This is a genomic window from Bacillus sp. Au-Bac7 (assembly GCF_021341655.1).
GTDB lineage: Bacteria > Bacillota > Bacilli > Bacillales > Cytobacillaceae > Niallia.
In genome coordinates this window covers 1-57,671 of record NZ_JAJTTG010000015.1, presented here as the reverse complement: position 1 = coordinate 57,671, position 57,671 = coordinate 1, and the positions used below count along the sequence as shown (strand labels likewise).

Genomic DNA, 57,671 nt, shown 5'->3' with positions numbered 1-57,671 from the left:
AATCACTATTTGCTCCGGTTTACACACAATCCCCCTTGATTGATAAAGATATTTTGCTATTTCAGTCCGTAACGCGTATTCTCCTTGGGGTTCTCCAATCTGCAGCAGCTCCTTGGAAGGAAGATCATATAGATTTTTTGCATATTTTCTCCACTGTGAAAAAGGAAAGGAATCTGTATCAATTTTTCCTGGGTGAAAGTCGAACTGGATAATTTTTTCCTCAGTATCCTCCACTGGCAGCTCGACCTGCTCTGTTCCGATATAAGGTAATTCATTAATATCCTCTACAAAAAAACCAACCCGCGGTTTTGAGACAATAAAGCCCTCTGCAATCAGCTGAGCATATGCAACTTCTACGGTTGTTTGACTGATATTTAAAAATTCGGCCAACTTTTTTTTAGATGGCAGCTTCGTTCCAACTTCAATTTGTTGGCTCAAAATGGCGGTTTTAATTCCAATATAAAGCTGTTCATACAAGGGTTTTGTTGCATGTTTATTCAATTCAAACATAAGCATATCCATTCAAGAATCCTCCTCTCTGACCATGTTATATTTTAAAAAAGTGGCACTTTTTATATTGTCAGATTTCATTATACTAGTAATCATTAAAGAAGTGGAGATTCTTTTGAACACACACTCCGAAATAACGAGGGGGATTTACATGTTTACGACAGAACATAATAAAACGAGAACTCTGGTTCTTAATGCACTTTTTATTACCTTAACTTTCCTAGCTACTATGTTTATCAACATTAGGCTGCCACTGATGGGTAACGGGGGCCTCATTCATTTAGGTAACGTGCCGCTTTTGATTGCTGCCTTTGTATTTGGTAAAAAATCAGGCGCAATAGTGGGAGCCTTCGGAATGGCTCTGTTCGATATTGTTTCAGGCTGGACATTATGGGCTCCGTTTACATTTGTTATCGTTGGTGCAATGGGATATGTAGCTGGCCTTATTGCTGAAAAGATGCCTGGCAAAAAGGTATACGTACACGTACTGGCAGTGGCTGTTGCCCTTATTATCAAAGTTGTCGGCTACTATTTTACAGAAGTTATCCTTTATAGCAACTGGATTCAGCCGTTCGGCTCTATCCCAGGTAACATCATGCAGCTCGTTATTGCCGGCATCATCGTCGTGCCTCTAGCAAATGGGTTTAAGCAAAGAATTGGGCGTTCTAAATCAATCTAGTTTTGATGACCGGCTCTGTCCGGTCTTTTTGTTCGAATACTTTTGTAGCGTGAAGTTTTTAATGAAGCGGGAGTTAGCTTAATATCAGTAAAAGTGGTGGCTAAGACCCAATTTAAAATGTCTAATCCACATGGAGGGTTAGCCACTTATATAAATTTATTTAAAAAAACTATAAAAAATATGTTGACGAATATAATATAGTTTTTATATAATAACTTTTGTCGCCAAATAAGAAGTTTACTTGGCTACTAGAATTAATGGTAAACTGGCCCATTGGTCAAGCGGTTAAGACACCGCCCTTTCACGGCGGTAACACGGGTTCGAATCCCGTATGGGTCACCAATATTTGGAGGATTAGCTCAGCTGGGAGAGCATCTGCCTTACAAGCAGAGGGTCGGCGGTTCGATCCCGTCATCCTCCACCATATAAATGCCGATGTAGCTCAATTGGTAGAGCAACTGACTTGTAATCAGTAGGTTGGGGGTTCAAGTCCTCTCGTCGGCACCATCTTTTAAAATGAGATGAGTCATTAGCTCAGTTGGTAGAGCATCTGACTTTTAATCAGAGGGTCGCAGGTTCGAATCCTGCATGACTCACCATTTACGCGGGTGTGGCGGAATTGGCAGACGCACTAGACTTAGGATCTAGCGCCGCAAGGCGTGGGGGTTCGACTCCCTTCACCCGCACCATTTAATTTCATACTCTAAGCGGAAGTAGTTCAGTGGTAGAACACCACCTTGCCAAGGTGGGGGTCGCGAGTTCGAACCTCGTCTTCCGCTCCAATTTTTAAAAACAATGCCGGGGTGGCGGAACTGGCAGACGCACAGGACTTAAAATCCTGCGGTAGGTGACTACCGTACCGGTTCGATTCCGGTCCTCGGCACCATTGTTTTTCGAAAATTTAGCGCCCGTAGCTCAATTGGATAGAGCGTCTGACTACGGATCAGAAGGTTATGGGTTCGACTCCTTTCGGGCGCGCCATATCGGGAAGTAGCTCAGCTTGGTAGAGCACTTGGTTTGGGACCAAGGGGTCGCAGGTTCGAATCCTGTCTTCCCGACCATTAATATCCCAAAAATAACGGGGCCTTAGCTCAGCTGGGAGAGCGCCTGCCTTGCACGCAGGAGGTCAGCGGTTCGATCCCGCTAGGCTCCACCAATACGGAGGAATACCCAAGTCCGGCTGAAGGGATCGGTCTTGAAAACCGACAGGCGGGTCAAACCGCGCAGGGGTTCGAATCCCCTTTCCTCCTCCATTAGTTAAATAAATAATATTATCGCGGGGTGGAGCAGTCTGGTAGCTCGTCGGGCTCATAACCCGAAGGTCGCAGGTTCAAATCCTGTCCCCGCAATCTGGTCCGGTAGTTCAGTTGGTTAGAATGCCTGCCTGTCACGCAGGAGGTCGCGGGTTCGAGTCCCGTCCGGACCGCCATTTAGGAGTATAGTTTAAAGGTAGAACAGAGGTCTCCAAAACCTCCGGTGTGGGTTCAATTCCTACTACTCCTGCCAATAATATTATTATGGCAGGTGCTTAACAGTTCGAATGAACCAGTTTAGCCATATCTTAAATCTTTTTTACAACCTATTATGCGGGTGTAGTTTAATGGTAAAACCTCAGCCTTCCAAGCTGATGTCGTGAGTTCGATTCTCATCACCCGCTCCAATATGGGCCTATAGCTCAGCTGGTTAGAGCGCACGCCTGATAAGCGTGAGGTCGATGGTTCGAGTCCATTTAGGCCCACCATATAATACATACTTTTTTGTTCCGCAGTAGCTCAGTGGTAGAGCAATCGGCTGTTAACCGATCGGTCGTAGGTTCGAGTCCTACCTGCGGAGCCATTTTTTTATCTATTTAAAATACTGAATATTCAAACATATTAATGTGTACCTATAGTTGTTTTGATAGAACTACGGATTTTTAAGTCAATATAAGTGTTTAAATCCATTAATCGTTATTTGTTAGGCTTATGTCTAGTTAGCTAAACCGAAAATATTCCTTTAATAATATAATAGAGAGGTTTAGTGAGCATTAATCGATGAAAAGATTAATGCTCCTTTTATTGTGGAATTAACTGAAGCATCTAGTAGAAGAAATGTGAAAAAGGTTAACTTTGTGTAAGGACATTAATCAGTGCAGGCAGGCATCTAATTACTAGATGTTTTTTTATTTTAAATAAGTAGTTGATGTTAACAAGGCTGTCTAGAACATACATCTATTTTGCCAATGATACCTTCATTTCTGATGGAAATGCTCAAGTAAAAAAAGTTCCATAACTTCAAAAAGATGGTTACTATATGAAGTGGTGTTTGTGGACACACAAAAAACATACGAATAGCTTAAGTTATTAATAAACAGTCGTATGAAATAAAGGAGTAGAACATGAGAAAACGCGGTATTACCGTTAAATTATTTGCTGTAACAGCTTTATTCTTTTTGGTGTTTTACGCCATGATTATGATATTTCAATTGTCATTATTTGATCGTTTCTATCAGCATCATAAAACGAAAGAAGCAGCAAATCGCATACATCAATTAGCAGAAGGTTATGAGGAAAACTCCTGGAGCGAAGCGGAACTGACAAAACAGACTTTATCTTACATGAGGAAGTCCAAAAGTCCGTTGACGATTGTGGACGAAGAAGGTTTTCAGTTAGTTCAGGATCCGTTTAATATTATGCTGGAAACAGGAGATGGAAATGTAGTAGAAGTATCGCTGTCCTTACTAGTCTCGTCTTACGGACAACAGTTACAAGCATTGAATATCAAAGAGGGAGATACATTGATTGTTCGAGGAGAACCAGATGCTAAGGTTCCTACGGTCATTTATCCATCTGTTATTACAAAGAATTCGTCAAGTGCAGGGGAAGATCCAATCGAAAATGAAGTGGCTATTGAAGGAAAGGTAAAAAGCATTTCGCTGCCTAAGGGTGGAATGATTAATAGAGGACTAGGAATACTCTATGATGCGTTGTTGGAATGGTTCCCGCTTGAGGAGGAACAGTTAAAGCAGCTTACTGAAGGGGAAAGTCTGCAGTTGGATTGGGTGGAATCATGGAGTGGAAAACATAATTTAGTACTAATTGAGCCAATTAAGAAAGATGGAGAAATGCAATTTATGTTCTCTGTCACATCTATTCAGGAAATTAAAGATACCAATGAAGCACTTCGAATATTTTATATATATATCGGCATTATTGGGTTTATTCTCATCATTTTGTTGTCGCTATTCTATTCCCGTCTTGTCAGCAGACCATTGATTAAATTGAATGAAATGGCAAAAAAAATGGTGCATCTAGACTTCTCATCGGCGAAGCCGATTAAGCAGAAGGATGAGCTTGGGAGCCTTTCGAACAATATGCTTGTTATGGCACAGAATTTAGATGTTGCATTAAATGACTTGAAACAAGCTAATGGAAAGCTAAAACGTGATATGGAAAGACGTGTGCAGATGGAAAAGGAGCAGCGCGAGTTCTTCGAGCATGCGTCCCATGAACTGAAGACGCCGCTCAGCATTGTCAAAAGCTTCGCTGAGGGGCTGCAGGATGGTGTTAGTCCGGATAAGCATGACCACTATGTAGAAGTGATCATTGAGGAGTCAGAAAAGATGGAAGTGCTTATTAAAGATATGCTCGATTTGGCTAAGTTGGAGAACGGTGCGATTAAACTAAGAAAAACATCTTTTTTGCTTAGTGAAATGATTGAGGTATTGGCCTCTAAATTATTCTGTATTGCACAAGAGAAAAATGTTGTCATTGAAATCATGCCGAAGAATGAACAGCATATTTTGGCGGATTATGAGTGGATGGAACGAGTAATGCAAAATCTTCTTATTAATGCGGTTCGGCACAGTGAGCCTAATTCTGTTATTGTGATTCGAATTGAATTGGATCAGGAAAATGGCGGTTGTGTGTTCAAAATTGAGAATAAAGGCCAGCAAATACCAAGTGAGCATCTGGATAATATTTGGAAAAGGTTCTATAGGACTGAATCTTCGCGAAGCCGAATGACAGGTGGTACAGGCTTAGGGTTGGCGATTGTCCAGCAAATACTTAACTTGCATGGATTTCATTATGGTGCGGAAAACATGCCAGACGGTGTACGTTTCTATGTTCATTTCAAATAATGGTAATAATTTCTTATTAGGACACATGAAAGACATATAACCTTGTTAATATCTATAAATTGGAAGGAAGATTCACGATGGGGAAGAAAGTATTGCTTGTCGAGGATGAAGTGAGAATTCGAGAAGTTGTAGCTGATTATTTCAAAAAGGACGGTTGGGAAGTGTATGAAACGGATAATGGCAGCAGTGCGATAGATTGGTTTGATGCCATTTATCCGGATTTAGTCATTCTCGATATCATGATGCCGCAAATGGATGGATTTGCTGTCACCAAGCAGGTACGAATGAGTTCTGGTGTACCGATTATTCTGCTGACAGCGAAATCCAGTGACGATGATAAAATTCATGGTTTTGAACTTGGGGCCGATGATTATGTTACGAAGCCATTCAGCCCAAAAGTATTAGTAGCACGTGCTAATTCTTTAATGAAACGGGCAAACGAACATTACTTGCCGACTGGTCATATGCTAAGCTTCGGTGAAGCAATCGTTAATACGAAGTCCCATCAGCTTCAGCTCGGGGGCCAACAGGTCGAATTGACGCCAAAAGAATATGAATTATTGGTGTTCTTGCTTCAGCATAAAAATAATGTCCTTTCACGGGAAACAATTTTGAATCACGTATGGGGATTTGACTTCGATGGTGATAGTCGAGTTGTGGATACACATATAAAAAAGCTAAGAGCTAAATTAAGCTTTGAATCACATCATATCCGGACTGTTATTGGAACCGGCTATAAATTTGAATAAAAGAAAGGAGAGAGAAGATGAATAAGCTTAAACAGCTGTATATGCACACTGGCGTCCGGTTTGCTTTACATACTTGTTTTTATTTGGCTATCCTCGTTACCTTATTTTTGATGTACGGCTTCCATACGGCCAATACTGGCAACTATATTTATAATGATTTCTAAATGGAGAAGATAATAAAATGAAACTTTTAACTCGTATTGCACAGCATGCGGAAAGAAAACCGAAGCATATTGCATATCGTACAGAGGATCAGGTGCTGACCTATGGAATGCTTTGGGACAAATCGAGGAGACTAGCAAGCTTATTACATGCCATTCAGCTCGAGCGGCAGACGCCAATTGTTGTGTATGGACATATGGCAACTGATATGCCGGTAGCGTTCCTTTCCTGTGTGCAGGCTGGATACCCTTATATACCGGTAGATACATCCATTCCAATGGAACGGGTGCGTCTTATCGTCGAAAAATCTGGTGCTGGATTAGTAATTAATACAACAGATAGCAAGCTGGATTTTGATAGTGTTGCAGTTTTACATATGCTAAACCTGGAATTGGAACAAGAAGAGCTTATTGGCGATGAGTACTGGGTCCATCTTGAAGAAGTTTTTTACACCATTTATACTTCCGGCAGTACAGGAAATCCGAAAGGTGTTCAAATAACTGCAGCAAATCTGCAATCTTTTACCGATTGGATGACAGGTGACTTTCCATTAGATGAAGGAAAAGTATTCTTGAATCAGGCGCCTTTTTCATTCGATTTGTCTGTGATGGACTTTTATCCAGCGTTACAGAGCGGAGGCACCATTCATGCGCTAGAGAAAGATGTAAGCAATAAGCCGAAGCTTTTGTTTGAGAACTTGAGCCGCTCTGCCTTGCAAGTGTGGACATCGACACCATCCTTCGTGCAAATGTGTTTTCCAAATCCAGATTTTAATGACAAGATGCTTCCAGAGCTTGAAGTATTTCTTTTCTGTGGAGAAGTACTGCCGCTAGCTGTGGCCAAGGAGCTGAAAGCACGTTTCCCAAAAGCAAGGATTTTTAATACCTATGGGCCAACAGAAGCAACAGTGGCTGTGACGTCTATCGAGATTACAGAAGAATTGCTTGCGAAAGAGAAGGCTCTGCCAGTTGGCTACCCAAAATCTGATATGCGTATTTTCGTTGTGGATGAATTGGATAATCCGTTGCCAGAAGGGGAAAAAGGGGAGCTAATTCTTGCTGGGCCAAGTGTGTCAAAAGGCTATCTAGGTGAGCCGCTACTGACAGAAAATGCATTCGGCATGATTAACGGAATGAATGCCTATCGTACCGGAGATGCCGGCATTATTCAAGACGGGTTGGTGTACTGCCAAGGCAGAATGGATTTTCAGATCAAGCTTCATGGCTACCGGATGGAGCTGGAAGAGATTGAGTTCCACCTTAATCAGTCTGATTTTATTAAGGCTGCGATTATTATTCCTTATGCACCAAACGAAGAAATTGAATACTTGATTGCGGCAGTTGTGCCGGCGGACCATGATTTTGATAAGGAATACAAACTGACAGCTGCAATCCGCAAAGATCTTGCTCTGCGCTTGCCAGCATATATGATTCCGCGTAAGTTCTCGTATCATACTTCTATTCCAATGACGATAAATGGAAAAGCAGACCGCAAGAAAATGAAGGAAGAGGTATTCGCATGACCCCGTATAGCTCGTTCCTTTTCTTTATTATTCTAGGTATCTTGCTTCTGCCGACAATGATACTCGGCATAATGGGCAAGCGCCTGCGTTATTATAATGTTTTTGTCTCAATTGTTGTATTGGCTATTATATTTTCAGGAGGGAACGCGGGCTTTTTCTCATTAGTAGTCTTCACCATCCTTCAAGTTATATTGGTCAAAGGCTATATTTCGTATCGACAGACAAAGAATAGCAGCCTCGTATTCTATGTAATAAGTTTTCTATCCATCCTGCCTTTAATTTTATCCAAGATTTTACCGATTTTGGCAGTGGATAATTGGGCTAGTTTTCTAGGTATCTCTTATCTGACATTCCGAGCTGTCCAAATTATTATTGAAACAAGAGATGGTTTGATTAAGCAGCAGCTCTCGATTTTTAAGCTTGTTAATTTTATGCTGTTTTACCCGACAATTTCCTCGGGTCCTATTGACCGCTTCCGCAGATTCCAGAAGGATGAAGAAAAGCGCTGGAAACCGGAGGAGTACAAAGAGCTGCTATATAAAGGGATCAACAAAATCTTCCTTGGGTTTTTGTATAAATTTATAATCGGCTATTGCATTAATACGTACTTCATTATGAATCTAGATTATATAGCAGATGGTAAGTTTTCATATCACCTGTTGTACATGTACAGCTATAGCTTGTACCTATTCTTCGACTTTGCCGGCTATACGGCATTTGCAGTCGGAGTCAGTTATATAATGGGTATCCGGTCACCGGAGAACTTTAATAAACCATTTATCAGCCGCAACATCAAGGATTTCTGGAACCGATGGCATATGTCACTGTCGTTCTGGTTCCGTGATTATGTGTTCATGCGCTTTGTCTTCATCATAAAGAAGAAAAAATGGATACAAAACAAAATGCTCGTTTCGAATTTAGGTTATATCCTGCTGTTCCTGCTGATGGGAGCATGGCATGGATTAGAAATTCAGTACATCATTTATGGAACATATCATGCCATGATGATGACCGGATTTAATTTCTTCGAGACTTGGAATAAAAAACATAAACGCTGGCCAACAGGAAAAGCAATGACAATGGTGTCTATCATCATCACTTTCCATGTCGTTTGCTTCGGTTTTTATCTGTTTTCCGGCAAACCATTTCAATAAAAGGGGATATATAAATGAATTTTAAAGAAGAAGTACTACAAGTTATTGCAGAAGTTTGTCAAGATGATGTTGTGAAAGAAGAGCTTGATTTGGATTTATTCAATTCAGGACTAATTGATTCTTTTGGAACAGTAGAATTACTAGTTAAATTCCAGGATCAGCTTGATATTAATGTACCAATTACGGAGTTCGACCGAGATACATGGAATACACCAAATGCTATCGTTGACCGTCTGAATGAGTTGAAATAATGAAGAAAAAGTATTTGTTTGGACCAATCATTCTTGCATTGGTCCTGTTTGCCGGGGTTGTATTCGTACCCGTATCATGGCTGGCTAAGTTAGTTCCTGCTGATCGCTTGGAGGAATCGGCTATCAGTCTGGAGCCAAATATGTTTCAAGGAACCTATTTACAAAGTGAAATGCTCAAACATTCAAAGTATGTTCCGATTTATGGTTCTTCAGAATTATCGCGCTGGGATCCATTCCATCCATCAAATTATTTTGAAACGAACGCAGCTCCCTTCACACCTTATTTAGTAGGAAAAGGCGGAATGACCTCTATTATTCACGACTTAAACTTTGCAACCCATGCCGCTCGATTGAAGAACAAGCAAATGGTCATCATCGTATCACCGCAATGGTTTGTAAAGCATGGTACAGACGAGCAGCATTTTGCACCAAACTATTCCTCTCTGCAAGCATACGAGCTTCCTTTCAATAAGGAAGTGGACGAGCAGGTGAAACGAAAATTGATGCAACGCCTGATGACGTATAATGCAGTCAAGAATGATACCATTCTTTATCAGCTTTATGACGCTTATCTGAATGATAAAAAGATTAAGTTTAATATTTTATCAGTTCCTGCAAAGACCTATCTTTCCGTACTGAAGAAAAAGGATTTGTACTTCACACTTCTGAATGATTCAACCACTAATAGGCATCAATCAGCTGAAGTCAAGGACAAAACATGGGAAGAATTGCAAACACAAGCTGATTCTTATGGAGAAGAACGAACACAGCATTCCGAATTTTATATTGATGACAAAGTATATAATCATAAGAAGCACTCCATCAAGGAAATGAAAGGAAAAAATAAAGGCCGTTCCTATGCAGAATCACCAGAATACGATGATTTCCAGCTGATGCTTGATATACTCAAGCAATCTGGCGCCGAACCGCTTTTTGTCATTATCCCGGTTAATGGCGCTTACTATGATTACACAGGCTTTCCCGAAAAAGGCCGGCAAGACTATTACACTCGTATAAAGACACAAATAAATGATAGCGGATTTACTTACGCCGATTACTCTGACTATGAATACGAGCCTTATTTTATGCGTGACACAATTCATATCGGCTGGAAAGGCTGGGTATATTTAGATGAGGATATGCAGAAATTCCTTGAATAGCAGGAAGGGACGATTCACCTAATGGTGGGTCGTTTTTTTGCTATGAACAGTCTCGATTTTGCTAATAAGTAAAATTTACTACCAATAAATATTAAAAAATATCATAAGAAAATTATCCACAGAATTATCACTTTACTCACAAAAACATCCCATTATTGATATTCCATTATATTCTTAAAGCTGCCAAGTGGTAGATTTTTTATTTATTGTTAATAAAATGGCGGCATATCTTATTAAATGAAGATAAACTTTCTTGTGTCGCAAACGTGGCAGATTTGTTCAAGTGAAAATATTCAAAAATAATGGAGGTGGTAGGGGAGTAATACCATGGACTGTACTTTTAATTAATTCCTATCTAATTAGACTAACGATTTTTCCATTTCTTTTAACCCATTAATATCTTGTTCATTATTAATTATCATCTAATGTCTCCTAGTTTCGTTATCTCGTATCTTTATAATGCTTATTATATATGGTAATAAGCGATAATTAGATACGGCCTTTCTCATATGTCGTATGAGGATATGGCGTAATCGAGGCAGGTTTATGACAAGCAATAAGGAATTACAGATAACAATATTATCTGTAATGATACTTGCTTTTATTTCATTCAAAATCATTACAGATTTAATTGTTATAATATGACCTAAATAGGGTTGACATAATTTACTTTGTGTTTAAAATGTAGCTTGCTTATTCAGCGTGTGCGACAGCCTTGACTTCAATCAATTGCTCCGGGAATGCCAGGTAAGTCACGCCGATGAGGCTGCCGGCTGGTCTGTGTTGTTCTAGATATTCCTTGAACAGACTGATGACAGGCTCGGAGTGCTCTTGCGGATTTGTTAGAAAGATTTCCACATAAGCGAGGTTGGACTTCGTGACACCAAATTCCTCCAATACTCTATCGAGGTTCTCAAATGTTTGTCGCGTCTGAGCTTCAATATTCTCCTTGCCAATGAACATACCATCCTTATCGTGGGAAAATTGACCAGAAATATAGATAGTACCGTTGACGCTGTATCCTTGTGTAATGCCGTGATCCCATAGGTCGTGATTGTAGGTTTTAATATTAGTCATTTTTTCTCTCCTTTATTTCAAAGTAAGGTAAGTATAAAATGAAAACAAAGAAAAAAATAGTACGCACTATTTAGATAGCTACTACCAGAAAGGATAGTGTCAAATATGAGTATGGCTGATTTTAAAGAAAAGGGAAATATCCAAGAGACACCTTTCGGATATACATTGTCTGTTGTTGGAGGGAAATGGAAAATGTTAATTCTGTATCTCCTTTCGGAAAATCAACCCGTTCGCTTTAATGAGATGAAAAGAAGATTAGGTACTATCACCTTTAAAACATTGAGTTCACAACTGAAAGATTTGGAAGCAGATGGGATGGTTAGACGAAAAGAATATCCTCAAATCCCTCCTAAAGTGGAATACAGTCTTACACATAAAGGAGAAACGCTATTACCTGTTTTAGAACAGTTATGTGAATGGGGAGAAAAAAACCGTGATAATTAACTTCTTTTGTATAGTTAATGGGAACCCATTTGGAAACAGAGTGAGACTAATTGAGTATCTTACATTTTAGAACAGAAAACAGTTACCTAATTGGGTAGCTGTTTTCTGTTCTAAAAGTCGTGCCAGCAACCCTGTAGTCGAGACAATCTTCTTCGAATTATTATGCCCTCATCCCAGTGCAACATAAAACGCCCTAACATATAAGGTGTTAAAAGTTGTATTCCTTATTATGAAGCCTCTTCTGGTGGTACGATTTCGAATTCACCTTCTGCATGCTCTTGCTCTGCATAATGGCCTCCCCATTGACAGAGCTCCTGCAAGATAGGTTTAAGAGATTCTCCAAGTTCAGTGGGTGAATATTCAACCTTCGGCGGTACTTGATTATACATCTTTCTGCTCACGAGTCCACTGGCTTCAAGCTCTCTAAGTGTTTGAATCAGCATTTTCTGAGTTATATTTGGGACAATGCGCTTTAATTCACTTGTTCTCTTTGGTCCATTCATTAAAAAGTATAATACAAGACCTTTCCACTTTCCGCCAATAACTTCCTTTGTCACTTCAAAACCACAACTAAATTTTTTCAAGTCTAAACCTCTCCATTCCACATTAATTACTTTTTAGTTACTATATCACAAAAAAGTGGGTACTTCCGATAATGTGCTTACTGAAGGATACTATATCTTGTAAGTTGTTCTTCAAGTACTTAAAGGTATTAGACTTAAAATAAAATTCTTAAGGAGTGTTAAGTATGGGTAAATTTGAGGGTAAAATAGCGCTTGTAACGGGCGGAACAAGTGGGATTGGTCTTGCTACTGCACAAAAGTTTGTAGACGAAGGTGCATATGTTTATATAACAGGACGCAGACAAAACGAACTTGATAAAGCTGTTAACCAAATTGGCAAGAACGTAACCGGTGTTCAAGGGGATATTTCTAAGCTTGAAGACTTAGACAAACTATATGACATTATAAAGCAGGAAAAAGGTAAGTTGGACATTCTTTTTGCTAATGCAGGCACAGGCAACTTCCTTCCATTAGGTAAAATTACGGAAGAGCAGGTTGATAGAACGTTCGACATTAACGTTAAAGGAACCATCTTTACTGTTCAAAAAGCATTATCACTATTCCCGAACAAAAAAGGTTCTATTATTGTAACGGGCTCTACTGCTGGATCAATTGGAAACCCAGCGTTTAGTGTATATGGAGCATCTAAAGCAGCATTAAGAGCACTAGTTCGCAGCTGGATTCTTGACCTAAAAGGTACTGAAATCCGTGTAAATGTGGTTAGTCCAGGAGGTATTCTTACACCTGCCTACGATGAGCTTTTTGGTGATGCACTTGAAGAAGTAATGGAAAATAGCAGAAATACTGTTCCAGCTGGAAAAGTTGGGACACCTGAAGAAGTTGCAAACGCTGTATCTTTCCTTGCTTCAGACGAAAGCAGTTACTTGACGGGTGTTGAATTGTTCGTAGATGGTGGGCTAGCACAGGTTTAATTTAACTTCACTTCACAGAGATTACAAATGGTCCAGGAAAAAGGTTAATGGGGCTTTACTTGAAGAAGTCAAATAAAAAAGTCGTTTTCCTCTAAGGACAGGGAATTCGACTTTTTTATGTTTGAATTGCTTAACGTTGTAAATCCGCATTTTTCTGACGATCCCCTAAATGGTGTAAAAAGGATAAGTTTTTTAAGAAATGTACTTAAGCTATCGGGGGTATTAATGCTCTATTAACTATAGCGCTAACGGGGCAGCATTCCTGTAATAAATGAAAACTTGTCTATGGAAAAACATGGAAGGTTAGCTAAATAATCAATGTAAAAAGGAGGTTAGAATGTTCTAATCTCCTTTTCTATTAACCATTTTTTCTGCTATTAGTTTAAAATCTTTTTCGCTTATTTCTATATGACCATATCGAAAGGAATAACCCCAGTATTTTGTATTTTTAATAAATGACAGTTTTGAAATTAGTGGTTTAATGGGTGTTTCAATGCTAGGAATAAAATCAATATTTCTTCGGAAAGGTACAAAATCATTTCCCATATTCACCTGAAAAACATCTTCATCAATAATTTTTCCTATAGCAGTAAATTTTTGATGAGGAGCACTTTCTTTATAATTAACCTTGGGAGAGTAATAAATTATCCAATCACCAGTGCTCATCTTTCTTAAAGGCGCTTGTTTGCCATGACAAAGCTGAGCGAATCCACCTTGGACTGCATTTAAAACATGATCACGAGAAGCAACACCAATCCAGTACCTTTTTTCATGATGCATTAGAGTTAGCATCCACAATTATCAGATGGATTAACATTTAGAGGAGCATCTGAGACAGGAAAATTCATTTCTTTCCACGCAGCTATCCCACCAGACAACTCTTTTACTTTGTAACCACGCTCTAACAAAAATACTGCTACTTTAGCTGCTGTATTACACCAGACATCCCAACAGTAAACAATAATTTCTTTATTTTTAGGAATTTCATGTATTCGCTCTTGCAACTCTTGTTGAGGAATAATATTAGCATTTTTTATTGTTAGACTTCTTACATGTTCAGGACCGTTTCTTACATCAATTAAGAAGTATCTTTCTGGATCGACTTGTGCCGATCTTAAATAATCCATAGGACTAACAGTTGCTTCCAGACGTGCTTTAAAATAATCAAGTGCATTCATAAATAAATTCCTCCAGTTTTATAGTTGGTTCCAAATTTTCACAAGAAACTCCTTAAGCAATTGTTTTTCTTGATTGTTTAAAGGGGTGAGTACTTCTAATTCCGTTTCCATTAGAAATTCCCAACGTGAATCTAAAACTTGAGTCCCTTTTGATGTGATTAAAAGACTATAGGATCTTCTATCATTAGGATTTCTAGTTCTCTCTACAAATCCTAAAGTTTCTAGGTGATCGATATGGCTAACCATGGTCGTCCGATCAATTTGTAGATTTTCGGAAATATCCTTTTGTGAAGAATAAGGGTTTCCGCTAATAAATAAAAGGACTCCATATTGTCTAGCATTAATTTTATAAGGGGTCAGTCCTTCAGCAAATTTAGTTTCCATTTGTTGAAGAACTTTTCCTAGTAAAAAGCCATAAGATTGATTCCATTTTTCCAAGTGTAATATTCACCTCCTGGGTTAATCAGTTTTACTAATAATCAGCATAACTGATTAATTGTTAAAATTCAAGTACTTACGTTCGTATATAAAATAAATAGTCAGTTAAAGTTTTCCTTTTATCAAATAAAGTTTTTAAGATAAGTTATTTTAACTAGGGAGGACGACTTCTGATTCTCTTTTTTATGTCAATAAATGACTAAAAAATATAAATTTGTTAACGATTTCACTAAGACAAAACCAGCCAATAGTTTGTCAACATCTTTTAATAAAAACTTAAAATCTATAATGGTATACTAAAAATATGCATGCCAAATAACCTTCCTGTATCCTTAGTTTGGAAGGTTTTTCATAGTCTTGATTGGTTTGGTTACAATGCAATATCTTGGAAAGTGGTTCTGTTCTTTAATAGGGCAAATATCCAGTGTAAAAGTTTATTTGCACACGCAATTACAGCTACTTTAAAAAGTTTACCTTCACTACGTTTCTTATCGTAAAATTCTCTTAATCTCTTGTTTCTAGGGATTATTTCATCAGTAGTTTTCTTTTTACGTGAGTCTCGTATTCCAGATCTCACGGCCATGTACTAACTTATGGGAACAATAATGAGATCTTTTTTCACGTATTATATTCTATATATTTAGTATTTAAACCAAAAAGGTGTACATTTTAGTACATCTTTTTGGAGAGAAAATAGATGAGTTTACAGGATATAATATGTACATTTAAGTATGTTGAACTGATTATTTCATCCATTTTAATAACTTTAAAAACCACTGATATTTACAGTGGTTTTTTATTTATGTCTTAACTGACTTCAAAAATGTGCTATTAACTAGAACATTATATAGAGTAGTGCTCAGACAATTTAATTAAAAACTCATATTATATTCGTATACAAAATACTTCCGAAAGGAGTAGATAGATGAGTTTATTAAATTTAATCACTAATAGTGGATTTGAAACAGGAAATTTAAATGGTTGGGTTTTCCCTGAAAATTCCACTGTTACAAATCAGTATTCTCATTCGGGAACATATTCTGCTTTGCTTGAACAGGGAATTGAACCGGCCTATATTGGAAAATTTGTCCCTGCCGGAACGGGGGAGAATTTAGAACTTATTGTATCTTTAGCTAAGGATAGTAATTTACAGGCTCCTGCAGTGTTAATTCAAGTTTTCTTTTTTGGACAAAATTTTGAGCTTATAGGAACTGGTTTCGACCTATCTTCCAGCTAACAGGCTACCAAATGCACAAACTAGCGATTGGCAAGAAGTATATTTAACAACTAGTACAGCACCTGCGGGTACTACTCAAGCATATTTGCTTATAAACTAAATACCGTTAGCAGCTGCTTCTAATATTTTAATTGATGATGTAGCGCTGCTAACTGCCACTGGAATAATAGGACCAACGGGTCCAGCGGGACCAACAGGAGCAACCGCACTTAATGATACTTTAAAAGAATTGCAGAATTCTAACCTAACAATTGCAAAATCAATTAATAACGAAAATAAAGAAAACAAACAATAAATACTTATTTTTGTTACTGGTATTGTTGTATTGGCACTAATAACTCTAAGTATCATCATCAGCCGAATGATTGTTCGTCCTATTAAAGAGGTTAAAGGCTTACTTATGGAAGCTGAAAATGGTGATTTTAGTGTTAAAGGTAATTATGCATCTAAGGATGAAATTGGCGATCTCAAAAGGAACTGCATCCTCGCTTGTTCCTATTGCGTTCAGCTTTTCTGGACTGCTTGTGGAGATTGTCTTTAATCCTCCGAGTATGTCCCCGTTTCCAAGAACAAAAAGTCCTATGATAGGAATTAACGTACATATGGCAATGAGACCAATGCCGATTAGACTGTCAGATACAGCGATTGCCTTCATTCCTCCAAATACTGCAAACAATGCTCCAATGATTCCTATAACCCAAACCATAGTCCATACTGACTGAGTGTAGGATAAACCAGTTAAGTTAGGAAGATCAAACAGTTTTAACACTCCGAGTGCTCCAGAATAAAGGGTTGAGGGAATTGTTACCAAAACATAGCCAAGCATAAACAGTACTACCACCATTTTGCGCACATCTTCATCAAAACGGTCTCTCAAAAACTGTGATAATGTAGTAAAAGCAACTCCTAAATAACGCGGCAACAGGATGAGTGCCATGATAATGATGGCCATAACAGAGGTGACTTCCCAAGCCATACTGGTCATGTTTCCTCCGTATGCTTGTCCGTTAAGTCCTACCATTTGTTCGGCTGACAAGTTATTTAAGATGAGAGCGCTTGCAATAAATCCACCAGACATTCCTCTGCCTGCAAGAAAGTAACCCTCAGTTGTGTCATTAATACCTCTTGATTTCCGATATGTATAAACTCCGATAATTGCAATAAAAAAACACTCGATAATAAAGTGAACCAAATGCTGCTGTTTCCTTCCATTCCATCAATTCCTTTCATCCAAATCCTAAGTAGGTTAACTACTCGCTTAGTTCTGCAAGCAAAGAGAAGATACTCAACATAGTAAGGTGAAAGGCGAAAGATGTTACCAGATCTATATTCAACGTTAGCGATAGCCCTTTATATATACTTGTATTAATAAAGGCTATTCTTTATTTGATATTAAAGTTTAAAGACAAAGGTTTCTTTGCATTTATGTAATAGCACTGTATTTTGGTTCCTTAGTTAAATAAACTGTTTTAATGACCACCTGTAGGGTGGTTATTTCTTTTTAGAAGTGAGCAATCTCATGGTAGGTATTGACAGAATCATTTATATTAGATATATTGTGTATACACGATAATCACAATTTAATGAGGAGGGATGTATAGAGTGCTTGCATTGGACATTCGAAACGTAAATAAGAGTTACCAAAACTTTCAACTTAAAAACGTATCATTCCAACTGGAGAAAGGCTATATTATGGGTTTTATCGGTGCTAACGGCGCAGGGAAGACCACGACGATAAAATCAATTTTGAATATGACCCACATGGATAGCGGGGAAATTCACATATTGGGGAAAAATATGGTTGAGTACGAACTTGAGTTGAAGCAGGAAATTGGATATGCCATGGGCGGCGTAGACTTTTATACCCGAAGCAAAGTAAAGGCCTTGACTGATGTAATTAAGAGGTTCTATGCCAATTGGGATAATGAAACGTACAGCAATTACCTTCGGAAATTCAAGTTGGATGAAAACAAAAGGATTGCCGAACTATCGATGGGAATGAAGGTGAAATACAGTATTGCCATTGCCTTATCCCATGGGGCAAAACTTCTTATTCTTGACGAACCGACCAGCGGGCTTGACCCGGTTGCAAGGGACGAATTGTTGGATATCTTCCAAGGACTCGTCGCTGACGGAGAAATTAGTATTTTGTTCTCGACCCATATTACTACAGATTTAGAGAAATGCGCTGATTTTATAACCTTCATTGAAAATGGGCAAATCGTCCGCAGTGGTGAGAAGGAAGAGTTTAAAGAGTCTTATCTTATTCTAAATGGTGCCACAACTCAACTGCACCAAGTGAAGGACAGATTGATCTCCTATAAGATAAATTCATTTGGATTTACGGGTTTGATTCTTGCAAAAGACTACGATTTCTCATGGAACATGAAGGCAGTAACACCGAGCCTTGAGGAGATTATGGTTTATTTTGCGAAGAAGGAGGTTGTGTATGTATAATCTGGTGATGAAAGATGTTAGATTGGCTGTCCCACCCTTTTTTTTCCTGTTTCCTTTCTTGTTTGGTGCTTTAATGCTCATTCCGGGTTGGATTTACTTTATTGTCCTGCTATATTTCTGCTGGATTACGATTCCGAATGTGTTCAACCAATTTAAAGCGCAAAACGATTTGATGTTTACGTCCGTGTTACCCGTTGCCAAAAAAGATATGGTAAAGGCAAGGATAATCGTTATCGTCGGCTTAGAGCTGTTGCATATTGTGACTGCGGCGATTTTCGGTTCCGTTTCCCTGATTTTATATCCAAATGTAACCTATTATTTCTTCCCACCAAATATGGGTTTCTGGGGCTTAAACCTTATCATGCTTGCAATTTTTAACATCATCTTTATTCCGATGTTTTATAAGACGGCTTATAGATTTGGCTTTGCGCTGTGCGCAGCTGTTACGGCCGCCATGCTTTTCGCCGGAATCTCGCAATGGCTTGGCATTCAAAATCCTATATTGAATGGTATTTTCTATGGAACCGATGCACAAGAAATGACGCTTCAAACATTCATTTTAATTGCTGGAATTTTGGTCTTTGCGTTGCTCTCCTTCATCGCCTATCGGCTTGCGGTCAAACGATTCCTTCGAGTGGAAATTTAATGAACATCGCAATCTCGAACGCATCTGACAAACCAATTTATCAGCAGCTTTATGAGCAAATTAGCTCTCAGATTCTAAAAGGAGAGTTGGAAAACGGCTATTGTCTCCCACCGATCCGACAAGCAGCTAAGGAGCTTACCATCAGTGTGATTACCGTTAAAAAGGCTTGGGAAGAACTAGAAAGATGCGGGTTGATCCATACCATAAAGGGAAAGGGTTGTTTTGTCGCCGAACTATCCAATGATATAAAAATGCAAATTCGTAATGAAATGATTCTTAATCAAATGGTTCTCGATACCTCCTACTACAAATCCTTCGGCCTTACCTTGGATGAGGTGTTGGAGATGATAAAGAAGGTATATTAGGGAAGAGGGGGGAGCTGTAGCAACAGCTCCCCCCGTTTTTTGTGATATGCACAATGCAGTGAACCTACCATAAGTAGAATAAGCGAGTGTGATATATATTTAAAGAATGACGGAGATTAAACGATAAGTTTTATAACAGGGATCTTCAACTATATTTTTTTTGAAGTAGACACGAATAAAAGACTAATTAAAAGATTAGATAGGAGAGGTGATTAATTGGAACTCTTTGATATATAAATACTTTCTTTAAAGGCATAAATTAGGCAGGATACCTTAAATGGCAAAGAGAATAACTCCATTTTACCGAATAAAAGAAAATTGAGTATTTTTCTTTTGAAAATAGCATAGAAGTAATTGTTTAGAGTTATAAGAGGTTAAAGAAAAGCAATACAAGAACATTTCTAAGTTTAGGAGAAATTATTTCATTACAAGCTTTATAGGGATTAGTTGATGGAATCTTAAAAGAATACCCAGAGATGGTTGATAATCTGTCGGTTATACTGGTGCAACAAGTAATTTCGGTTATTTTTAATGAAAGGTGAATTATCAGTAGAAATCCACAAACATGGTTATTGAACACTATTTTTACACCTTATAAAGAACTTGCTAGTAGGTTAATTAAAATGAAGATGAGAGCGGTGATACCATGAAAGCAATTATCATAGGCGCAGGCATAGGAGGACTTAGCACAGCTATTGCTCTTCGGAAAATAGGGATTGACGTGAACGTTTTTGAAAGCAAGGATGAAGTACGTTTCTCAGGTGCAGGTCTTGCAATTAGCGCGAATGCTGTCCGGGCATTGCAGGAGTTAGGTGTAGGTGACCAGGTTGTTCGGGAAGGGAAGGTATTGGAGGAACTTCGTATCCTAACACCCACTGGGAAAGTCCTGCAACGGAAGGAGACAGCGTTAATAAGCCCCAAGTATGGAATTGACAATGTGGCGATTGAGCGTGGAAAGCTCCTGGAATTGCTAATGAGAGCTTTAGGTCAAGAGCAACTTGTCCATACTGGAAAGACTTGTAGGAGTTTTGAACAAAATGCTTTTGGGGTGACAGTAGAGTTTGAAGACGGTTCATCGGAGGAAGGAGATTTGCTAATCGCTGCGGACGGCATTCACTCCACCATTCGTGAGACACTGCTACCTAATGCAAAACCACGGTATGCAGGATATACCTGTTGGAGGGCGGTTGTCCAGACAGGTCCAAATTTGAAGGAATATGACTCGAAATTATTTACAGAAACTTGGGGTCGTAAGGGACGCTTCGGCTTGGTTCCTTTGCCGGACAACCGAATCTATTGGTTTGCATGTGTTAATGCCAAAGTAGATGAACCTCAATTTAAAACTTTTACTGTGCAGAATTTACTCAAGATTTTTGAAGGCTACCACGAGCCAATCCCTGGCATACTGGCGCAATCGTCTGTTCACCAATTTCTCCACCATGATATTTATGATTTGCCACCAATCGAGCGCTTTGCATTTGGAAACATTGTTCTGCTCGGTGACTCGGCTCATGCCATGACGCCCAATATGGGGCAAGGGGCCGGACAGTCTATTGAAGATGCAGTTATTCTCGCAGGACACTTAAAACGGAGTGCTACAATTAAAGAGGCATTGAAAAGATATGAAGACGAACGAATTGGGCGGACCAGTCTAATTACAAAAATGTCAAACCGAATTGGAAGGGTTGCACAGTTGAATAACCGCGTTTCAGTATCTCTTCGAGATTCACTATTTCCTCATATACCAGCCAAGGTTATGGAGAAACAGTTGAAATATCTGTATGATGTGAAGTTCGAAGGGTTGCTGTAAATAACTTGAATTTAAATTAGCTGTAAACGGGACTGCAGGGCTCATGAAGAACAAGTCTAATCTAAATTCCCTAAAGAGCTTTATGATGATGGTTATATGATATCCATTGGAACAAGTTGCTGAAGCTCACCGCTACATGGAAAAGGGGCACGAAAAGGGTATGTCATTATAACTTTGGCGTTAGATTGAGGAATTGTGTTAATGGGGTCAGGAAACACATATAACTTCTCTTCTTAAACTAACAGGGACGTTAGTTTAACTAGAATTATAATAGACCGGATAATTTTGAATCTAATTTTTTCCTCCTAATACGAAAGGAATAACTACGCTTAATCAACCCAATCATTAATTAGGATAAAATGTCAGCCCATAAAATATTAGTACGAATTAAAAAAACAATTATGATTAAAAAATTCCTTTCTTTTTTAGTACGAGTTTGCAGTGGAAATTTACCTAATCATTGATAGTAATAGACACAGAACAAGCATTAAAGCTAAAATAATGAAACGTAGAAAAATAATGATGGGAAAAGAGATGTAAGGTTGGTGTAATATGAAAGTTTATACAGTACAACGGTTAGAAACATATTACCGAATGAGGGAACAAGGATATTTAATCGGTGATGAGAAGTTCGTTTGGGAAGACTTTAAGAAACCTTACCAATGGATGATGAAGCAAATGGAAAAGAAGATTGAAGGATACAACGGAAAGGACTACCCTATTTGGGTTTGGAAGAGAAAAGTTAATAGAAATGAACATGCTTTGCTTAGTAAAGGGATAAAAGGAGTAATACTTACTTTAGAAATACCTGAAGATAAAATTTTATGGTCTGACTTTGATCATTGGCATTTTGTACTTAATAATGGTCCAATTACAGAGTCAGAGGACGAATGGGAAAGATATTTAGAGGATGAGGAGAGTTATCCTACTGAAGATTCGTGGGAAAAAATTTTTGACTTTAATCTATTGAGAAGTCTCGATAATGACTGGAATGGTAAATTCAATGAAGACTGGATTCAAGGTGTTACACCAAAGATTACTATGAGTATGGTCAAAAAAGTAACAAGATTTATTGCTAAAGGTAGTAAACATTATTAATCCCTTTCTTATTAAAAGTCTTTCTCTCTGTGGATAAAGGTAAAATGCAAATATTTTGGAACAAACTTGGCAGCATTTCTGTATTAAAGGAAAATTTGTAAAATAATATATTTAGGCTATAGTTGAATTAGAGGAAAATCCTATATATCCAAAATTAATCTGACACGCCCCTATAGATTATATTTAATATTATTATCGCCTTGTGCCAGATAAAAAAGTAAAAGTATATTCGTATTTCAAGAAGCTTAATTGCTACCAGATAAATTTAGCAACAAAACGACCAAAAAGGTAAAAAATTACTTGCATAATAATAGTATGTAGTTTAATTAACAGACAAGAGAAGAAGTATAAACAAGAAATATAAAATCTGTAAGTCTCGTTAAATTCTTATTAACGCTTAATAATTTTGGTTGAAAAAGAGTCTAATCCCTTGGTATATAAAGGATTAGACTCTTTTTTATTATATTCAATTTTATTCTAAGAAGGATTAACGTTTATTTTAGAGGATAACGCTCATTTCTACGTGAAACTGCGTATTTAAGAGAATCATCCCACAAAGCTATTATTGATTTAAACTAACTGATAATCTCCATTCGTTTGTTTAAAAAATAAACCTTCATTTTTGTAGAACTGATAATTCTATGTATCTCTATATTAATTTAAGTTGCGAACTATGTACAGGAGACAAAGGCTAACAGGGAATTTAGTTTAACAAGGTAACTTAGATGTAATTTTAACTTGTTGAGTTTTTTACGATAGGAGGTTCATCTTTCTTAAAAAATAGATAATTTCAGTTCGTGAAAATGGGGTAGCATCAAACGTAAAAAAGTATTTTTAATAGGTTAAACATGTAGCCAACAGGATTAATGTATACCTTTCTTGAATAAATTAAAATAGGTGAAAAAAGGGGGATATATATTAATATGAACGTTTACAGCAATGGTGTTATCAAACAAATGGAATTGGCTGTTAACTCTATAATTAAGTTAATAGACACTATAAGTGAGGAAGAACTGAATATAAGGCCGACTGCTGGTAAATGGTCAATTGGTGAGCTACTTTCACATATATCTGTTTTATGCAAAGCAGATTTTTTAATCGGTGCTGGTGCTTCAGAAGAGGAATTAGACCATTTCTATGTAGATTCTGAACCAGAAGCTACTAAATTAGCAATAAAGGAAGCCCTTATTAACAATTTTAATTATTTAAAGGAAGGCGTAACATCATTACGGGAAGAGGAGTTGTTACGTGAAACCACTTCTTTTTTTGGAGTAAAACATTCTAGATACGAATGGCTGTTGGATACACAGGCTCATCTATTTCATCACCGTGCACAGTTACACTCATTAATCGTACATGTATTGAAGCGTGAGCCGAACGTCCAATTATTTGAGTAAGGAACGATTGCTATCGGGTGTTATAATTTGAGATACTTGCGGAAATTCTCTCAATAAGGATAAACAAATAGACCTAAGGGGAGCATTAAACAGAGCAGTGTTAACACTTTTTTTTGCTTTAATTTACAGTATTCATGGAATAAATTGTCCAAATGTCGCATTCTGGGCAGTTTAGTGAAAGAAGAATTAATAAACTCTTGCCCTACCAATATGGAAGGGCAAGAGTTTGTTAATTCTTTTTAGCAATTTCGTTCCTATTAGGTGCAAGTGGTGGTTGTTCTAACCATTTATTTTTCACCATAAGATCAAACCAATTTTTGGTAACTAAAAGATTTTGTAGAATAGTCTTCTCATAAGTGGCTACAAGATCTGTTCTCATGGCTGAAGCCAAGCCAGCGCCATGATAATTTTGGGCAGCTTGAAATAAAAAACCCATATGGAAAAGCATTAACTTATCTGAAAATGGTGAGTCAGTAGAGGTGGTAACTTCTGTTTCCAATGATTTTGGAACGGGTAAATTATCCGCTTGAAGTATTTTTGCTAATGCTTTTATTTGGCCATCTGCTGTCTTTTCTGACTCAGTTAGAAATTTTCTTACTTCTTTAGATTCTGCTACCTGTGAGAATGCAATGGAAAGAGTTTTAGCCATTATACTTTTCTTAAGGTTCAAGGAAAGACTTACAATTTCTGTAGCGGCAAGCATTCTACCTTTTCCCAAAAAACCATCACTAAAATCTTTACTGCTAATAAAAGTTGGGTGTTCGTACGAATAGTATAGTGGATCCCTTTGAAATAAACCTTTCTCAAGTAATAACTCAATTGTTTTATGATACATTTTATTTCCTGCAGTACTACATGAATCGTAAAAAGTTCTCAAATCTTTTCTGACTGAAATACATAGTGCTGTGTTATGCCCTAAAGTTCCATGTATAGTCATGATGTGTAAATAATTTAGGCAAAATGCATCTGAAAACAATTTCTGTTTTCCAAGATATAAGTCAGTTTCATTAAATCCAATGGGAACAGGAAATCCTTCTTTAACGAGGAAATTACCAATTTCGTTTTTTTGTTGGCCCAATGTCTTAATAGCGATATTAAATAGTTCCTTTATTGCTTTATCTTCTATAATGGAAAACATATACTTATTAATAATATTTGTGGCTGTTCCATTTATATACTCTGCCCATAAGGAACCTATTTCAGAAGAAGTAAGGGCTGATTTTTCCATAAAAATTCACCTCCATCATAATATTTCCAAATGTATTCAGAATATGCTCTGTACTAAAGCCCAAAAAATTAAAGATTCCTAAATATTTGTGGAAAATTGGAGGGATGGCTGCTAGGCAATAGTCTTTTTTAGAAATGCAGCCAGTTTATTTGTGCTTCAAGCGGTAAGGTAATCAAGTATTTTAGGGGACACTTTTTCTTATGTGATAACCAGGCAAGCATTTCGTATATATAAGACGTAAGTTAGTGTTCAATAAAAAATCTTAAAAAACTGGTAAAAACCGATGATATATCCTAAGGATTTTACCAGTTCCAGCTTTTACTTGAAGATAATATGATTGTGGTTCCTAAATGCCTTTACTTAATAAAGTCAGCCATTAATTCCTTGACTATATCTTCGCATGTCTTTACATCCTTAATGAGATCAATAGCGGTATTTACAGAAACAATCCCCGCATCCATTTTCCCTTCTAGCATTCCAGTGCGAATGCCACCGTCTTCACTTATTTTTTTATTCACTAGATCAGAAGGTAACCCATTTTTGTACAAATTCTCGTATTCTTGAGCTGCTTCATTAGGTATGGAACGTTGGTTGGCAGAAACTGAAAGAAGGTCAGTACCTTTTGAATGAATAATTTGTTGCTTTGTTGTATCTGAAGCAGGGCATTCATTGGAAACAATAAATCGAGTACCCACATAAACGCCTACAGCTCCAAGAGCAAAAGCTGCTCTCACACCACGGATATCATTAATTCCACCTGTAGCAATTACGGGTATATCAACTGAATCTACAATAGTTGGAACAATGGAAAATGTTCCAATTGCTTGTTGCGGAATAACACCACCTTCATCATAACCTGTAGCTATAATGATATCAGCGCCTGCTTCTTCGGCAATTCTTGCAGCTTCAGTTGTAGGAGTTAATTCACGATGGATTATTACACCTCCTTGATTCTTGATCTCTTTAAATACTTGACGATTTACATTTCCAACTGTTACAAAATATTTAACACCCTCATCAAAAGCTACATGGAGAGTAGTTCGAACATAAAATCCGTTATCGTCCATTCCTTCTTCAGGTAGGATAATATTTACCGCAAATGGTTTATCCGTTAGTGATTTAATTTTTCGTATTTCATTACGGATTCTTTCCTCCTTGTTAATTTGTCTAGCTCCATCTTTCTTTGGTCCGGCGTTGGGACCTAATACTCCCATTCCTCCTGCATTCGAAACAGCAGCAACCATGTTTGCGTTTGTAATCCAGTTCATGGCAGCTTGCACGATAGGATATTTTATACCGAGTATCTTACATACTCTATTGTTATTCATCATTATCACTCTACTTCCTTTATAAAAATATTTGATCTGTATCAGAGTATAAACTCTATAGTAAGAATAGAGTCAATAATTATTTGTTGAATATGCAAAAAATCATATGAAAAGGATATGGGGAATGACGAGAGTGAAAAGAAACAAATTATTGACTTTCTAAATGGTTGTATTTATATTACAAAAAAGAACAAAATGAAAAGTAGCTATAGAATTAAGTTGATTTGCTTCTAAAGAGGATAGAAAGGGAATTTTAAAATGAACGAACATTTTTCAATCGGGGAAACTGCGAAGCTGAACAATATTTCTATTCAAACATTGCGGTACTATGATAGGCTAGGAATTTTTAAACCGGATTATACTGATCCGAGTAATGGATATAGATACTATCATATTAGTCAATTCTTTTATCTTGATATTATAAAATATTTAAAAAGCATACAAACTCCATTAGAAGAAATTAAACAGATTATCCTAAATACACCGCAAGATATGCGAAACTTTCTACAACAGCAAGAGACTGTAATTGAAAATGAGTTTAAAAAATTGCAAGATGCAAAATGCATATTAGAGAAGAAAAAACGTCAACTAAACGAACAGTTAGAAATTTGCGGGAAAGAAAGAGGAAAAGTCTATTACCGTACGATAAAAGAAGAACGGGTTTTAATTATGCCTACAGTTTCACTCACTCCTTATAATGGTCGTCCAGGTCTTTATGTTAGAAAGTTGGCTAACGTATTAGAAGAGAAGGGATGTATCATAGATAATCAGTATGGATATATCTTTCCTTTGAAATCATATAAAGATACTCCCATTAACTATGAGTTTATTTATACATCAGTATCAGAAGAAAGTCTAAATATAGAAGCACCAATGACCCTAGATACAATTACCTCAGGAGATTATGTTTGTATTGCATTTGATAGAACAGAGAATAATAATGAGTACAATCATTATTATCAAATGCTCTATCATTATATTGAATCTAATAATATTCAAACCGAGGGGAAGGTTTATGAAGTTTCTCTTCCTACAAATTATAGTTCATTAAAAGAAGAGGCATTTCTTATTGAATTGAGAGTAAAAAGAATACATCAGTAAAAAAGGTCCTACTGTATGGTAGGAGCTTTTTTTATTTTTTTGGTGGATGTAATAGAAGGGAAGAGGTGAGATTGCTATACATAACGTATGCTGTATTGGGATACATAAAAAACAGTTGACCCTATTCCTACTATAGGGTTTATGATTTGGTTCGTAGAGCGCTACTAAAAATAGAAAAGACATTTAGGAGGTACTATTTTGAATATACTAGAGAATAATAAAGAAATTGTTAGAAAATTTATTACTGAGGCTTTACCAACTAACGATGTAGATTACGTTCGTCAAGTTGTATCAAAGGATGCTGTTACCCATAGAGCTGGCTTTGCCGCACTTTATGAAGCTACAGGTGATGCAATTCCGAAAAAAGGAAACTTCTTAGAGTGGATGACAGAAGGTTGGGCTGTACTGCACGGTGCATTGAGTGAGCAAAAGGTGGAAATGAACTCCATTGTTGCAGAAGGAAATAAAGTCATTGCACAATTTCATTATTATGTAACTCATAAAGATACATTCGTTGGAATGCCTGCTACTTATAAAAGAATAGAGTGGGATGAGGTGGGTATCTTTGAATTTAATGAAGCTGGACAAATAACTGATATGTGGTATATGTGTGAAGAAATCAAATTGGCAATGGAAATAGGCTTTAAGCTAGAAAAATAATAGTTGTCCATAAATATTAGTAACTGTTATTGCTAATCTATTATGTACAAAATGTGTTTGTAGTAAAATTTTATTTTCTGCCAAAAAACCTGCTAAGCAACTCTTAGCAGGTTTTTTGGCAGTGTTACTTTGTTTTTCTATTGTTAAAAACTGTAATATTGGCTTTAGTATTGCAGATTATGTTGTGCTTACTATCTTTAGCTCTAGTGAATATGAATTTCTACCAATCGGTCCCTTGATGTAAAATGAGATAAAGTGAATAATCTGCCTGGGAGTGAAAAAGGAATGCTTATTGAACAATTGGAAAATAAAATAGAATTTACTTCTTCTGAAATACAAATAGCGAATTATATTCTTGAACACGCCTTAGAATCGGTTGAATTAACTGCTGAAGAACTTGGTAAGAGATCGTATACCAGCAAGGCCACTGTTCTTCGGTTTTGTAAAAAGTTAGGAATTTCTAGCTATAATGAATTCCGTCGAAAACTAGAACTTGAAATAGTTGAAAAGGAAAGACTAATTCAAATTCTAGAAAAGGAACCTTTTAATAAAAACAGTTCGGTTAAGGAGATAGTAAATATTGTTCCTTCTGTGTATGACAAATCAATTACTAACACTAAAATGATGTTAAATTATAACTCATTAAATAGAGTTATCAATCAATTAAAAAAAGCAGATAAAATAGATATTTATGGTCAGGGAATAACGTATAGTTGCGCAACAGCTGCTATGTTTAAGTTTCTTTCTATCGGTATTGAGTGTTCAGCACAAACAGGTATTAATGAACATTACATAATGGCTACTAAAAAACATAAAAATAGGGTGGCGATAATTGTATCTTTTACAGGCGGGAATCCTGCCATGATTAAAACTGCAAAATATCTTAAGGGAGTAGGAACCTATATTATTGGAATCGGTGGTGCTGAGTCCGATAACTTGAAAAAGGAATGTAATGAATATATAGAGATAAATTCAAAACAGCTTATCATGAGTATGGAGGTGCTGACACCATTCATTTCCATTACTTACATCTTTGATCTTTTGTTCTCTGCACTTTTAATCTCTGATTTTGACAACAATTTAGAATATGCCTTAGACGTTATTGATTATGAAAAGAGAAAAGAAAAAGATAACTTTTAAAAGTCATTTGATTTAGTCAAATGACTTTTTATTATGGACCAGGAGTGTCAAAGGAGATGTTTTAAATAGAGCTTTTTATGAACTATGGGACCGATATCCATTAAATCTAATGTATTCTGAATTATTTTTCGATATTATCTAACTAATATAAAAGCGCTTTTATAAAGATCTTTCCCAAACTGGTTAACGGGGGTTATTAACAATGAATGATAAGCAACTAGCAGAGGAGATTCTCAGATTTAGCGGTGGTGAAAGTAATATTAAAGGAGTTACTCATTGCGTTACTCGTTTACGTTTATCGGTAAATGACACAAACGTAATTAAAGTGAATGATATACAAATATTGCCTGGTGTGTTGGGTGTCAACATAGTCGGAAATCAACTTCAAGTAATCCTTGGAGGAAAAGTTTATGCAATATATGATGCTTTTCTTCCGCTTGTAAACGCATCAAGTTCTAATGGTGAAGGCAAGGGGGGCAATAAAGAAAGTCTAATTAGTCGGTTTTTAGATACACTTTCTGGTATTTTCACACCTATTATTCCCGCAATTATTGGAGCAGGCTTACTTAAAGGAATAATGATATTTTTAATGTTCTATAATATTGTATCTACTGAAAGTGATATCTATAAATTTTTAAATATTTTTTCAGATTCAGCATTCTATTTTATCCCACTATTATTGGCCTTCAGCACAGCAACAAGATTCAAGTGTAATCCTTATGTTGCTGTCGCGATTGCAGGTATTTTAGTTCATCCTAGCTTAATAACGATGATGAATGAATCTAGTTCACTGAAGTTTATTGGAATTCCTATTACTAATGCAAGTTATGCAAGTAGTGTACTGCCAATAATTTTAGGTGTTTGGCTTATGTCTTATGTAGAAAGATGGTTAACAAATGTTATTCCTAAAATTTTAAAAACAATATTAGTTCCTTTATTGACTGTGCTTATTGTTGCACCAATTATTTTAGCTGTATTAGGTCCGATTGGAACAATAGTTGGAAATTCAATAGGTCAAGGATTTATTGATTTTTACTTAAACTTTGGCATACTTGCTGGGGCTGTATTAGGTGCTGTTTATCCATTCCTTGTTATCTTAGGTATGCATGTCGGGTTTACACCAGTTATGGTTCAATCACTATCAAAGTTTGGTGTGGATTATATGATGGCACTTTTTGTTGCAGCTAATTCTGCTCAAGCAGGAGCAACTTTTGCCGTATACACAAAAACCAAAAATAAAGGATTCAAGGCTTTAGCAGGTACTGCTGCTTTAAATGCATTTATAGGAATTACAGAACCAGCATTATTTGGCGTGACGACCAAGCTGAAGAGACCTTTAATTGCTGTATCAATAGGTGGTGCTTTAGGAGGAGCAATTGCTGGTGCCTTTCATGTTCAAGCATCTGGTATGGGAACAGGTCCTATTGCAGGTATTCCGTTATTTTTAGGTCCAACCTTTATCTATTTTGTAATAAGTAGTCTTGTCTCCTTGGTAGTGGCCTTTATTCTTACATTAGTAATTGGTTTTGATGATATCCCTGAAGAAAATACAACTACAAATACTAAAAAGAGTGAAAATCATAAACGTGCTGTAACAGAAACCGAAGAGAAGCAGAAGATTTTTAGTCCATTATCAGGAAGCGTCATACCACTTGATCAAGTAAATGATAAAGTCTTTTCACAAAAGATGATGGGGGATGGTATTGCGATTCGTCCAAATATCGGAAAAGCAGTTGCACCTTTTGATGGGGTTGTTGAAATGGTGTTTGATACTAAACATGCGATTGGCTTAAAAAGTAATAATGGTTGTGAACTGCTAATACATGTCGGCTTAGATACTGTTGAATTAAAAGGTGAATTCTTTATATCACATGTAACTAATGGTCAAGAGGTTAAAGCCGGTGATTTACTGTTGGAGTTTGATATAGAGCAAATCCAAAAAACTGGCTATGATACTACAACACCAGTGATTATTACAAATAGTAGCGCCTTTGAGTTTGTAACAGGTTCAAACAAAACAGAATCAAATTCAGGTGATGTACTTTTTGAGGTAGTTGCTGCACACTGAAATGTTTATTTACCTTATTGAACAAACATTTACAACTTAGACAAAAAGAAAGAGGGTAAAAAGAAATGGCAAAAGAATTAAAAGCAGGATTCCCTAAGGATTTTCTCTGGGGAGGAGCTTTAGCAGCTAGTCAATGTGAAGGAGCATCATTAGAAGATGGGAAAAAGTGGACAACAGGTGACGCAATGCCGTATGGGGTATTTGGTGATGTTGTCATCCCTCCCCCTGAAAATTATTTAAAAAAGGAAGCTATCGATTTCTATCATCGTTATAAAGAAGATATAACGTTATTTGGCGAAATGGGTTTTAAGATTTTAAGAATCTCGATTTCGTGGGCAAGGATTTTTCCTAATGGCGATGAAACAGAACCAAATGAGAAGGGTTTAAAATTCTACGATGATCTTATTGATGAACTCCATAAACATGGAATAGAAGTTATGGTTACACTCGTCCACTTTGAAATACCGCTGTATTTAGCAACTGAATATGGCGGTTGGACCAATCGGAAGATGATTGATTTTTATCAGCACTTTGTAGAAACAGTTTATATTCGTTTCAAAGATAAGGTAAAGTATTGGCTTACTTTTAATGAAATAAACGTAATCTTAGATGCACCTTTTAACGGGGGAGGAATTCAAGGAAAGCCAGAAGAAATTGATAAATCTATTCTTTATCAAGCTATTCATCACCAGTTTGTAGCAAGTGCTTTAGCTACAAAAATTGGTCATGAAATTAATCCGGAATTTAAAATTGGTTGTATGGTTGCTAACAGTCCATACTATCCTTTAACACCAAATCCAGATGATATACAAGAAGCATTAAATCGTGACCGGGAAACATTATTCTTTGCTGATGTACATGCCCGTGGACAATATCCTGGATATATGAAACGTTATTTTAAGGAAAATAACATCCACATTGAAGTAACTAAAGAAGATGAAGAATTAATGAAGCAGCATACTGTCGACTATATTTCTTTCAGTTACTACATGAGTTACTGTGCGACTGCTGATCCAGAATTAAATATTCAGGAACTTGGAAATGTGAAAAGTACGGTGAAAAATCCATACCTTAAAGCAAGCGACTGGGGATGGCAGATTGATCCGAAAGGCCTAAGATATGCGTTAAATCAATTCTACGATCGCTATCAGCTACCATTATTTATTGTCGAAAATGGTTTAGGTGCAGTTGATGAACTAGTTCCTGATGAGAAAGGAAGTTACACAGTAATTGACGATTACCGTATAAATTACTTGAAGGAGCATCTTCAGCAAGTATCTGAAGCAATTAAAGATGGTGTTGAGCTACTAGGATATACAAGCTGGGGGCCAATAGATATTGTAAGTAATACTGTTTCTGAAATGAAGAAACGATATGGTTTTATTTATGTAGATAAACACAATGATTGCAGCGGGACGCTTGAACGTTACAAGAAGAAAAGTTTTGATTGGTATAAAAATGTAATTGAGTCTAATGGTGAGTCTTTATTTGAAGGTTTAGAAAGGGTGGATAAAAAATGAGTAAAAAAACAATAAGAATTTTATTACCACAATGGCAAGGTGGTAATGACCCGAGATATGCTTTTGGAGCTGAATTATTAGCACATATTGCACCTAAAAGTAAAACAAGCGAGACTTTTGAAGTGGCAGTAGACAAAGACTTCGGAAAAAAATTAGAAGTTGAAAATGGCGTTATTGGAGAGCAAGTATTATTTAAGCAAATGGAAGATACAGCAAGAATTCTAGACGAACAGCAACCTGATAGAGTTATTATTTTCGGAGGTGATTGTTCAATAGATCAAGTTCCTTTTGATTATCTAAATGGAAAATATACAGGGAAGCTGGGGGTATTATGGTTGGATGCGCATCCCGACGTTTCAACACCAAATGATTGGCCAAATGTTCATGCAATGGTATTAGGCAATTTGCTTGGAAAAGGAGCACCACGATTTGCATCGAAAGTAAAAAATCCAATCTCAACAACCCACGTAATGTATGCGGGATTAATAGAGAAGAATCTGGGTGATAAAGAAGAAAAAACAGTAAAAGAGTTGAATTTACAATTTGCTGGTCCAGATGAGTTAAGGGACAGCAGTCAGCTAATTATTGATTGGATCGAAAAGAATCAAATTGAATATTTAGCTGTGCACTTCGATTTAGATGTTTTATCACCGACAGATTTCCGTTCTATTTTACCTGCTGAACCATATTTAGAAAATTTTGAGCCTGCAATCGGCGAGATGACGCTTGCACAAGTAGTTCGAATTTTAAAAGATGTTTCAACAAAAGCAGAAATTGTAGGTCTTGGAATTGCTGAACACTTGCCTTGGGATGCTATTAACCTTAGAAAGGCACTATCTGAAATATCTATCTTTAATGACTAAGCAACGGAAAAATCGACTAATACATTTAGTCGATTTTTTTAAAAACTATTCGGGGTAGACATAAAAAGAGGGACAAAATGAAAAAATTTTTTTTAGTTAGAATTATGATGATGCTGATAGGTAATTTCTTGGTCGGCTTTGCTATTGCCTTATTTCGTATATCCAATCTTGGCACTGACCCATTTACAACGATGAATCTTGGTGTTAGTAGTTCCATTAATATGACGTTTGGAGTATATCAATTATTAATAAATATAATCCTCGTGGCGATTGCCTTCCGTTATGTTAAAAGCTATATCGGGATTGGAACAATGGTGAGTATGATTGGTATAGGGTTTATCGCAGATTATTTTGTATCTATTTATACTTATATGTTGGGAAATGACCTAAATCTTACAATAAAATTATTAATATTATTAGTAGCTGTAATCATTATAGGTTTTGGTTTTTCCCTCTACATGGCATCCGATTTTGGGGTTGCACCATATGATACTATAGCACTGATCATTCTGAAGGTAAGTAATCATAAGATACCTTTTGCTATAGCAAGAGTTATCACAGATATAACATGTGTAGTTGTAGGTTTTTTATTTGGAGCACTCATTGGTATAAGTACAATAATTACAGCCGTGTTTACTGGTCCACTTGTTCAGTACTTCACTGGTCATATATCAAAAATAATACTCCAAAAAGGAAAAGAATCAAAAGCTATTTAAGGGAGGTATTCTGTATGGAGAAATTTAAAATTAACTCATTTGATAAATATATTGATCTTAGTCATTCCATCTCACACGGAACAGTAACATTTCCAGGAGATCCACCAGCTTCAATTACAACATACCTTGATAGAAAGACAGTTTCTAAACAAAATGGTGGGGGACCTTATTCCAGCTCAGAAATTAATAAGATAACGTTAGTTAGTACAAGCGGCACTTATATGGATGCCCCATATCATGTGTTTGAGGATGGCAAAAAAATTAAGGATTATCCATTGGAGAAACTTGTCAATATCCCTTCAATAGTAATACAAATCTCAAATGATAGACCCTTTTTTGACGTACAAGATGTGGAAGGGATGAATGTAAAAGGCAAAGCAGTTTTATTCAGTAGTGGACATGATAGGTTATTCATGACATCAAAGTATGGAAATAATGCACCCTATTTAACTGTAGAGTTAGCAAATGTCCTTGTTGAGCAACAAGCAGCATTCGTCGGAATTGATACTCCATTAGTGGATAATATTTCAACCCTTTCTAATATAGGTACACCCGTGCACTATATACTTCTAGGTGCTGAAATCCCTATTTGTGAAGATATGAGAAATCTACAAGCATTACCATCTAGTGATTTCACCATAACAGCTGTTCCTCCTGCAGTTGATTTGGAGAGCTTTCCTGTAAGAGTATTTGCATCTATTCGTGATAATTAACAAACATATAGTTTATTACAACGTATAAATATAAATTGATTTAAAAAAGGTTAGCCAATATTGCTTGGTTAACCTTTTATTAAAGGAGTGGGAATAATTACATTCGGAGGCTTTTGTTGAATAAGTGGGTTTTTCCATAAGCACTCTCCAGATGTAAACCATATCGAACACAAGCTACTGAAAGAAAAAGAACGGATACTTTAAAAAAATAATTTCCGCCCTATTTAATTAGTATATTGCTAACTTTCTCAATAAATAGGTTTGTCTCCCTGGCAAGCTTATTGTCGTGTTTTTTAATCCAGCCAAAAGTGAAAGATGTGTCAGAGAAATTTTCAATTTCTAAAGCAACGATATTTTCTTTATATGGAAAGTTTTGATTAAATTCAGCTGAAATATCATGCCCAATAGTTATAGCCTCAAGTTTTAAAATAGTATTGGTGATTATTTGTGTATCTGTAGTTTTAAGAAAAATATCAATAGGTCCATATAAGCGGTTAAAATTTGATATAAAGCTTTGGACATATTCATCTTTATACAATACAAATAATTGCTCTTTCAGCACATTTGGTTTAATGACGTCCTTTGTTTTAGCTATAACAGAATCTTTTGAAGCGAAGACTAACAGTTTCCCTTTTCTAACCGGAGTGAATTGAAATCCGGTAACTGCATCCATATTTATTCTATTGATGGCGATAAAACCAATATCAATTTTGTCATTCTTTAAATCTACAATGATATCCATACTTGATTTTTCGTTAATTTCAATCTTTAATTTGGAGTCCTTTTTTTTGTAATCTAGATAAGTATCAACTATTGGACCAATCAAGCCAGGAATGACCGTTATGCGTAGTAAATCATTTAAATGATTTATTTGTTTTGCTTCGTCTTCAATCTGATAGATCGCTTTTAATGCATTTTGAGACTTTGCTATTAAGAGATCCCCTTCTTTTGTTGGTATAGTACCAGCTCTTGTTCGATTAAATATTTTGATGTTTAGTTCATTTTCAAACTTAGTAATAGCCTGACTTAAAGCAGATTGACTAATATTTAATGTTTTTGCTGCTTCCCCTAGTGATCTTACTTTTGCAACTTCCACTATATACATTAACTGTTCTATGTTCATTTTATCATTCCTTAAGTAATACTTATTACATCATTAATTATATTAACTTTTGCGTAAGTATACAAATTGATATAATTATTTTTGTAGGCACTTACATTTATAAAATTTAAAAAAAGGAGACTTTACTATGAAAGTAGCTAGATTATATGGGAGTCAAGATCTTCGTATAGAAATGGTGCAAGAACCAATTGTTTCATCCGGTCAAGTAAAAGTGAAGGTTGAATGGGGAGGAATATGTGGTAGTGACCTTCATGCTTATTCACACGGTCAATCTCCAGAGCCACATCCAATTTCTAAACAGGCACCTCCAATCACACTAGGACATGAATTCTCAGGTACAATTGTTGAGGTTTCTGGTGATGTAACGAGCCACCAAGTTGGTGAAAGAGTTGCTATTGAACCACTTATTTATTGTGGTGAATGCTACGCATGCAAAAGAGGTTATTACAACCAATGCAGCATGGTAGGGTTTGTCGGTCTAAATCAAGATGGCGGGTTTGCTGAGTATGTGGTTGTAGATGAAAAAATGGTTCATAAGCTACCTGAAAATGTATCTTTTGAAGAGGGTGCATTAGTTGAACCTACAGCTGTTTCCTTTTATGCAGTTAGAGAAAGCGACTTGAAGCCAGGGGACTCTGTAGCTATTTTTGGTGCTGGTCCAATAGGTTTGTTAACATTATTGTCTGTAAAAGCAGCAGGCGCAACAAAGATTATTGTAGTGGACATATCTGAGGAACGTCTGGAAAAAGCTGCAGAGTTAGGAGCTACTACCGTTATTAATGGTATGCGTGATGATATTGCGGAACAAATCCTTGAACTGACAGATGGCGGAGTCAGTGTTGCTTATGAATGTGCAGGGGTACAACCGACAATGACCAACGCAGTTGCGTCCGTAAAACAAGGTGGACAAGTAATGGCAATAGCTGTATTTGGAAAACCAGTTGCTATTGATATGGGTCAACTATTGTATAAAGGTGCAAATGTAACTTCAAGACTTGCTTATAGACATATTTTCCCTGAAGTAATTGATATGATTTCTACAGGCCGTTTAGATGTTAAAGGAGTTATCACAAAAAAAATTGATATTGATGATATAGTCGAAAGTGGTTTTGAATCATTAATTAATGATAAAAAACAAGCGAAAATATTAGTACGACCAACAAAGTAAAAAATAGGGGAGCCTCCTTTGTATTAGAGAGCCGTCCTTATCTTTAGAAGCTTAGTGGAATAATAGTATTGTGGAGAAAATTAAAAGTAAGTCCCTTTCTACTTAAGAAAGGGACTTACTTATGGTATTATTTCATCTACTATTGCATTAAAGTTCTTTTTCATTAGCTGTTAAAGAAGTACATCATGTAGTTCCATTATCAGATTGAGCAAGAGTGGGCACACATGCAGCAAACTTAATTACCGTCGAAGTCTGTAATATATAGGACTAGACGGTTTTTTATTTACCATTTAATAAATCTAAGAAGGATTAACGCTTGTTTTATGGCTTAACACTCATCTTTAGTGAAAGTGTATAAATCGGAGTAAAGTGTTTAATCATTGAAAGCATTTATTAGCGATAATGGAATATAGTGATAATATGCGTATATTAGGATAGAGACTTCTTTCACCTCTATTTTCTATAAGATTAGTCTACTAGTATGTGCCGGTATAAAAGCAGAAGGAGTGAAAGCATTTTGTTTAAAAACAGTAAAGGCCAGGTAAGGACAGGGTGGCTCATTTTTGTAACACTTATCATTACTTTTGTTATTCAAGCCATTTTTATGCTTCCAGTAGAGATGTACGCATTATTTACAGTGGCTTCAGACGGTGACGGTACAGCTGTGTTTACAATGGATAGAAGTGTTATTATGGATGGTCGACCGTGGTTAGATGTATTTTCCTATGCACTTGGTTATGTGGCTGCTTTAATTTCATTGCTTTTATTATGGAAATTCTTAAACAAAAAGAAAATACAAGATTTGGGTTTTGGTTTATTCCTAATAAATATAATATTTGGTCTACTATTAGGAGCAATATCTATTGCAATCATTTTCTTTATCCTGTTATTTACTGATAATATTGAATTAATCAACACACTTTCCAACCCAAACTTTTCAACTTATTCTATTACTTACTTAATCTTTTTTATTTTGGTTGGTTTGTTTGAAGAACTTGTATTCAGAGGCTATATCATGTCTACCCTTGCAGATAGAGGTCGTCGAAAGGTAACCATTTATATGGTGTCAGCCCTGATTTTTGGAATTGCACATTTGGCTAATCAAAATGTAACTCTACTAGGCATTTTCAATATCTTCCTAGTAGGAATACTATTTGCTTACATGTATGACAAAACACAGAGTTTGTGGACACCAATAGGCTATCATATTACATGGAACTATTTTCAGGGAAATGTTTTCGGCTTTCCTGTTAGTGGAACAACGCCATATGGTGTATATACAATAGATGTGAGTAGTGGAAATGATTTATTAACAGGAGGTTCTTTTGGGTTAGAAGGAGGGCTTTTAGCTACTCTAATGATCATCTTTGGGTTTATTTGTACTTATTTATTTTCTGGTAAAAGGAAGCAAACTTCTATTAGATTGTAGTGTGAGGGAAGGGATAAAGCTCAGTTCAATCAGAAAATGAGCATTAATCCTTCATAGATTAAGATGCCATGTAGTTGTTAGTAATTTACTAACGACTACATGGTATTTTTATGACCAAGCTTCTTTTAAAAGATGAACCCCTAATTGAATTTCTTCACATGTTAGGTTGCTAAAGCCAAGCTTTATAGTGGGCTCATTCATGTGATTTTCTAGCGTATATATGGAGGTAGGATACACTACTACTCCATATAATGAAGCGCGATTGATTAACCATTCTTCAGTACGGTTAAGATGGAGTTTAACAAGCACAAATAATCCAGACTGTTCTCCAATTATCGTTATAGTTTGTTTGAAATGACTCTTTAATTCTGAAACGATATAATTCATTTTTTGCTTATAAACAAGACGCATTCGTTTAAGATGGCGATTCCATTCACCATCTTTCATAAATTTAGCCATTGCAAGCTGATTATGAAGCGAAGCAGGGCTTTCAAAAAGGTAAAATTGCTTTTTATACTGGTTTATTAATGAATCTGGAAGAACCATATAACTTATACGTATTCCAGGAAGAAATGACTTCGAAAAGTTCCCAAAGTAAATAACTCTTGTTGAATCAATGGAAGCTAATGCTGGGAATGGTTGCTGTGTATAACGGAATTCACTATCATAATCATCTTCAATAATATATCCCTGTCTGACACTGGCCCAATTTATAAGCTTTAACCTTTCTTGTATGGACATACTAACGCCTATTGGACTTTGGTGAGAGGGTGTTACATAAATCAGTCTTGATTCCTTCTGATTTAGTGTAGAAAAATCTGTACCTGTTTCACAAACAGGTACCGTTTCCAATGTAAAATCATGAAACTTCAAAGCTTCTCTAGCACCAACATATCCTGGATCTTCAACAATAAAGCTAGAGAAATTTTCCCTCAGAAGCTTCCCTAAATTAATTAACATAGGCTGAGTGCCACTGCTGATTATGATATTATTTGCATTTGTTTTGAGTCCACGAGATTGAAATAAATAGGCTGCAATTTGTTCACGTAAGCATTCTTCACCAAAAGGGTCTCCATATTGATAACTATGGTGCATAGTTAGAACTTGATTGGTCACTCTTCTCCAAGTTTTCAGTGGGAAATGCTGTTGATCTACGGTTCCTGCTCGGAAATCAATGCGGACATTTTTTAATTCTTTTTTTTCATTTTTAGTTGGCATTTTTACACTTTGATATAAAAGCGGATCTAATTCGTTTACAAAATAGCCTTTACGTCCATTACTACGAATATAACCTTCTGCCAAAAGTTGTTCATAGGCATTAAGTGTAGTATTTCTGCTTACCGAAAGGGAGTCTGCAAGTTGACGAATAGATGGCAGCTGTTCGTTAACGGAGATATTTCCATTCTCAATATATAATTTAAACTGTTCGTAAATTTGTTTGTATTTCGGTGCGTCGTCATTAAGAGCAAAAATAGTATTTTTCATTAAATGCCACCCTTGACATGTTTATTTGTTCATAATTGTACCTTTTTTTATGTCAGATTACATTATAGAATTTTTCTGAAGCCATCTATAAAACTTAATATTTCCCAATGATGAAGCAGGTATAAAGAATTTGATTCTAAGTGGCACAAGTGGTGTAGAAAATAAAATATAAGGAGAACTTGAAATGAAAAATCCTTTTCTTGAATTCAGTGTTGCGATGGTAACACCGTTTACTTATGACGGTAAGCTTAATTTAGACGGTATACCGCCATTAATTGATTACTATAAAAAGAATAATGTTCCCTCCTTACTGATTAGTGGATCTACAGGAGAGCAACATTCTATGACTATAGAAGAACGTATTACTTTATTTCATAAAGTAAAAGAAGCAGCGAAAAATGAAGTTCTACTTTATGGAGGAGTTGCAGCAGTTCAAACGAAAGATGCGATTTCACTGGCTATTGCAGCAGGAGAAGCTGGTTTAAATGGAATTATGTTAGGTTTCCCTCCATACCTCCGAATTAATCAAGAGGAAGCCTTTCATTATGTAGCAAAGGTTTGTTCCCATACTTCTTTACCAATTATGCTATATAATAACCCTCCAAGAACTGGTTTTAATTTAAATATAGAAACATTACTTAGATTAGTTAAACAGTTTCCTCAGATTATTGCATTAAAGGAAGCGGGTGATCGAGCTACAGTAAAGGAAGTTAAAGAAAAACTCGGTTCTACATTTATTGTATTAACTGGATCAGACCAAACTATATTAGAAGATGCTGAACTTGGTTTTAATGGTATTTCTAGTGTGTTAGGAAATGTATTTCCTAACGAAATACATGAGATAGTTAAACAAATAAAGTCTGGTAAGATTAATGTTGCAAAGGAGCTACTCTCTAAACTGTCCCCTTATATGAAGACTATTACAGAGATTGGAGCACTTCGAGCCATTAAGTATATATTAGATAAGCAAAATGTATCTGCAGGTATTTGTCGGGAACCCATTTCTACTTTAAACAAAGAGGAGCAAATAATAATTGATGGTTTTCTTAAATAGTTAAGAAAAGAAGCAGTCGTTGAAGAAGTATAAACAAGTATCATTAAATTTATATTGGGAAATGCGTATAAACCTTGGTGTGTAAAGGATTAGACGTATTTTTCAATTTCAACTTAAGAAGGATAAACACTTATATTGGAGTTAACACTTTTATAGTTATGTGTAATTTATTTCAATTAATACTAAAAAAAGCACCAGCAAGTATGCTGATGCTTTAATCTATTGAGAACTCTATACATATAAACACGTTCTCTTTCAACCTTTGATGTAATAATAAGCTAAAAAAGTGTCAGTCGAACCTTGTCTAATTGGTGAATGTTAATAAAGCTTGCTTTATTCTTGTTCCGTCCGCCACCATAGTGCATCCTCAGGATTCTCAACAACTTCTTTAAATTCAGATTTCGTCGCAACTGTTGGATAAGATCCTTTTAAGGATTTTCCTGTAGTACTCTTAAATAAGAATAGTATTACAAAGAATCCGACAAGGCTTACGATTGTTAAATACCAGGCAGGCGCTAAGTTATTGCCTGTTTGGTGAACAAGCCAGGTGGAAACTAATGGTGTAGTACCTCCAAATATGGAAACAGAGACATTAAATGTTACAGATAGTGTTCGGTAGCGTATATCGGTATAAAACATTGCTGGCAATGAACCGGGCATAGAGCCTTCATATGTTGCAAGCAGTACGCCCAGAATAAGGATACCTAACGAAATAAATAGTAAGCCATTCAGATTCACGAAATAAAAAGCTAGTACAGATAAGAGTGATAGTCCGCCTAAACCAATTAAGAAGACATTTTTATTACCAATGTTATCACTTAACTTACCGAATAGTAATGTAAGTGGCACCATGATGACCATCACAAGTGTAATTAAAATAGTACCGGTCGTGCTTGATAAACCAATTATCTCGTTTAAATAGGAAGGCATGTAGGATAGTAGCATATAATTTGTCACATTAAAGAAGGCTACAGATACGAAACAGACTATTATATCTTTTTTATGATTTCTTAGAATAGAAAAGAAGCCTTCTTCTGTTTGTTCTTCAGCTTCAGTAGAAGAAATTTCATTTTCAAAAATAGGTGATTCCTCTAAGGTTTTTCTCAGGTACATTCCAATAAGTCCTAGCGGTAAACCAAGCAAGAATGGGATTCTCCATCCCCATGTGGCCATCTGTTCATCAGATAATGCGACAAAAAGTATGCTTGCTACGAGGGAAGCCAATATATACCCAGTTAGGGTACCAATTTCTAATCCACTTCCGAGGATGCTGCGCTTATTGTCAGGAGATGATTCAGCAATATAGACCATTGCACCAGCATATTCGCCTCCAGTTGAAAAGCCTTGAATAATTCTTGCGACTAATAACAGGATGGGAGCCCATATACCAATTTGATCATAAGTAGGTAATAAACCGATCAATAAGGTAGAAAAGGCCATTAAAATAATGGTTGTAGTTAAGACGACTTTTCTTCCTGCTTTATCACCAATTTTACCGAAGATAATACCGCCTAATGGACGCATTAAAAAGGCAATGGCGAAAGTCGTGAAAGTAAATATTAATTTTAACTCGTCATTTTGTACTGCACTAAAAAAGTTCTGGCTAATAATAACAGCTAAGTAGGAATATAAACCAAAATCAAACCATTCCATTGCATTTCCAACCCCAGTTGCAAACACACTTTTCTTTGCCGTTTGGATATCTACGATGTTAATCTTCTTCTTGTTAAACTTCATTTTTTCAACTCCGTAGTCTGTGGTTATACAAAGACAACAAATAAGTTAAACGAATGCTACTTATCATGCTGCTTACATGTATCATATTGTGCACAAAAGCATCTGCGGCATACTAAAAGTAAAAGATTCGAGCAGTGCCAAATTCTTCAGGTTAAAATTAATAACAAAAGTAAGTCATTCAAACAAGGGGAATAGTTGTTCCCTCCACGTATTAAGTCCTTAAGTGTTCACTTTCAATCGTTCTCCTTATAAAACCTTTGATTTTATCGCATACTAATTACCCGAAGGAATCTAATGTTATATGAAAAAACTTAGTAAGGTGTGCTTATAATGCCATTCAGATAGGGTTAACTATTTTGAGTTTTAAAGTAGCAATAAGAAGAACGATTATATAATTTACATCGGAGAAAATTGATGATATCAAAAGAGGAAAGAAAGTGGAGAAATAATAACCATAATAATCAGGGAGAACAGATATATGTTGCTATTAATACGATGGTTTACACTGGATAGACACAAGGAATTAAATAAATGATTTTGGTTGAACTATTACTTTCTCTTCACCTTTAAATAAGAAGGCTGGCAAACTTCCTACTACTTCTATACCTGTTTTACTAATGGGAATTCCATTTTCTTTTGGTAAACACCTAACAGAAGATACTAGCCTTAAATTAACTGAATAGCCTTTCTTTATGTGATAAATTCCATAAAGAATAGTATTAAGTAACATAAAAGTCGTTTGAAAACGGAAGTGCTGTTTATTTCATTAAACAGCTGGGTTGTGGAGAATGTAAATAATTGGGGAAGTGGAAGTAGGAAAGCTATGTGTCATTATAGATGAAAGTTTATGATTTTTATGTAATAATTAAACTGTAGAGATGTAAAGTTACATACATAGGGAAGGTGGGGGTCATAATGGCAACAGGAACTCATACTGTAGTAGTTCCAGTAGATGTACAAGCAGTTTGGGATTATGTCAGTGATCTTGAAAAATGGGCAACGACAGTACCAGCCTATAAAGAACATAAAATCATAAATGACAGGCAATCTATTTGGACATTTGAAGGTAGTCTGAAAGGCATTAAAAAAACAATACAAGCACAGGTAGATATTACCGAATGGAATGAACCTTCAAATATTAAATTTGAACTAAAAGGTTTATCAGATAATTTTTCAGGAAGCGGTCTCTTTACTGCAGAAGATATTAATGGTGAAACAATGATGACTTGTACGGTGGAAATCCATGCAGGCGGATTATCTGGTGCAATGTTAACACCAATTATTAAATTGGCAGTTCCGAAAGTAGCATCTCGTTTAACAGAATCTATCGCACGTAAAATAGCAGTATACTCATAGTTTTCAAGATTGAATGTATTATAGATGATACATTCTGTAGTGGCTAATATAATGATATCTTGCTCTGCTAGAAATTTTATAATTAGCGGAAAGGGGGCTGTCCAAAAAGGATGGCCTCTTTTTTTATATTCAGGATTACTTTTCTAATAAAACTAAAGTGGCAGCACTTCTGTAATAAATGAAAAAAATCTTGCTTATGTAACAATCGGTGCAGTTTTGTGTTTAGTAAGCATATGAAAATAATAGGTGCAATAAGACAAAATAAAAGGACTAATTAAGACAATTAGTCCTTAGAAAGCAGGAGTTACACCCATTTGATTAATGAATTTTACAAAGGCCTATTATAGGAGTTAATGATTCTCTACTATTTTCAACCTCGATATCGGCCAAAATAAAATTTTAGAAAGTTCCAGCAATATTATCTTTTGGAATACTCCAATTTGGCGACTATCTTTACTATCTCTTCTATTATCCCCCATAACAACGCAAATCTGAATTGTCCTTAATGCTTTTAAATCTAGATTTTCTTTTTTATTTCATATTTTAAATTTTTGTCGGTCATAAATTTTTCGAAAAGAATTCCTGTTAAATAGTAAAACACGAGGCCAAAACAAATGTGAATAAGTGTAAATTTAGAGCCAAATGAAGTGATTTCATAGACTATAACTGGTAATTTCACTGTTGACCAAGCTCCTAAAAAAAACACTATATAGCGGACACTTGCTCCTTTTTTTAATAATAATACTGCAATTGGAAAGGCAATATAAAGAGGGCCTGCAGCCACCGTTGCTAATATTATAGTAAAGAAGACTCCGTATATCCCTGATTTTTCACCCATATACCGAATAAGTGATTCTTTCTTTACCCATTGATCTAATAATCCCACCAAGATGAATATAGGAGGAAGTAGGAATAACATATCTAAAATACTTTTACTAGTTATCTGAACGGTTTTCAAAGCTATAGAGTGATTTATAAACGCAATTATAAGAAGCCCTAATAATAAGATGAAAAAGAACCGATATTCTTTTAGCTTTGTCATGTCATTACCACCCCAATAATCAATCCGAATAGAAGAGACATTATTATGGCAGAAATATTTCGGGCATAAGCAAATCTTCTTCCGAAAGTTTTTTGTTCCATAGATAAAGTTACAAGTCCTACTGACATCATTGTTGACATTAATACGGCTACTTGTGGAAGCGCGGCACCATTTTGAAATAATGTATGTCCAAGAGGAAAGACAATAAAGCTCGGTACTAAAGCAATAGAGCCGATGATTGTTGAGTAAATGATACCTAGTAAGCCGGAAGTTTCACCAATAATTGATGAGATAAGAGTCGGTGTAAATAACGATAATGCCAGCCCAATAAAAAGCATAATGGCTAATAAATCCGGTAAAACATTGCGAAACATTTTCCATGAACTCAATAAGGCAGCCTTTGTTTTATGTTTGTCTTTTATGAAGGAAATTCCCAAATAAATAGCGGCAATAGTATAGAGAATAATTCCACTAATCATTATTTTAATCGTTCCATTCTTTATATCTTTCTAGGAAGAACGATAAATTTTTAATTTTTTCTTCAATATCTATTTTAAATTCCTCTAATCTCTTTTTACCAACATCAGTGATTTTGTACATCCTTATTGGTTTATCTCTTTCAGATGCATCAAGATAAGATTCTACAGAACCTTCTTCCTCTAATTTTTTTAGTGTGCGATATAAGATCGAACTATCAATGGGATTAATGGGAAGTTCTTCCTCGCATTTTTGTAGGAGTTTCCCTCCATAGTTATCGCTCTCTGTTAAAAACAGCAATAGAAATGCACCTGTATGTCTCCCAGTATGTTTCATAAAGTATAAAACCTCCTTATTTTTTATCAATAATATAGTACTGTTAATAACAGTATGCTGTAGATAACAGTATTGTGTCAATTTTTTTATTGATTATAAAAAACTTTATTTGAAGGAATAAAAAGGGGAATTATGGATTTACCAAGTGTTATAGCGAATAAATAAAATTTTATACCGACTGTTTTAGGATGCATTTCTTTTTTTACTGAGGGGGAAGCATTCCTCTAATATATTACCTACGTAAAAACCAAATTTGTGAAGTGATACACTTAAATTGACTGGGACATTAATGCTTTTATTGGCTATGGTGCTAACATGGCACTATAGTGGAAGAAGGGATATTTACGACTTTAGAAGAATATTGTTTTTTAGATACATATTAAAGGAGTGTATGAGTGTGGAAGATATAATTAATGCAATAAACCACTGGATACAAGCATTACCAAAGAAATACAACTCTATGTCAGATACAGAAATATCAAACCGCCCATTACCAAATAAATGGTCTAAAAAAGAGATATTAGGACATCTTTGTGACTCTGCAATAAATAATATTCAGAGGTTTGTGGATATTCAATATACGGAGCAAACTTATGTCATCCAATCTTATAATCAAGAACAATGGGTTGTAGTTCAGAATTATCAAGAAAGGCCGCTTGATGAAATACTGACTCTTTTTCAAAACCTCAATAAGCAAGTGATAAATATCATTAAGAATATTCCTTCTGAGAAATTAACCTATCTTTGTGATATTGGGAATAGCCAAAAAACATTACAATGGCTTATACAGGACTACCTTAACCATATGGAACATCATATTAACAAACAAATCTTAATTAAGGGAAACGACTAAATCTTAATTCCATTGAACTAACAGGGGAGTTTAGTGAAAGAAGGATGAAGCAAAACAAAACCATCAATGCTAAAATATTGAAGGTTTTACTTAATCCTATAAACGAGTGATTTTTGTCTAACTAAAAAAATAGAGCTTGTATCAGGATCTTTTAATTCTAATAATCCATTTTCATGATTAAAAAAGCAAAAGTGTATTTTACTTTTGTATATAACTTTTTGACCGAACGAAATATTACTAATATGGTCTAAATTCTTGGCTGTCGACATGATTTATAAAGGGAAGGTGACTAAGAAAAGTCTAATAGGACCCAATCTATTATGTGATGTATTTTAACGGTAACATAGTACTTGCCCATAAGTAAATCTTGTTGTACTTATCAACGGATAAGAATAAAATTAACAAACAGTCTCCATTTAGAATTAATTTTCTATGTTACTATAGGGGCAGTTTTGTTAATAAAAAATTCAACTATAGAAACAAATGGCTAGTAATGAGAATTCAAATATCCATGTCATTCTAAGGTGCTTGAATAACATGGATAAATATTGCTGTGAACTATAATGTTAATGAGCAAATTTGTACCCTTCAAATACTTTTAACCCTTCAACATTTAAAACTTGTTCTACTACTACTGGCTTATTTGGACTTTTTTCAATAACTTCTTTACATGAAATCATGATATTACTACCTGCAATTTTGGCTAGTTGATCATGAGATACACTGTAGACTATTTTGCCTAAATTAGACCATACCATTGCCCCTGTACACATCACACAAGGTTCACAGCTGGTATACAAAGTATATTCGCTAAGATCAAAAATGTTATTTTCAGAGCAAAAAGTACGAATAAGTCCGATTTCAGCATGGTGCGTAGGATCACAATAACTATTAATTTTATTTTCACCAAACATTACTATTTCGTTATTTTTTACTAAGATAGCACCGAATGGTTCATTTCCATCCTCTCTAGCCTTTAAAGCCATTTTAATGGCTATTTCAATAAAATCTTCATCTTTTGTCATAAATAGTCCCTCCTGTCCGATGCTATTATAACGGAAAATTAAACAGTATGAAACTGAGTCATTCCGTTGAACAGTAATGCACAATTCGAGGATGCTGAACAAAATAAAGCTTAAGTGGACTAGAGTTAAACATTATGATCGCTACGTAGGTTATTTTCTTATTGTAGAAACGGGGCAGGTTTGTTTAAGTGAAATTGTTCACAATATAGTATTTTTATGAGTTAATCACTACTTTTAAAGGTGTGACCCTTAATTAACAAATAAAGGTATCAGAACAGTATAACTGTTCTTAACTCTTTTCCTGGATACATAAGTTAAATGCCGATAATAAGATCTTAAAGTTATTACCAATTGATACTGTTTATTGAGTTATAAATTCAAGTTTTCTGATTCTAAAAACATTCAGGTTTTAGGGACAGATAATTTAATATTTACCAGTGCAAGAGTTGTAATTTTGATGAGGAAAAAAAGCTATTTTAATTAAAATCAGGAATTAATTCTTAACGTATACAGTGCTATAATTGTTTTAATGATAATTGATTATAGTAGTAGAAAAGAGGGGATTTTATGGTGTTTTTTAGAAAACGAAAGTTTCCAAAAGATGAAGATGGAGATGTTTTACATGAATTAGATAAATATGGATGTGACTTTAGTGTAGAACAAACAGTGGAATTTGTTATCGATGTACCTAATGAGAATTCTGGCAAGCAAGTTCTTGAAGAGTTAAAGACGGAAGGTTACCGATGTGAAATGGACTATGATGAGGAAGAAGACATGTGGACTGTTTACTGCTTCATTGAAATGATGCTGACTTATGAAGGTATTGTTGAAGTACAGAACAAACTAAGAGACTTGATTCATCCGCTAGATGGAGAAATCGACGGTTGGGGAGTCGGGATTGAATAAGAAAATGAAGAATTAAAAGACTATAAATATATATAGTCTTTTTTTGTCATAACATTAGGGTTACTGGAATTGTTTTTGGTGCTAAATGGATATAATTCCTGTAAAAAATGTTTAAGTAACTTCCTTATGTAACAATAGGGATGCTATATATGCTTTGGCGCTAACAGGGAAGTTTAACGGAAGAAGGACTATCTTAATTACTCATAGAATTAATATAAAGATTAGTTTTGTGGGGGAGTAGTGGAAAAATAATGGGTCAATTAGTAAATGTTAAGATATGGACTGTTTGTATGATTCAAAAAGACGAGAAGGTTTTGCTTTTGAATAGACAACATGATCATTTTAAAGGATTTATTCCGCCTGGTGGCAAGGTTGACTTTCCAGAGAGCATTGTCCAAAGTGCAATTAGAGAAGTAAAAGAGGAAACAGGATTAGAGGTTAGTAATCTGATTTACAAGGGGCTATATGAATATGTAAATCCAGTTGTGAATGATAGATATATGATTTTTAATTACATTACAAGAGACTTTAAAGGAGAACTTCTTGAAGATGGTCCTGAAGGAAAAGCTAACTGGGTAAATATAGAGGAAGCCTACAATCTTCCAATGCAACCATCAATTAAAAGGAGATTTCCTTTATTTTTTAAAGATGGCACATTTGAAATTCATGTAGTATGGAATCACAAGGAGAAAAACGAAGGAACCGTTACTATACATAGCACTTAAATTTTTGAACCTAAAGCATAAGCTGCCTAAGGTAGCTTTTTTTGTAACAATTGTGGCAGCATAATTTAATAAAGCATTTTGGGTAAGAGCAAAAGTGTCAAATTCCAACCAAAACAAATACTGGGGGTAGAAAATTTATGGATATTCTTATTAGAAAAGCTAAGCAAAGTGATTATGAATCGTTGTTGCCATTATTTAGGCAGGTTCACGAATTCCATGTTTTTATAAGACCAGATCTGTACAAAGAGAATTCCACACCAGTCGAACAGGAGTTTTTTGAAAGCCAATTGATTGATGACAAACAGCATATTTTTGTGGCTACTACTGACACTGAATTAGTTGGTGTTGTAGTGACAAAGGAAGAAGAAGTAACAGAAAATACTTTTGTTAAAACGAGGAAAGTATTATATATAAAGAGTTTATGTGTTGTTGAAACACATAGAAAGAAAGGTATTGGAAAAAAAATAATTAAATACATTTTTGATTTTGGAAGAAGCCTTGAAGTTGATAGTATTGAATTGGGAGTATCCGAGGAAAATACAGCTGCCATTGGATTTTATAGGTCGATTGGGATGAAAACGAAGAGTAGAAAAATGGAGATTATATTGAACTAACTGGGACATTAATCTAAGTACAATTAATGTTCTTTTTTTATTTGTAACTAAAAGGGCAGCATTCCTGTAATAACTGAAGAGAAGCTTTCTTGTTTCACAAACGTGGCATTTAGCTCAAGAAGGTTTTTTTAATGATCGAACGAATATTTAAGAGCAAGAAGCAAAACTTACGTGACGAATTTGTTTGAATCTTCATAGGAAGAGCTGGTTTGTAAGAGTAAATATGAAAGGGGAATCAAATCATGAGCGAGGAAAATATGGAGGAATACTTCAATATAAATATTAAGAGTATTCTTAAGGCGTTAACCGAAACTAAAAATACTGAAATATACTATTATGGTTCAAAAGTTGAGTATGGCTTTAATTTTAAAAAAGGTGCAACAGATAAAGAAATTAGTTATTTGGAAAACAAAATTGGTTATAAGCTGCCAAATGATTATAAAGAATTTTTGCAATATACAAACGGATTAAAATTTCGTCATTATGATGCTAAAATTTCCGATATAGAAGATATGCTTGAAAGCTATGAAATATTTGATTACCCAGATTATATGGTGGTTATTGGAACATCCTTGAGTTCACAACTACAAATAGCTATTAATCTTCTTACTAATGAGGATGATAATAGAATTTATGTCGTCGATCCAATTGCAGATGATTACTTTGTTAGTATTAACAGTAATTTCACTGAGTTTTTGAACAGATTTTTATCTTCATATGGTTCGGATTATTGGAATTGGGGAATAGACTCGACTAATAAAATTTTAAAAAACACTGAATAAAAAAACTTAAAATACTAAAGTCTCTGTCATTCTTGTTTAACCCTAGGTAATTTTAGGTTTGAAATAAAATACCCATTACAAATATAGGTTTATGAATAATTATACTTAAGCTATAGGGGGCTTTCCTTCCTTTGTTATGTCGCTAAAATGGCAGTTTAGCTGAATAAGCTTGGGTAAAAATCAATTATTTCAAGATGAAAGAATCTTTAATTAAATCAAATTAAGGCTTAGTGCTTTTTTTATTTAATTCTCTTTAAGTTTTAGAACGACAGGGAGTTTATTGCAAGTTCATTATATAATAGAACTAAAAACTAACTGTGAGCAGGTGTTTTGATGGTGAATGAGAGAGAACTGCTGAGTATAATCAGAGAAATGGATGGACCTGGCACTATTTATAATGAAATGCAGGGAGTTTATACAAGTGAAGGATCTCCATCTTCGATTGCATACAATAAAGCAAGGTCGTTGACAGATACAACTTTAATTTCTTTTCTAAGTGACCTGTTAGAAAAAAGTAAAAAAGAATCCATTAAAAGGAATATCTATTTTATTCTAGGGAAAATTGGAGAGAATACAGGTGATAAGCGAGTTGTCGAGATTCTTTTACAAAGGATTGGATTAGAAACAAATAAATATACACTCGATACGATACTAGAAAGAATAGAAGAACAAGAAGTTATACCAGACTGTTATCCAATCATTAAATGTGTATCTGATGTAAGAGGGTCAGTCAGACATTCGGCTATTAACGCATTGGGAAGATGTAAAAATTCAGACGCAGAAGATGCATTAATAAAAGTCATAAGGAATTCAAAAGATGAGTATGACCTTTGTTATGCCATTGGTTCTCTAAGCATGATGGGTGCTACTAAAGCTATTCCAGAAATTCTTCCTTTATTTAAAAATGGAAAAGGGGAAGTAAGACGTGCTGCTCTTTGTGCTATTGATAAATTGGGTGGTTCTGCATTCCTTCCCCTTTATATGGAGGCCTTAGGCGATCGTTCATTATCTGTAAAATATTATGCTCTATTAGCTATTAAAGATCATGGGGATGAAACAGCTATCGATGTTGTATATAAACGAGTAAGAACGATTTTAAGTAAAAAGCGGAAGATTAATAGTGACGAGTTAGTAGCAGCCTTTGAATTTCTGAATCAGTTCAAAAATCATGATGAGAAAATCGAAAAACTATTAGAATGGATAAAATCAAAAAAGTGGGATTTCCTTTCAGATAGAGAAAAAGAAGGATTCAACAGTTGTTTTTCAACTAATGATCTATCTTACAGGTGACAAGAATTTCCTATCAAAAGGGTTAGGAAAATTATAATGGATTTGGATTTTTAGATTGCAATTTAACTTCCATAATTAAACTATCCGTGCCTTCCTTAGTTAACTAGGAAGGTCCTTTTCTTATGTAACAATCACGGCAGTTTAGTGAAAGAAGGTATTCTATTCTCCACATAGAAATAATTATTATCAAACATTCCTGGGAGGGGAAAATGAACCAATTTAGAGGGATCATACTGGAGGGCTACTCAAACGCTGGAAAAACATCTGTACTAAAATCATTAAAGCAACTACAAGCTGTTGATGATTATGCTGAACGAAGTATTGTTGTACTTAGTGAGCATTACTCCCAAATTATTCATAGAGCCAATGGAGAATTAAGAACACTAAACCAGAAAGAACATATTCAACTTCTAAAAGACAGAGTAACGATGTTGAAAAAATTAAGTGATTGGGAAAAGGAACTGGGACAACAACAACGTTCAAAAGGAATCTTTTTTATTTTAGAAAGATTTCACTTAAATCATAGAGTGGCATTTTCCGATTCTGAATTGTACGAAGTTAAACAAATAGAATTGGACTTATTTGAGATGGGGGCAAGGTGTGCGTTACTCACAATTTCTCCTGAGACTGTGGAGAAAAGAATAAAAAGTAGAAACCCTGAAGAATGGGCTGAAAAATCAGCAGAAGAAATTAAAACTGCTTGTGATTTATTAATAAAACAACAACATAAACTTAGGAGACAAGCCAGGCAATCAATCATTCCAACCATTGAAGTTAATACTGATAATAAAGACTGGGATGCTTACGCAAAGAAGATTTACTTCTTCAATTAATGTCTTAAGGGTAAAATTTAGGATGTCATTATTGGGGGAGTCATTCCTTTCTCTTAAGGAACAATCTAGGCAGCATTCCTATAATAAATAAAAACTAGCTTATGGCAGAAACAGGGCAGTTTAGTGTAATAAGAAAAACTACTCTTTTGTAATATAGTCATTAATGTTAAAATATTCCTAAAGATGAGAAAATATAGGTGATTTTACATGAAGTATAGTGTGCATAGAATGACTCAGGAAGATATAAAGCAAGTTCAAGAAGTTGCAAAAAAAAGTTGGAACAGTACATATGAGGGAATTATTCCAATGGAAATTCAAGAACGCTTCCTAGATACAGCTTACAATGATGAAATGATGCTAAGACGTTATAAAAAATCTATCGTTTTGGTTGCCAAACATGATGGAATAGTCCTAGGCTTTGCAAATTTTTCAACAGTAAGCAATGATGGGAAATCTGAGTTGGCAGCAATTTACTTACTACCACAATATCAAAGGAAAGGAATAGGCAGTTCTTTGTTACAAGAGGGTATTTCAATATTAGATGGAGTAAAAGAGGTTTTTATTAACGTAGAAAAAGAGAATAATCTAGGAAGGAAATTCTATGAAGCTAAAGGGTTTACAATAGTTAATGAATTTGATGATAATTTTGATGGTCATATTTTAAAAACCGTAAGAATGACCCTAAAAGTCAGAGCATAAGGACGCTTTGGAAGCGTCTTTTTTAATTGTACTCAAATGGTTATCAATTTTCTGTATCCTTTTGCCAAGAGAAGGTTTTATTACTTCTTCTATGTTATTACTACTGGAACTATAATGGCAGGTTAGCGTAAATAGAAAACATAATAGAATACTTATCAGTCCGCATTTTTAATCAGGCAAAAAAGCAGTATAATAATCTAGGTCCTAATAATTAAAATGCTGGGCCGTAACATTAAACATGATATACAAAATAGAAGGTGTAATAATGGATTTAAATGTTTTAAAAGTTTTTAGGCGCTATCCTGAAGAGGCTATAATTGGCGATGGAATTACTCAGGAAAACCTAGATCAATTAGAAAGAATACTAAATGTTAAGTTACCTAAAAGTTACAAAGAATATCTTTTAACATTTGGTTACGGCGGTATATTTGGACGATATATTTTAGGTTTGGAAGAACCTCCAAAGGAAGGTTCAGTAATTGACTCTACGAGGGAATATCTACAAAAAGGATTACCAAAAGGGTTTGTTGTAATTGAAGACGTACACGAATTTTTATACTGCCTTAATACAAATGAACTAAATGAAAAGTTTGAATGTCCTGTGGTTTCCTTTTTTCCACATAGCAAACCTTCTATCCGTGTAGATTATTCATCCTTTAAGGAATTCTTAGAAGACTTAATTGAAGAAGGTATTGATAACCTATAATAACAATGGGTTTTTTAATAGAAATCTTAAATAATTGTGCCAAAGAATGAATCGTTAAATGGTTACCATTTGTAAGGAGCCATTGTTAAAAAAACCTTATAGTTTTGCATTATTCTTAAAGATCCATAGAGTATAATGTTTACTTTTCTCACTTCAATCATTGCTCCTGCTCTATTATTGAAATTAGGAGTAACTATCGAGAAGTAGAGCATTGTAATTGAAGCAGTATTAAAAAATATACATATAGTTGGTGAAGGTTCTTGAATGATATAATAAATACCTTTCTCCTTAATTATCCAGAGGAATATACTATTGGAAAAGGCATAAAAGAAGAAACCATTCTAAGTTTGGAAAATATGTTGGACGTAACATTACCCAAAAGTTATAAGCAATTTTTAATCAGATATGGTTTTGTTGAAATGTTTGGTAGAACAATTTTTGGATATGAGCCTCCAGATGAGACTACAGTCTTGGGATATACGGAGAAATTCCTAAATCTTGGTTTACCTAAAGGTTTTATTGTAATTGAGGATGTGCATGAATTTATATATTGCCTAAACACTGATGAAATGAACGACAACTTAGAATGTCCAGTGGTTTGCTATTTCCCTTATGGCAACCCATCGTACAATGTTGAATATTCATCTTTCGAAGAATACTTGGTAGATAACATTGAAGAAGGTTTAGAAAACCTATAAAAAAGTGGTGTTCAGGAACAGTCGGGGGCATGTTAATATTATTAATTTAAACGGAAATTTTTATTCATAGAGTAAAGATGGATTTTTACATAGCAATTTTAGGATCGTAAAAGGGATTCTTTTTTTGATTAAAGGGTGAGTTTGTGAATAAGTTCATTTAAACACTTATATCTCTTATAGGGCTATAGAGGAGAAGGAGAAACTTGTGTAGAGAATCTTTTTCGTGTAACAAACCTGGCAGCCTTCCTGTAAGAAATGTGAAAATAGTTTATGGAAGAAACGTGGCAGTTTAGTGGATGAAGGCAAAAGGCTACTGCAGAGAAAAATATCTGCGGACTGTTGTTTTAAAGAAGATAGTTATATAATGTACTTACAGGGTTATAATTGTATTTTTTTGTAAAAAGACTAAAATATATAATTGAAGTATTTATAATAAAAAGAGGTATATTATTTAAAATTCTTGTCGCCCTAATATTAATATTAAATGTAATTTTTCTTACAAATATAATTGATAATTTGTTGGTCATTTTAAGTATTTGGGTTGCAAATGGGATTGCTATTTCTTTTCTTCTCTTTGATAAAGATGAAAAAGATCTAAAAGAATCTAAAATATTAGGAGTTAATTAAAAAATCTTACCTTAATTATTAAGTTGCTGATTAAAGGGGTGTTACCTTAGGGTTGAATAAAGGTAACGCCATTTCTCTTTTGATTATCATTAGCAGCATTCCTTTAATAAATGGAAACTAGCTTATGTTAGAAACAGAGCAGCATTGTAAAAGAAGGAATAAAAGAAGGAATATAAAATAGGCACTTACAATGGATTGATTAGTCTGGTACAATTGTTATGCTACTTTTTACCAACTGTTTTATTGTAATAGCTTTAATTCATGGAGAGTGAAGTAATGAAAAGGTTTTTAACTGCAACACTATCTGTTGTTTTATTTGCAATATTATATTCTTGTGTTTTCTATGTACCCGATTTTGGTTTCTTTTGGTCCATTTTATTTGCTTCTATTTTTGCAGGACCTATTTATTACCTTATAGGAATACCGATATCACTTCTTATTGATATTGGCATGGAAAACATAGTAATAGAATCAAAAAAGGCAAAATATTTTCTCGTTTTGGGAATGTATTCAATAGCTGGTATTTTTGCTGGTGTTATATTTTTCATTATTTGGACTCAGTCTTTTCTTATAAAGGATGCCATTATATTTTCAATAATTGGAATCATTGCATCAAATATTTATTTTCATTTATCATTGTTGTTATCTAAAGTAAGATTAAAACCTATAGAACATTTATAATGGAGGCAGCTACAATTATGTGGCTGTTTTACGTAATTAGGGGAGCATACCTTTATAAATCCCCTATGGACTAACCAAGTTTGTTAAGAATTACACTTAAATAAACGGGGGCATTTCTTCTATATGTTTTATTAATTAAGTATAGTTTATAAATTACTAGTAAATACTGATTGATAAAAAGATAGGAAAGATGAATATGATTTTATCTGAAGCTTGGCAATTATATAAAGCAGATAAACAAATTCAAGGATACTCTTCCCAGACATTGAAAGCTTATAAGATTCAATCTGCCTTGTTCATAAATCACTTAGGTAATGTTGAGATAGAAGAAATTACAACGGAAACTATCAAACTGTATCTCGGAGAAGTTGGGAGTGATTTAAAAGCATCTAGTTTATGTCATCGTATTCGTTTTATTAAGTCGTTATTCAGATGGGCGCAAGAAGAAAAATATATTACTTTTAATCCAAGTACGGCAATAAAAGAACCTAAATTAGAGAGTAAAATTCCAAAGTTTTTAACGGAGGAAGAAATAGAGCTATTAAGAGAAGCATGCCTCAGTCCCTTTGAAAAAGCGTTATTTGAATTTATGTATTCTACTGGTTGCAGAATAGGAGAAATAGTAAACTTAGATCGAAGTTCTATCAACTTCTCCGAGCAATCCGTTATTGTATTTGGTAAAGGGAAAAAGGAAAGAGAAGTTTATTTTAATACTCGATGTAGTATTTGGCTAAAAAGA

General features: G+C 35.1%; 58 protein-coding genes, 17 tRNA genes and 2 pseudogenes (1 of these 77 running past the window's edge). 59 read left to right on the top strand and 18 right to left on the bottom strand.

Translation table 11 applies throughout. The annotated features are described in order from the left end of the window. Positions 1–522, bottom strand: partial view of a MocR-like pyridoxine biosynthesis transcription factor PdxR gene (gene pdxR, locus LXM54_RS23610; RefSeq protein WP_233318038.1) — the 5' portion only. 876 nt of this gene lie to the left of the window's left edge; the window shows 522 of its 1,398 coding nt (coding positions 1–522); it begins with the start codon at positions 520–522; its stop codon lies off the left edge, out of view. A gap of 139 nt (positions 523–661) precedes the next feature. Between pdxR (LXM54_RS23610) and LXM54_RS23605 the strand changes: the two genes are divergently transcribed. The 25 genes from LXM54_RS23605 to dltD all read left to right on the top strand — a co-directional run bounded on the left by LXM54_RS23605 (position 662) and on the right by dltD (position 10,307). Next, complete coding sequence (locus LXM54_RS23605; RefSeq protein WP_233318035.1) at positions 662–1,189, top strand: ECF transporter S component; 528 nt, start codon at positions 662–664, stop codon at positions 1,187–1,189. Between the two features lie 267 nt (positions 1,190–1,456). Then, positions 1,457–1,531, top strand: a tRNA-Glu gene (locus LXM54_RS23600). Between the two features lie 6 nt (positions 1,532–1,537). Then, positions 1,538–1,613 (top strand) — tRNA-Val (locus LXM54_RS23595). A gap of 7 nt (positions 1,614–1,620) precedes the next feature. Beyond that, positions 1,621–1,696 (top strand) — tRNA-Thr (locus tag LXM54_RS23590). A gap of 16 nt (positions 1,697–1,712) precedes the next feature. Then, positions 1,713–1,788, top strand: a tRNA-Lys gene (locus tag LXM54_RS23585). A gap of 5 nt (positions 1,789–1,793) precedes the next feature. Continuing rightward, positions 1,794–1,878, top strand: a tRNA-Leu gene (locus LXM54_RS23580). Positions 1,879–1,896: 18 nt separating this feature from the next. Beyond that, positions 1,897–1,971, top strand: a tRNA-Gly gene (locus tag LXM54_RS23575). Between the two features lie 15 nt (positions 1,972–1,986). Next, positions 1,987–2,075 (top strand) — tRNA-Leu (locus LXM54_RS23570). Positions 2,076–2,093: 18 nt separating this feature from the next. After that, a tRNA-Arg gene (locus tag LXM54_RS23565) sits at positions 2,094–2,170 on the top strand. Positions 2,171–2,173: 3 nt separating this feature from the next. After that, positions 2,174–2,250 (top strand) — tRNA-Pro (locus LXM54_RS23560). 19 nt (positions 2,251–2,269) lie between these two features. Continuing rightward, positions 2,270–2,345: transfer RNA gene (locus LXM54_RS23555), tRNA-Ala, on the top strand. 4 nt (positions 2,346–2,349) lie between these two features. Beyond that, positions 2,350–2,442: transfer RNA gene (locus LXM54_RS23550), tRNA-Ser, on the top strand. A gap of 22 nt (positions 2,443–2,464) precedes the next feature. Next, positions 2,465–2,538: transfer RNA gene (locus LXM54_RS23545), tRNA-Met, on the top strand. A gap of 3 nt (positions 2,539–2,541) precedes the next feature. Next, positions 2,542–2,618, top strand: a tRNA-Asp gene (locus tag LXM54_RS23540). A gap of 3 nt (positions 2,619–2,621) precedes the next feature. Further along, positions 2,622–2,695 (top strand) — tRNA-Trp (locus tag LXM54_RS23535). 80 nt (positions 2,696–2,775) lie between these two features. Beyond that, positions 2,776–2,849, top strand: a tRNA-Gly gene (locus LXM54_RS23530). A 4-nt stretch (positions 2,850–2,853) separates the two neighbouring features. Next, positions 2,854–2,930: transfer RNA gene (locus LXM54_RS23525), tRNA-Ile, on the top strand. Positions 2,931–2,950: 20 nt separating this feature from the next. After that, positions 2,951–3,025 (top strand) — tRNA-Asn (locus tag LXM54_RS23520). 541 nt (positions 3,026–3,566) lie between these two features. After that, complete coding sequence (locus LXM54_RS23515) at positions 3,567–5,309, top strand: sensor histidine kinase (protein ID WP_233318032.1); 1,743 nt, start codon at positions 3,567–3,569, stop codon at positions 5,307–5,309. Positions 5,310–5,386: 77 nt separating this feature from the next. Further along, entirely contained in the window at positions 5,387–6,058 is a 672-nt protein-coding gene (locus LXM54_RS23510) for a response regulator transcription factor (protein WP_233318029.1), read from the top strand. Between the two features lie 17 nt (positions 6,059–6,075). Continuing rightward, positions 6,076–6,222, top strand: coding sequence for a teichoic acid D-Ala incorporation-associated protein DltX (locus LXM54_RS23505; RefSeq protein WP_233318026.1), 147 nt, complete (start codon positions 6,076–6,078; stop codon positions 6,220–6,222). 17 nt (positions 6,223–6,239) lie between these two features. Next, positions 6,240–7,742: a D-alanine--poly(phosphoribitol) ligase subunit DltA gene (gene dltA, locus LXM54_RS23500; RefSeq protein ID WP_233318023.1), complete on the top strand. Its 1,503-nt coding sequence runs from the start codon at positions 6,240–6,242 to the stop codon at positions 7,740–7,742. Next, a complete protein-coding gene (dltB, locus tag LXM54_RS23495; protein WP_233318011.1) occupies positions 7,739–8,896 on the top strand; it encodes a D-alanyl-lipoteichoic acid biosynthesis protein DltB in 1,158 nt (385 codons plus the stop codon). The genes dltA and dltB overlap by 4 nt, the downstream gene beginning before the upstream one ends. 14 nt (positions 8,897–8,910) lie before the next feature. After that, complete coding sequence (dltC, locus tag LXM54_RS23490; protein WP_233318009.1) at positions 8,911–9,147, top strand: D-alanine--poly(phosphoribitol) ligase subunit DltC; 237 nt, start codon at positions 8,911–8,913, stop codon at positions 9,145–9,147. Then, positions 9,147–10,307 (top strand): D-alanyl-lipoteichoic acid biosynthesis protein DltD, encoded by a 1,161-nt coding sequence (dltD, locus tag LXM54_RS23485; protein ID WP_233318008.1) that lies wholly within the window; start codon positions 9,147–9,149, stop codon positions 10,305–10,307. Before dltC ends, dltD begins: the two co-directional genes overlap by 1 nt. A 693-nt stretch (positions 10,308–11,000) precedes the next feature. Here dltD and LXM54_RS23480 read toward each other — a convergent pair. After that, a complete protein-coding gene (locus LXM54_RS23480; RefSeq protein ID WP_233318005.1) occupies positions 11,001–11,384 on the bottom strand; it encodes a RidA family protein in 384 nt (127 codons plus the stop codon). A gap of 105 nt (positions 11,385–11,489) precedes the next feature. On the opposite strand from LXM54_RS23480, the gene LXM54_RS23475 reads away from it, so the two are divergent. After that, a complete protein-coding gene (locus LXM54_RS23475; protein WP_233318003.1) occupies positions 11,490–11,828 on the top strand; it encodes a winged helix-turn-helix transcriptional regulator in 339 nt (112 codons plus the stop codon). 227 nt (positions 11,829–12,055) lie between these two features. Here LXM54_RS23475 and LXM54_RS23470 read toward each other — a convergent pair whose 3' ends face one another. After that, positions 12,056–12,412, bottom strand: a complete 357-nt coding sequence (locus tag LXM54_RS23470; protein WP_233318001.1) for a winged helix-turn-helix transcriptional regulator — start codon at positions 12,410–12,412, stop codon at positions 12,056–12,058. Positions 12,413–12,576: 164 nt separating this feature from the next. On the opposite strand from LXM54_RS23470, the gene LXM54_RS23465 reads away from it, so the two are divergent. Further along, positions 12,577–13,323 carry an SDR family NAD(P)-dependent oxidoreductase gene (locus LXM54_RS23465; protein WP_233317999.1) on the top strand — a complete coding sequence of 249 codons (747 nt, stop codon included), beginning with the start codon at positions 12,577–12,579 and terminating at the stop codon, positions 13,321–13,323. A gap of 342 nt (positions 13,324–13,665) precedes the next feature. On the opposite strand, the gene LXM54_RS23460 is transcribed toward LXM54_RS23465, so the two are convergent. From LXM54_RS23460 to LXM54_RS23445, 4 genes and pseudogenes are all read right to left on the bottom strand, one after another. Further along, positions 13,666–14,103: an EVE domain-containing protein gene (locus LXM54_RS23460; RefSeq protein WP_233317998.1), complete on the bottom strand. Its 438-nt coding sequence runs from the start codon at positions 14,101–14,103 to the stop codon at positions 13,666–13,668. A 5-nt stretch (positions 14,104–14,108) separates the two neighbouring features. After that, positions 14,109–14,501: a rhodanese-like domain-containing protein gene (locus LXM54_RS23455; RefSeq protein ID WP_233317995.1), complete on the bottom strand. Its 393-nt coding sequence runs from the start codon at positions 14,499–14,501 to the stop codon at positions 14,109–14,111. Between the two features lie 18 nt (positions 14,502–14,519). Continuing rightward, complete coding sequence (locus LXM54_RS23450; protein ID WP_233317993.1) at positions 14,520–14,939, bottom strand: MarR family winged helix-turn-helix transcriptional regulator; 420 nt, start codon at positions 14,937–14,939, stop codon at positions 14,520–14,522. A gap of 370 nt (positions 14,940–15,309) precedes the next feature. Further along, positions 15,310–15,525, bottom strand: a pseudogene (locus LXM54_RS23445) (IS110 family transposase); the annotation flags it as partial. 339 nt (positions 15,526–15,864) lie between these two features. On the opposite strand from LXM54_RS23445, the gene LXM54_RS23440 reads away from it, so the two are divergent. Further along, positions 15,865–16,176: an NTTRR-F1 domain gene (locus LXM54_RS23440; protein WP_233317990.1), complete on the top strand. Its 312-nt coding sequence runs from the start codon at positions 15,865–15,867 to the stop codon at positions 16,174–16,176. Positions 16,177–16,537: 361 nt separating this feature from the next. Continuing rightward, positions 16,538–16,594 (top strand): annotated as a pseudogene (locus tag LXM54_RS28625) (hypothetical protein); the annotation flags it as partial. On the opposite strand, the gene LXM54_RS23435 reads toward LXM54_RS28625, so the two are convergent. Then, positions 16,571–17,254, bottom strand: a complete 684-nt coding sequence (locus LXM54_RS23435) for a sodium:solute symporter family transporter (RefSeq protein ID WP_442780536.1) — start codon at positions 17,252–17,254, stop codon at positions 16,571–16,573. The pseudogene LXM54_RS28625 and the gene LXM54_RS23435 overlap by 24 nt on opposite strands. Before the next feature lie 524 nt (positions 17,255–17,778). Here LXM54_RS23435 and LXM54_RS23430 point away from each other — a divergent pair. The 6 genes from LXM54_RS23430 (at position 17,779) to LXM54_RS23405 (ending at position 23,949) form a co-directional block, all read left to right on the top strand. Beyond that, positions 17,779–18,633, top strand: coding sequence for an ABC transporter ATP-binding protein (locus LXM54_RS23430; protein WP_325169595.1), 855 nt, complete (start codon positions 17,779–17,781; stop codon positions 18,631–18,633). Then, positions 18,626–19,279: an ABC-2 transporter permease gene (locus LXM54_RS23425; protein WP_233317985.1), complete on the top strand. Its 654-nt coding sequence runs from the start codon at positions 18,626–18,628 to the stop codon at positions 19,277–19,279. The genes LXM54_RS23430 and LXM54_RS23425 overlap by 8 nt, the downstream gene beginning before the upstream one ends. Beyond that, complete coding sequence (locus tag LXM54_RS23420; protein ID WP_233317983.1) at positions 19,279–19,644, top strand: GntR family transcriptional regulator; 366 nt, start codon at positions 19,279–19,281, stop codon at positions 19,642–19,644. Before LXM54_RS23425 ends, LXM54_RS23420 begins: the two co-directional genes overlap by 1 nt. Positions 19,645–20,290: 646 nt before the next feature. Beyond that, a complete protein-coding gene (locus LXM54_RS23415; protein ID WP_233317980.1) occupies positions 20,291–21,454 on the top strand; it encodes an FAD-dependent monooxygenase in 1,164 nt (387 codons plus the stop codon). A 552-nt stretch (positions 21,455–22,006) separates the two neighbouring features. Then, on the top strand, positions 22,007–22,552 hold the full coding sequence (locus tag LXM54_RS23410; protein ID WP_233317978.1) for a DUF3841 domain-containing protein: 546 nt from the start codon (positions 22,007–22,009) through the stop codon (positions 22,550–22,552). 923 nt (positions 22,553–23,475) lie between these two features. Beyond that, complete coding sequence (locus LXM54_RS23405) at positions 23,476–23,949, top strand: DinB family protein (protein ID WP_233317975.1); 474 nt, start codon at positions 23,476–23,478, stop codon at positions 23,947–23,949. Positions 23,950–24,178: 229 nt separating this feature from the next. On the opposite strand, the gene LXM54_RS23400 is transcribed toward LXM54_RS23405, so the two are convergent. Then, entirely contained in the window at positions 24,179–25,177 is a 999-nt protein-coding gene (locus LXM54_RS23400) for a DUF3231 family protein (protein ID WP_233317973.1), read from the bottom strand. 356 nt (positions 25,178–25,533) lie between these two features. Continuing rightward, positions 25,534–26,508 carry an NAD(P)H-dependent flavin oxidoreductase gene (locus LXM54_RS23395; protein ID WP_233317971.1) on the bottom strand — a complete coding sequence of 325 codons (975 nt, stop codon included), beginning with the start codon at positions 26,506–26,508 and terminating at the stop codon, positions 25,534–25,536. Positions 26,509–26,763: 255 nt separating this feature from the next. Between LXM54_RS23395 and LXM54_RS23390 the strand changes: the two genes are divergently transcribed. The 8 genes from LXM54_RS23390 (at position 26,764) to LXM54_RS23355 (ending at position 35,286) form a co-directional block, all read left to right on the top strand. Then, positions 26,764–27,606 (top strand): MerR family transcriptional regulator, encoded by an 843-nt coding sequence (locus tag LXM54_RS23390; RefSeq protein WP_233317968.1) that lies wholly within the window; start codon positions 26,764–26,766, stop codon positions 27,604–27,606. Positions 27,607–27,804: 198 nt separating this feature from the next. Beyond that, entirely contained in the window at positions 27,805–28,266 is a 462-nt protein-coding gene (locus tag LXM54_RS23385; RefSeq protein ID WP_233317966.1) for an ester cyclase, read from the top strand. Between the two features lie 285 nt (positions 28,267–28,551). Further along, positions 28,552–29,406, top strand: coding sequence for a MurR/RpiR family transcriptional regulator (locus LXM54_RS23380; protein ID WP_233317964.1), 855 nt, complete (start codon positions 28,552–28,554; stop codon positions 29,404–29,406). A gap of 202 nt (positions 29,407–29,608) precedes the next feature. Further along, on the top strand, positions 29,609–31,474 hold the full coding sequence (locus LXM54_RS23375) for a beta-glucoside-specific PTS transporter subunit IIABC (protein WP_233317961.1): 1,866 nt from the start codon (positions 29,609–29,611) through the stop codon (positions 31,472–31,474). Between the two features lie 65 nt (positions 31,475–31,539). Further along, complete coding sequence (locus LXM54_RS23370) at positions 31,540–32,994, top strand: glycoside hydrolase family 1 protein (RefSeq protein WP_233317958.1); 1,455 nt, start codon at positions 31,540–31,542, stop codon at positions 32,992–32,994. Beyond that, a complete protein-coding gene (locus tag LXM54_RS23365) occupies positions 32,991–33,857 on the top strand; it encodes an arginase family protein (protein ID WP_233317956.1) in 867 nt (288 codons plus the stop codon). Before LXM54_RS23370 ends, LXM54_RS23365 begins: the two co-directional genes overlap by 4 nt. 77 nt (positions 33,858–33,934) lie before the next feature. Beyond that, positions 33,935–34,573, top strand: a complete 639-nt coding sequence (locus LXM54_RS23360) for a YczE/YyaS/YitT family protein (RefSeq protein ID WP_233317953.1) — start codon at positions 33,935–33,937, stop codon at positions 34,571–34,573. Positions 34,574–34,587: 14 nt separating this feature from the next. Next, positions 34,588–35,286 carry a cyclase family protein gene (locus tag LXM54_RS23355; protein ID WP_233317947.1) on the top strand — a complete coding sequence of 233 codons (699 nt, stop codon included), beginning with the start codon at positions 34,588–34,590 and terminating at the stop codon, positions 35,284–35,286. Between the two features lie 220 nt (positions 35,287–35,506). Here LXM54_RS23355 and LXM54_RS23350 read toward each other — a convergent pair whose 3' ends face one another. Beyond that, positions 35,507–36,409, bottom strand: a complete 903-nt coding sequence (locus LXM54_RS23350) for a LysR family transcriptional regulator (RefSeq protein WP_233317944.1) — start codon at positions 36,407–36,409, stop codon at positions 35,507–35,509. A gap of 127 nt (positions 36,410–36,536) precedes the next feature. Between LXM54_RS23350 and LXM54_RS23345 the strand changes: the two genes are divergently transcribed. Then, positions 36,537–37,577 (top strand): 2,3-butanediol dehydrogenase, encoded by a 1,041-nt coding sequence (locus tag LXM54_RS23345; protein WP_233317942.1) that lies wholly within the window; start codon positions 36,537–36,539, stop codon positions 37,575–37,577. A 517-nt stretch (positions 37,578–38,094) separates the two neighbouring features. Further along, positions 38,095–39,006: a CPBP family intramembrane glutamic endopeptidase gene (locus tag LXM54_RS23340; RefSeq protein WP_233317939.1), complete on the top strand. Its 912-nt coding sequence runs from the start codon at positions 38,095–38,097 to the stop codon at positions 39,004–39,006. Positions 39,007–39,114: 108 nt separating this feature from the next. Here LXM54_RS23340 and pdxR (LXM54_RS23335) read toward each other — a convergent pair whose 3' ends face one another. Then, positions 39,115–40,491, bottom strand: coding sequence for a MocR-like pyridoxine biosynthesis transcription factor PdxR (pdxR, locus tag LXM54_RS23335; protein ID WP_233317937.1), 1,377 nt, complete (start codon positions 40,489–40,491; stop codon positions 39,115–39,117). A gap of 184 nt (positions 40,492–40,675) precedes the next feature. On the opposite strand from pdxR (LXM54_RS23335), the gene LXM54_RS23330 reads away from it, so the two are divergent. Continuing rightward, positions 40,676–41,545, top strand: a complete 870-nt coding sequence (locus LXM54_RS23330) for a dihydrodipicolinate synthase family protein (RefSeq protein ID WP_233317935.1) — start codon at positions 40,676–40,678, stop codon at positions 41,543–41,545. A 333-nt stretch (positions 41,546–41,878) separates the two neighbouring features. On the opposite strand, the gene LXM54_RS23325 is transcribed toward LXM54_RS23330, so the two are convergent. Next, the gene (locus LXM54_RS23325; RefSeq protein ID WP_233317933.1) at positions 41,879–43,282 is read right to left on the bottom strand and encodes an MFS transporter; all 1,404 of its coding nucleotides are present in this window, start codon (positions 43,280–43,282) and stop codon (positions 41,879–41,881) included. A 915-nt stretch (positions 43,283–44,197) separates the two neighbouring features. On the opposite strand from LXM54_RS23325, the gene LXM54_RS23320 reads away from it, so the two are divergent. Next, complete coding sequence (locus LXM54_RS23320; protein WP_233317931.1) at positions 44,198–44,638, top strand: CoxG family protein; 441 nt, start codon at positions 44,198–44,200, stop codon at positions 44,636–44,638. Between the two features lie 350 nt (positions 44,639–44,988). On the opposite strand, the gene LXM54_RS28340 is transcribed toward LXM54_RS23320, so the two are convergent. From LXM54_RS28340 to LXM54_RS23305, 4 genes are read right to left on the bottom strand one after another with little or no spacing between them, the layout of a single operon-like run. Next, positions 44,989–45,117, bottom strand: a complete 129-nt coding sequence (locus tag LXM54_RS28340) for a hypothetical protein (RefSeq protein WP_325169594.1) — start codon at positions 45,115–45,117, stop codon at positions 44,989–44,991. A 38-nt stretch (positions 45,118–45,155) separates the two neighbouring features. Further along, positions 45,156–45,680, bottom strand: a complete 525-nt coding sequence (locus LXM54_RS23315) for a permease (protein WP_233317929.1) — start codon at positions 45,678–45,680, stop codon at positions 45,156–45,158. Further along, complete coding sequence (locus tag LXM54_RS23310) at positions 45,677–46,159, bottom strand: hypothetical protein (protein ID WP_233317927.1); 483 nt, start codon at positions 46,157–46,159, stop codon at positions 45,677–45,679. Before LXM54_RS23310 ends, LXM54_RS23315 begins: the two co-directional genes overlap by 4 nt. Before the next feature lie 4 nt (positions 46,160–46,163). Then, on the bottom strand, positions 46,164–46,493 hold the full coding sequence (locus tag LXM54_RS23305) for a PadR family transcriptional regulator (protein WP_233317924.1): 330 nt from the start codon (positions 46,491–46,493) through the stop codon (positions 46,164–46,166). Positions 46,494–46,890: 397 nt separating this feature from the next. Here LXM54_RS23305 and LXM54_RS23300 point away from each other — a divergent pair, with 397 nt between their 5' ends. Continuing rightward, positions 46,891–47,346 carry a DinB family protein gene (locus tag LXM54_RS23300; protein WP_233317922.1) on the top strand — a complete coding sequence of 152 codons (456 nt, stop codon included), beginning with the start codon at positions 46,891–46,893 and terminating at the stop codon, positions 47,344–47,346. A gap of 566 nt (positions 47,347–47,912) precedes the next feature. Here the strand turns inward: LXM54_RS23300 and LXM54_RS23295 are convergent. After that, positions 47,913–48,371 carry a nucleoside deaminase gene (locus tag LXM54_RS23295; RefSeq protein ID WP_233317920.1) on the bottom strand — a complete coding sequence of 153 codons (459 nt, stop codon included), beginning with the start codon at positions 48,369–48,371 and terminating at the stop codon, positions 47,913–47,915. Between the two features lie 567 nt (positions 48,372–48,938). Between LXM54_RS23295 and LXM54_RS23290 the strand changes: the two genes are divergently transcribed. The 11 genes from LXM54_RS23290 to LXM54_RS23240 all read left to right on the top strand — a co-directional run. Further along, positions 48,939–49,277, top strand: a complete 339-nt coding sequence (locus tag LXM54_RS23290) for a ribonuclease E inhibitor RraB (RefSeq protein ID WP_233317918.1) — start codon at positions 48,939–48,941, stop codon at positions 49,275–49,277. Positions 49,278–49,528: 251 nt separating this feature from the next. Then, positions 49,529–50,002, top strand: a complete 474-nt coding sequence (locus LXM54_RS23285; protein WP_233317915.1) for an 8-oxo-dGTP diphosphatase — start codon at positions 49,529–49,531, stop codon at positions 50,000–50,002. A gap of 137 nt (positions 50,003–50,139) precedes the next feature. Beyond that, positions 50,140–50,616 carry a GNAT family N-acetyltransferase gene (locus LXM54_RS23280; RefSeq protein ID WP_233317913.1) on the top strand — a complete coding sequence of 159 codons (477 nt, stop codon included), beginning with the start codon at positions 50,140–50,142 and terminating at the stop codon, positions 50,614–50,616. Positions 50,617–50,858: 242 nt separating this feature from the next. Continuing rightward, complete coding sequence (locus tag LXM54_RS23275; protein ID WP_233317911.1) at positions 50,859–51,398, top strand: SMI1/KNR4 family protein; 540 nt, start codon at positions 50,859–50,861, stop codon at positions 51,396–51,398. A gap of 333 nt (positions 51,399–51,731) precedes the next feature. Then, complete coding sequence (locus tag LXM54_RS23270; RefSeq protein WP_233317909.1) at positions 51,732–52,688, top strand: HEAT repeat domain-containing protein; 957 nt, start codon at positions 51,732–51,734, stop codon at positions 52,686–52,688. 209 nt (positions 52,689–52,897) lie between these two features. Then, positions 52,898–53,521 carry a hypothetical protein gene (locus LXM54_RS23265; RefSeq protein WP_233317907.1) on the top strand — a complete coding sequence of 208 codons (624 nt, stop codon included), beginning with the start codon at positions 52,898–52,900 and terminating at the stop codon, positions 53,519–53,521. A 207-nt stretch (positions 53,522–53,728) separates the two neighbouring features. Beyond that, positions 53,729–54,220 carry a GNAT family N-acetyltransferase gene (locus tag LXM54_RS23260; protein WP_233317905.1) on the top strand — a complete coding sequence of 164 codons (492 nt, stop codon included), beginning with the start codon at positions 53,729–53,731 and terminating at the stop codon, positions 54,218–54,220. 265 nt (positions 54,221–54,485) lie between these two features. Beyond that, positions 54,486–54,926: an SMI1/KNR4 family protein gene (locus LXM54_RS23255; RefSeq protein WP_233317903.1), complete on the top strand. Its 441-nt coding sequence runs from the start codon at positions 54,486–54,488 to the stop codon at positions 54,924–54,926. Between the two features lie 260 nt (positions 54,927–55,186). Next, entirely contained in the window at positions 55,187–55,624 is a 438-nt protein-coding gene (locus LXM54_RS23250) for an SMI1/KNR4 family protein (RefSeq protein ID WP_233317901.1), read from the top strand. Positions 55,625–56,527: 903 nt separating this feature from the next. Further along, on the top strand, positions 56,528–56,932 hold the full coding sequence (locus LXM54_RS23245; RefSeq protein WP_233317899.1) for a hypothetical protein: 405 nt from the start codon (positions 56,528–56,530) through the stop codon (positions 56,930–56,932). A gap of 196 nt (positions 56,933–57,128) precedes the next feature. Next, positions 57,129–57,671, top strand: a 543-nt coding sequence (locus tag LXM54_RS23240; RefSeq protein ID WP_233317897.1) for a tyrosine-type recombinase/integrase, incomplete at its 3' end; no start/stop codon positions are given.

Excerpts from the sequence above, each read along its gene's own strand:
- LXM54_RS23605 (WP_233318035.1), top strand. The coding sequence starts at position 662 with ATGTTTACGACAGAACATAATAAAACGAGAACTCTGGTTCTTAATGCA.
- LXM54_RS23515 (WP_233318032.1), top strand. The coding sequence starts at position 3,567 with ATGAGAAAACGCGGTATTACCGTTAAATTATTTGCTGTAACAGCTTTA.
- LXM54_RS23510 (WP_233318029.1), top strand. The coding sequence starts at position 5,387 with ATGGGGAAGAAAGTATTGCTTGTCGAGGATGAAGTGAGAATTCGAGAA.
- LXM54_RS23505 (WP_233318026.1), top strand. The coding sequence starts at position 6,076 with ATGAATAAGCTTAAACAGCTGTATATGCACACTGGCGTCCGGTTTGCT.
- dltA (WP_233318023.1), top strand. The coding sequence starts at position 6,240 with ATGAAACTTTTAACTCGTATTGCACAGCATGCGGAAAGAAAACCGAAG.
- dltB (WP_233318011.1), top strand. The coding sequence starts at position 7,739 with ATGACCCCGTATAGCTCGTTCCTTTTCTTTATTATTCTAGGTATCTTG.
- dltC (WP_233318009.1), top strand. The coding sequence starts at position 8,911 with ATGAATTTTAAAGAAGAAGTACTACAAGTTATTGCAGAAGTTTGTCAA.
- dltD (WP_233318008.1), top strand. The coding sequence starts at position 9,147 with ATGAAGAAAAAGTATTTGTTTGGACCAATCATTCTTGCATTGGTCCTG.
- LXM54_RS23480 (WP_233318005.1), bottom strand. The coding sequence starts at position 11,384 with ATGACTAATATTAAAACCTACAATCACGACCTATGGGATCACGGCATT.
- LXM54_RS23475 (WP_233318003.1), top strand. The coding sequence starts at position 11,490 with ATGAGTATGGCTGATTTTAAAGAAAAGGGAAATATCCAAGAGACACCT.
- LXM54_RS23465 (WP_233317999.1), top strand. The coding sequence starts at position 12,577 with ATGGGTAAATTTGAGGGTAAAATAGCGCTTGTAACGGGCGGAACAAGT.
- LXM54_RS23460 (WP_233317998.1), bottom strand. The coding sequence starts at position 14,103 with ATGCATCATGAAAAAAGGTACTGGATTGGTGTTGCTTCTCGTGATCAT.
- LXM54_RS23455 (WP_233317995.1), bottom strand. The coding sequence starts at position 14,501 with ATGAATGCACTTGATTATTTTAAAGCACGTCTGGAAGCAACTGTTAGT.
- LXM54_RS23440 (WP_233317990.1), top strand. The coding sequence starts at position 15,865 with ATGAGTTTATTAAATTTAATCACTAATAGTGGATTTGAAACAGGAAAT.
- LXM54_RS23435 (WP_442780536.1), bottom strand. The coding sequence starts at position 17,254 with ATGTCTGGTGGATTTATTGCAAGCGCTCTCATCTTAAATAACTTGTCA.
- LXM54_RS23425 (WP_233317985.1), top strand. The coding sequence starts at position 18,626 with ATGTATAATCTGGTGATGAAAGATGTTAGATTGGCTGTCCCACCCTTT.
- LXM54_RS23420 (WP_233317983.1), top strand. The coding sequence starts at position 19,279 with ATGAACATCGCAATCTCGAACGCATCTGACAAACCAATTTATCAGCAG.
- LXM54_RS23415 (WP_233317980.1), top strand. The coding sequence starts at position 20,291 with ATGAAAGCAATTATCATAGGCGCAGGCATAGGAGGACTTAGCACAGCT.
- LXM54_RS23410 (WP_233317978.1), top strand. The coding sequence starts at position 22,007 with ATGAAAGTTTATACAGTACAACGGTTAGAAACATATTACCGAATGAGG.
- LXM54_RS23405 (WP_233317975.1), top strand. The coding sequence starts at position 23,476 with ATGAACGTTTACAGCAATGGTGTTATCAAACAAATGGAATTGGCTGTT.
- LXM54_RS23400 (WP_233317973.1), bottom strand. The coding sequence starts at position 25,177 with ATGGAAAAATCAGCCCTTACTTCTTCTGAAATAGGTTCCTTATGGGCA.
- LXM54_RS23395 (WP_233317971.1), bottom strand. The coding sequence starts at position 26,508 with ATGATGAATAACAATAGAGTATGTAAGATACTCGGTATAAAATATCCT.
- LXM54_RS23390 (WP_233317968.1), top strand. The coding sequence starts at position 26,764 with ATGAACGAACATTTTTCAATCGGGGAAACTGCGAAGCTGAACAATATT.
- LXM54_RS23380 (WP_233317964.1), top strand. The coding sequence starts at position 28,552 with ATGCTTATTGAACAATTGGAAAATAAAATAGAATTTACTTCTTCTGAA.
- LXM54_RS23375 (WP_233317961.1), top strand. The coding sequence starts at position 29,609 with ATGAATGATAAGCAACTAGCAGAGGAGATTCTCAGATTTAGCGGTGGT.
- LXM54_RS23370 (WP_233317958.1), top strand. The coding sequence starts at position 31,540 with ATGGCAAAAGAATTAAAAGCAGGATTCCCTAAGGATTTTCTCTGGGGA.
- LXM54_RS23365 (WP_233317956.1), top strand. The coding sequence starts at position 32,991 with ATGAGTAAAAAAACAATAAGAATTTTATTACCACAATGGCAAGGTGGT.
- LXM54_RS23360 (WP_233317953.1), top strand. The coding sequence starts at position 33,935 with ATGAAAAAATTTTTTTTAGTTAGAATTATGATGATGCTGATAGGTAAT.
- LXM54_RS23355 (WP_233317947.1), top strand. The coding sequence starts at position 34,588 with ATGGAGAAATTTAAAATTAACTCATTTGATAAATATATTGATCTTAGT.
- LXM54_RS23350 (WP_233317944.1), bottom strand. The coding sequence starts at position 36,409 with ATGAACATAGAACAGTTAATGTATATAGTGGAAGTTGCAAAAGTAAGA.
- LXM54_RS23345 (WP_233317942.1), top strand. The coding sequence starts at position 36,537 with ATGAAAGTAGCTAGATTATATGGGAGTCAAGATCTTCGTATAGAAATG.
- pdxR (WP_233317937.1), bottom strand. The coding sequence starts at position 40,491 with ATGAAAAATACTATTTTTGCTCTTAATGACGACGCACCGAAATACAAA.
- LXM54_RS23330 (WP_233317935.1), top strand. The coding sequence starts at position 40,676 with ATGAAAAATCCTTTTCTTGAATTCAGTGTTGCGATGGTAACACCGTTT.
- LXM54_RS23325 (WP_233317933.1), bottom strand. The coding sequence starts at position 43,282 with ATGAAGTTTAACAAGAAGAAGATTAACATCGTAGATATCCAAACGGCA.
- LXM54_RS23320 (WP_233317931.1), top strand. The coding sequence starts at position 44,198 with ATGGCAACAGGAACTCATACTGTAGTAGTTCCAGTAGATGTACAAGCA.
- LXM54_RS28340 (WP_325169594.1), bottom strand. The coding sequence starts at position 45,117 with ATGGGGGATAATAGAAGAGATAGTAAAGATAGTCGCCAAATTGGAGTA.
- LXM54_RS23315 (WP_233317929.1), bottom strand. The coding sequence starts at position 45,680 with ATGACAAAGCTAAAAGAATATCGGTTCTTTTTCATCTTATTATTAGGG.
- LXM54_RS23310 (WP_233317927.1), bottom strand. The coding sequence starts at position 46,159 with ATGATTAGTGGAATTATTCTCTATACTATTGCCGCTATTTATTTGGGA.
- LXM54_RS23305 (WP_233317924.1), bottom strand. The coding sequence starts at position 46,493 with ATGAAACATACTGGGAGACATACAGGTGCATTTCTATTGCTGTTTTTA.
- LXM54_RS23295 (WP_233317920.1), bottom strand. The coding sequence starts at position 48,371 with ATGACAAAAGATGAAGATTTTATTGAAATAGCCATTAAAATGGCTTTA.
- LXM54_RS23290 (WP_233317918.1), top strand. The coding sequence starts at position 48,939 with ATGGTGTTTTTTAGAAAACGAAAGTTTCCAAAAGATGAAGATGGAGAT.
- LXM54_RS23285 (WP_233317915.1), top strand. The coding sequence starts at position 49,529 with ATGGGTCAATTAGTAAATGTTAAGATATGGACTGTTTGTATGATTCAA.
- LXM54_RS23280 (WP_233317913.1), top strand. The coding sequence starts at position 50,140 with ATGGATATTCTTATTAGAAAAGCTAAGCAAAGTGATTATGAATCGTTG.
- LXM54_RS23275 (WP_233317911.1), top strand. The coding sequence starts at position 50,859 with ATGAGCGAGGAAAATATGGAGGAATACTTCAATATAAATATTAAGAGT.
- LXM54_RS23270 (WP_233317909.1), top strand. The coding sequence starts at position 51,732 with ATGGTGAATGAGAGAGAACTGCTGAGTATAATCAGAGAAATGGATGGA.
- LXM54_RS23265 (WP_233317907.1), top strand. The coding sequence starts at position 52,898 with ATGAACCAATTTAGAGGGATCATACTGGAGGGCTACTCAAACGCTGGA.
- LXM54_RS23260 (WP_233317905.1), top strand. The coding sequence starts at position 53,729 with ATGAAGTATAGTGTGCATAGAATGACTCAGGAAGATATAAAGCAAGTT.
- LXM54_RS23255 (WP_233317903.1), top strand. The coding sequence starts at position 54,486 with ATGGATTTAAATGTTTTAAAAGTTTTTAGGCGCTATCCTGAAGAGGCT.
- LXM54_RS23245 (WP_233317899.1), top strand. The coding sequence starts at position 56,528 with ATGAAAAGGTTTTTAACTGCAACACTATCTGTTGTTTTATTTGCAATA.